This window comes from Pseudomonas sp. GW704-F2, assembly GCF_059423025.1.
Map to the genome: position 1 here is coordinate 1 of NZ_JBWKXO010000011.1, position 57,671 is coordinate 57,671.

Genomic DNA, 57,671 nt, shown 5'->3' on the forward strand with positions numbered 1-57,671 from the left:
CCCCTGGCCCTAACCCTAGGCCTAGACCTGACCCTGGCCCTGGCATCGCGGGGTTGGCAAATGCGCCGGTGGACGGTAACAGCAGAACACTTGCCGCGATCAGCAAGCACTGGCCAAGCAAGCGTGGCTTGTTCATTTCAGCTCATCTCAATGTCGTGGGTTCAATCCGAGCATAGGAGCCCGCCTGGCGGGCGATCTGATCCACGTCAGAAAACCGAGACACCGGTCAACCGCTGGATCAACGGTAGCCCTGCCTGGGGCATCAGCCTATCCAATGGATCTCTGGGGTCTTATGCACGATGGGCGCGGGCACAGACTTCGGGTGCCCCACGATAATCGGTGCCACGGGTATCCACTCGGCGGGCAGGCCGAGCGCCTGCTTACCCTGCGGCGTATTCAGAAAGCCCTGGGCGAAACCGATCCAGCACGTCCCGAGCCCCTCGGCATACGCCGCGAGCATCAGGTTCTCGGCCGCCAGGGCACAGTCTTCGACAATGCACTGATTGGGCCCGTTGCCCGAGATCAGCACCAGGACCGGCGCGTGGTAGAAAATCTGAAAACTGTCCTCGCTGAGCAACGCTTGGAAGTGGCTGGAGTGCGTTCCGGCGGGCGTGGTGGCGAGCATCCAGGCCCTGGCTTCGCGGGAAACCCGCTCCAGCAGCGCCTGGTCGCGGATCACCGTGAACGTCCACGGTTGTTGGTTCATCGCGCTGGGCGCCTGGGCGGCGGCATCGATCAAGCGACAAATGAGTTTTTCATCGAGCGGTTCTGGCGTGTAGTCACGTGTCGAGCGCCGGCCGGCGATTGCCTTGGTTACGTTCATGGGTGCATGCCTCCATCAGGGCGATTCAAATCGAAGCAAGGCGCGAGCAGGCGCTCAACCTTCAGGGAACGACGGTTGGGCTGGCGGTTCTTTTTCTGGGATATCGGTAATGGTCGCTTCGGTCAGCAGCAGGATACTGGCCACGGAAACCGCATTTTCCAGGGCAATACGCACGACTTTGGTCGGATCGATGATGCCGGCTTCGTACATGTCGACATAAGTATTGGCGGACGCATCAAAGCCAATGTTGCCCGGCTCCGCCAGCATGCGCGCAACGACCACGCCGGCGTCCACCGCCGAGTTTTCCGCAATGCGCCGCGCCGGTGCTTCCAGTGCCCGGCGCAGTATCTGCAGGCCGGTGCGGACATCGCCCTCCTGCCGGGCTTCCTCGGCGGCGATCAGCGGCACCGCTTTGAGCAGCGCGAGGCCGCCGCCGGGGACAATCCCTTCGGTGATCGCCGCGCGGGTCGCCGAGATCGCGTCATCCAGGGCGTCCTTGCGCGCTTTCATTTCGGCTTCGGACGGCGCGCCGACCCGGATCACCGCGACGCCGCCGGACAGCCTGGCCAGCCGCTCCTGCAGCTTTTCACGGTCGTAATCGCTGGTGGTAGCCGCCATTTGCCCGCGGATCTGCTGCAGGCGTGCGTCGATCGCGGCGCGTGTACCGGCGCCGCCGATCAGCGAAGTGCTGTCCTTCGACACCACCACTCGATGGGCCCGCCCCAACTGCTGCAGGTCGACCTGTTCGAGGCTGATCCCCAGTTCGTTGGAGACCACCGTGGCGCCGGTCAATACGGCCATGTCCTGCAGCATGTCCTTGCGCCGGTCGCCAAAGCCCGGGGCCTTGATCGCCACAGCCTTGAGCACGCCGCGGATGTGGTTGACCACCAGCGTGGTCAACGCTTCGCCTTCGATGTCATCTGCGATCAACACCAGGGGCTGACCGCTTTTGGCGACCTGTTCCAACAACGGCAGCAAGTCTTTGAGTACGCCGATCTTGTGGTCACAGAGCAGCAGGCAGGCATCGTCGAGTTCGACCTGCATTTTCTCGGTGTCGGTGACGAAATAAGGTGAGACATAACCCCGGTCAAAGCGCATGCCCTCCATGACCTCGACCACCGTTTCGGTGGTCTTGGACTCTTCGACGCTGACCACGCCTTCAACGCCGACCTTCTCCAGCGCGTCGGCCACCAGTTGACCGATGACCGCGTCGTTATGCGCCGACAGCGTCGCCACCTGGGCTTTTTCCTTGGGAGTGCTGACGGGACGGGACTGCGCCGCCAGCGACTCGACGACCAGCTGCAGGCCCCGATCCAGGCCGCGCTTGAGATCGATCGCGCTGGCCCCCGCGACCACGTTGCGGATGCCATCGGCCAGGATCGCATGGGCCAGCACCGTTGACGTACTGGTCCCGTCGCCGACCGCGTCACCCGTGCGTTCCGCGGCCTGGCGCAGCATTTGCGCGCCGAGGTTCTCCTCGGGGTCCTGCAGGTCAATGCGTTTGGCAATCGTGACGCCATCGTTGCAGACCGTCGGGTTGCCCCACTTGTTCTGCATCAACACCGACTTGGACTTCGGCCCCAGCGTCACGCGCACCGCGTCCGCCAATTGGGTGGCGCCGCTGAGGATCTTCTCGCGGGCAGCCGCGCGAAACACGATTTTACTGTGAGCCATCAGGGTGCTCTCCTCTCACGTCGACGGAACTTGCATGCTTCTCTGAAGTGCCTGCGGCGAGGTTGACTTTTATCAACAAACTCACACCCCTTGCCGACGCCAGCCGCGACGCTTGCACCGGCGGTCGCCGGGCGCTCTGCGAGTTGACAAAAATCAACCCGCTCGGGCGGAAACAGCGTCCAAATCAACCTGTGAAATCCACCCGATCGTCAACACGTGGGTTTGCCCCTCTCGATGCGTCAGGAGAAACACCATGGACAAGTATCAGCAGAGTCAGAAAAACAAGCTGTTCAAAACGCCGCCCCATGATCCCTATTGCTTGCCGCGGGTTGAAGGTTCGGCGGTGTGCCCGCAGTGCGACGCGGTGTATCAGGCCGGGAACTGGACCTGGAACCGACCTGAAAACGCGGTGGTGCATGACGCGCAAACCGTCACCTGCCCGGCCTGCCGCCGCATCGCGGACAACATGCCGGCCGGCACCCTGATGCTATCGGGCGGCTTCTTGCAAAAGCACCATGATGAAATCATCCACCTGATCGAAAACACCGAAAAAACCGAAATGGCCGAGCATGCGCTGGAGCGCATCATGCGCGTGACGGAGGTGGCGGACGACCTGATGGTGACCACCACCGGTATTCATCTGGCCAATCGCCTGGCGCATGCACTGGAAGGCGCATTCAAAGGCAAGGCGCAGTACCGCTACGGTGATAGTCAATACGGCGTGAACGTCACGTGGGCACGTAACGAGTAACCCCTCACGCCCCGCTACGGCGCAGCGCGAGCGCGGCTCAACCGCTGGCGACGGTAAAAGAGCCGCTTGACCCATTCCGCCGCGCCCATGTAGGCCAGGCTGATTGCCAGCACTGTCAGCAGGATCGGCAGTGGCAAGGGCACCAGGCCGAACCAGGACGCGATCGGGCTGTAAGGTAGCCCGACGGCCAGCAGGCCGATGGCCGCGGCGCTGAGCAACAGCAGTGTGGCCGGGCGGCTTTGGTAGAACGGGCGGTAGGTTCGCACGATGAAGATTGTCAGCAGTTGGGTCAGCAGCGATTCGACGAACCAGCCGCTGCGAAACACTTCCGGGCCCTTTTCCGCCAGCAGGTACAGGGCCGCGAACGTGAGCACATCGAACAGCGAACTGACCAGCCCGAACACCACCATGAAGTTGCGGATTTCCCTGATGTTCCAGCGGTGCGGGGTGTTTTCCCATTCGCGGTCGACGTTGTCGCTGGCGATCCCCATGGAGGGGATATCGGACAGGAAGTTGTTGAGCAGTATCTGCTTGGCCAGCATCGGCAGGAACGGCAATACCAACGACGCCAGGGCCATGCTGATCATGTTGCCGAAATTGGCGCTGGAGACGATGGAAATGTACTTCAAGGTATTGGCAAAGGTATGCCGGCCCTCTTCGATGCCTTCGCGCAACACGTCGAGGTTGTGCTCCAGCAACACGAAGTCCGCGGCCTGCTTGGCCACGTCGGCGGCGTTATCCACCGAGATCCCGATATCGGCGACTTGCAGCGCCGGGGCATCGTTGATGCCATCGCCCATATAGCCGACAACGTGCCCGGTCTTCTGCAGGGCGCGGATGATGCGTTCTTTCTGGTTGGGGTCGACCTCGGCAAAGAGCGTCGTCAGTGGCGCCAGGTGCATCAATGCTTCGTCTTTCATGGCCGCCAGCTCGGCGCCGGTGATGATGCGCTCCACGGGCAGGCCCACGGCCATGCCGACATGGCGGGCGACCAGATGGCTGTCGCCACTGATGATCTTGACTTGCACACCCAGGCGCTCGAGGTTGGCGAGAGTGTCTTTCACCCCCGGCTCCGGCGGGTCGAAGAACAATAGAAAACCGCGGAAGGTCATGGCCTTTTCTTCATCCCGGCCGTAGTGCGGCTGGTCCGGCAAGACCCGCGTGGCCAGGCCCAAAACCCTGAAGCCCTGCTCGCTCCAGTCGGCGAAACGCTGCGCGATGGCGGCCCGCTCGGTGTCGCTCAGCGCCAGCAACTGTTCGCCGCGGCGCACCTGTGTGCAAACCTCGAGCACATTGTCCAGCGCCCCCTTGGTCACCATCAGCCGGGCGGCCTCAGGCGCATTCGCGACCACCACGCTCAGGCGCTTGCGCACGAAGTCATACGGCACTTCATCGAGCTTGCTCGCGCCGGGGCATGGCGCCAGGGTTTTGCCGGCCAGGGTGATCGCATCGTCCATGGCGTTGCGCATGCCGGTCTGCAGGCTGGAGTTGAACACTGCCAGTTGCAGGATCGTGGCATCGGCATTGCCCGCCAGATCCATGGCGCCGTCCAGCACCACGACACCGCGGGTCAGCGTACCGGTCTTGTCGGTACACAGGATGTCCATCGCCCCGAGGTTTTCAATCGCATTGAGGTGACGCACGATGACCCCTTTGGCGGCCATGCGTTGCGCGCCTTTGGCCAGCGTGATGCTCAGGATCGCCGGCAACAGTTCCGGCGACAGCCCGATGGACAACGCGATGGCAAACAACAGGGTGTCGAGCGCAGGACGATGCAGCAGGATATTGATGCCGAACACCACGATCGTGATCACCAGCATCACCCGCAACAGCAAGCTGCCGAAGCGACGCAGGCCGCGCTCGAACTCCGTCTCGGGCGGGCGCAGCGTCAGGGTCTTGGCAATGCGCCCGATCTCACTGTCCGAGGCGTAGCGCGTGACCAGCACCTCGGCGGTGCCGCTGCGCACCGAGGTGCCCATGAACACGCAATTATGCCGCTGTCCGAGCGTGGCATCGGCGGCGCAGTCGCCCGGCAATTTTTCCACCGGGAAGGTTTCGCCGGTCAGCAGGCCTTCACCGATGAAGCAATCGAGCGCCTGCAGGATCCGACCGTCGGCCGCGATCAGGCTGCCGGCGCTGAGTATCAGGATATCCCCCGGCACCACCTCGCTGGCGGCGATGTCCACGGCCTTGCCGTCGCGCCGTACCGTGGCGCGCAGCGCGATCTTGCTGCGCAGTTGCTCCACCGCCGTACTGGCGCGATTTTCATACCAGGCGCTGAGAACCGCGCTGATCAGCACGATGCAGCCGACAATCGCCGCATCTAGCCAATCCCCCACCACCACGGCGACCAGCGCGCCCACGATCAGGATCAGCACCAAGGGCGTCCGCATTTGCTCCAGCACCAACCGGGCCAGGCCGCGCGGTCGGTCTTTGGGCGTGGCCGGCGCGCTGCGCACCCGCGCGTTGGCGTCGGCCTCGCTCAAGCCCTGCGGCGTGCTGTGCAGGCTGCTGAACACCTGGCTGACTGGCGGGCTCCAATAATCGCCGGTTGCCACGCGGGCGGGCGGCTTGACGTTGGATCGCCATTCACGATGGGCCAACCAGAGGCCGGGCAGCATCGGCAACCAGAACGTCAGCCCGCGGAATAACAACGTGGCGGAAAGCGCCACCGCAATGTTCACCCCCACCCAATGCAGCGTGACGACCGCCGCCGCTTCGAAGGCGCCGAGCCCGCCCGGCACAATGCCGATACTGCGCAGCACGCTGGCCAGCATAAAACCGGCAAACAGCCCCAACGGCGGCGCGGACACACCCAGCGCGCGCACCAGCACCCACAATGTGGCGCTGTCGAGCACAATGATCACCAATTCCAGCAAGGTAATCCGCCAGAGTAACCCTTGGCTGCGCACCAGTTGCTTGTCGGCCCCGGTGAGCAATGACGCGATTCTGGCGACAATCGGAAAATGTCGCCCCGGCAAATGCTCGACCAGGCGCCGATTGCCGGCCAGCCTTGGCGTGACCACTGCCAGCAACAGGCTGACGGCAACGAACACCAGGCACGCCGTCACCACCGCAGGCGTGGCATGGCCCTGGAAGATCACCACCGGTAACGCCACGCCGACCGACACCGCATAGGCCAGGAAATACCCGGACAAATCCAGCACCAGGCTCGCCAGCACCAGCGGTTTTGCGAACCCGAGGCGGACGAAGGAGGCCACGACCGCAAAGGCGCCGCTGATGCCGGAGGACGGCAGGGCCTGATCGACAAACAGCTTCATCACGCTGAGTTTGCCTGCCTCCCAGAGTGAAAGCGGCTGCGTCCCGGCCCTGAGCACCACCCGAAAGACCTGCCCTTGCGCCATATACGTCAAGACTTGCAACGCCAGGGCGCCGACCAGCCACAGCGGCTCTGCCTGGGTCAGCAAGCGTGTGAAGGATTCGACGTCGGTGAATTGCAGCGCCACGCCGACCACTGTCGCAAACATCGCGGCGCCGAGCAGCCACGTCAGCCACAGCGCGGAACGGCTGTAATGCTGTTCCTCTTCAGGTACAGCCGGATCGATGAAACCAGCAGTGGGCGGTTTGACAGGCATGCCGTGCCCCTGAGCGAATCAGCAGAGAGTCCGATTCTGGCGCGGTCTGGGCGGGGCCGTTTGATCCAGGTCAACCTGCCCCTGGACGATCGGTTAGTCCGCATCACGCTTTCTGACCTTGATCAATACGCCTGCTGCGCATACCCCTCAGTGTGAACAAGGCCGTTCTTCGACCCCACTGTGCGCTGGAGCCCCCCATGCTAGCTAATCAACACACTGCGGCTCTGATTGCCGAGATGGATAAAGCCTCGCCCGCCGAGCATTGGCTGGAAAAACTGCACGACGGAACGCATGTGCTTATCCGTCCGTTGTCGACGCACGATCACCTGGGCCTGCTGCATTTTTTCCAGCGGTTGTCGCCGCTGTCACTGCGCTTCCGGTTTTTGGGCGCGGTGCCCCATGTCGATGCGAGCGCAATCGATACACTGCTGAGCGAGTCGGCGCAGATCAGCCGCGGCTACCTGGCCTTGATCCACCATGACGGCGAGTTGCAGGTAATCGGTGTCAGCCGCTACCGGCGTGCCACCGATCAGGACGAACAGTGCGACTGCGCGGTCGCCGTCGCCGACCCGTGGCTGCGCAAGGGCCTGGGCCGTTTATTGCTGGGGCATCTGATCGATGCCGCCAGGCGTGAGGGGTTTCACAAAATGTGCTCGACGGACCTGTCGACCGATTACCCGATTCATGGCTTGTACAAGCAATCGGGTTTTACCTCGGCCTATCTGGGCCGGGATTTTGATCGCATCGTTCACGAGCTGGAACTGTAGACGCGCACGCCGCCCGACCATTCACTGCGGTTCCAAGTGGTAGCGCGATTGCACCAGATGCGCGATCTGTTCCTGGGCATCCCGCAGCGGTACAGACGCATCGTTTTCAAGCAGACGGGTTTCGTTGGCCAGCACGTCGTCGCGGATCACCTCGCGAAACCAGTTGGAAAAGTCCCCGGCCTCGCGGTGTTGGCGGAACGCGGGATCGTCCAGGCGCGCAAGCGAAGACAAAAACTCCGCAAGGTTCGAGGCGCGCTGGTCAAGGCTGGGAAAGTAGAATGCATGCCAGGCGCCCACATCCCCGACCGCATACTTGCCGCTGTGGCGATGATGTTTCTGCTCGGGTTGCTGCTGCGCCATCAGCACCACGTCGCCGCCATGACGAATGTCCCACAGACAGAAATAGTCGGGCGCGGATGAGCGCGCCGGGAATTCGGGGCAGCGTCGCTGCGTATGCTGGGCGTAGCGTTGGACCAGTTCGCGGGCGGTGCTGCCCAGGGTCACCAGCACGTCTACCGCGTCCAGCAGCGACGGGCAGACCTGATCGAAGTTCAGGGCAACGATGATCGCCCCCATATTCGCCAGAAACCCCGGAGGCCACGCAGCGCAATGGGGCAGCATGTAGTGGGCCTCGTCCACGACCATCCAGTACGGGCGGCCGGTGCTGCTGCGTAGCTGCTGGATAAACGGCAGTAATTCGCCGAACAACTGCACGCGGGCGGCCGGGTCCAGAGCCAGGGTGCTAACCACCACGTTAAGCCGCGCCTGTAACAGGTGATGCAGCGACTCTTCGGTTGTCGGCGGAGTGGTCAGGCCACCGACCGTGACCGCACCGTCCAGCGACAGATAGTCGCCTTCCGGATCAATGATGCAGAAGCCCTGGTGGGCCTCGACCATGCGTTCTGTCAGCCAGGTCACGTAGCTCGACTTGCCGGAGCCTGAATTGCCGATTACCAGCAGCACCGATTCCGGCGGCAACCACACCTTGCGTGCATCGGCGGTTCGCCCCAGTTGCACGCCGATACGCTCGACCGGCACCAGCGCGGCGTCCTTTTGCAGCAGCATGTCTATCAGCTCGCAGACCCCGCGCCCGTGATCCTGGCTCAGGCAGATGTCCGCGCGGGCCTTGATTGAGTCGATCGCGTTGTTCACCGCCGCCGCACAACCGCAGATCGCGAGAAACGCGTGGTCATTTTCGGCGTCGCCCACGCCGACCACATTCAGTTCGCAGATGCCCAGCCTCAGCAACGCGGCACTCAGCCCCGAGGCCTTGTTCACCCCCGTCGGCAGCACCATGATCGCATCCTTGTTGAACGTCATCTGCAGCTCCAGGCCCAGCTCGCGAATCGAGCTGATCACCGCGTCCTCGAACGGATGCCAGGTGGCGATGACGGACCTACCGACGGACAAGGATGAAACCCCTTTGTCGCGCAGGCGCTCGACCAGTTCGGTGGAGGCCGAATCGGCGATGAGTTCCTCGGTGTCAGTGCGCGGGTCGTACAGGAGCGCGCCATTCTCCACGACCACCAGGTCAAACAGATCGAGCTGGGTAAAATGATGCTTGAGCGCCTGCAACTCCCTGCCGGTAATCAACAGCAACTTGCGACCGCTGGCCTTGAGGCTGGCAAGCGCTGTACAGACGTGTGCGGGAACATTGCCGTGTTCGGCAATGGTTCCGTCATAGTCGACCGCCAAGGCTAAGAAATGCATGTTCGCTCCATGACGGGTTGGGTTGTACAGGCCCGCGCTAAGAAGATGAAACCTTGCCATTGATTCCGGGCAGCGGCTCGCTGGGCAAAGGTTCCTTGTGCAGGTACTTTTCGAACCAATCGCCGGTCAGCCTGGCTACGTCCGCCAGGGTGCCCGGCTCTTTGAAAAGGTGCGTCGCGCCTTTGACGACCTCCAGGCTTTGCGTGCAGTGCAACGCCCGACTGGTCCGCACATTCAAGCGCAGGATCATCGGGTCTTCCGCGCCCACCACTTGCAACGTCGGCGCTTTGACCTCGCACAACGCCTGGGCGGCCAGATCGGTGCGCCCGCCTCGACAGACCACCGCCCGCACTCCGCCCACGTGAGCCGCGGCGACCAGCACGGCGGCGGCGCCCGTACTGGCACCGAACAAGCCCATGGCAAGACGGCGTAATTCAGCGTCTCGGGCGATTGCGTCGATGACCTTGACCAGTCGATCGGCGAGCAATGCAATATCGAAACGCAGCACACCGGTCAGGTTATCCCAGCGCTGCTCTGTCCTTGTCAGCAGGTCGATCACCAAGGTGCCCATCCCGTGGCGCGCCAGGTACTCCGCGATAAAATGGTTACGCGGGTTCGAATGACCGCCGCCACTGGCATGGACGAGAACGACCAGGCTTTCGGCGCCTCGCGGCAATCGCAGATCACCGGCCAATTCATAGCCGGCAAAGTTAAACTTTTTGTATTGGAGCTCAGATACTGCAACACCGCAGTGAGAGGCCATTAGTTGAATACCTTCGTATATAACCTTTTCGAGGGGCAAGGTACTTCAAGAGTGGCTTCATCTTTCTTTTTGATTGTTCGTCAGGTCGATGGATTGGGCACGAGCGCCTATCAGGTTAAAACCGAAAAAAGCCCGGCCTGCTCTGTTGGATACACGACGATGACCTGAAGCCTCTGGGGGGTAAACTGCGCTTTTCCGGCAAAGCGTACTTGATAAATATCAAACGCACGGCCATCCACGTTTCAAATCGGACATTTGACGTGCAATACACCACTCGCCGACATGTCCACGGACAATCAGCCGTACAGTCGACGCAATAACCCAGGTAAAAGATTCGGCACTTCTTTGGCCAGTAACCCTGGGCCGAATTCGGCAGCGGCCACATCATGCAACCACACGCCCGCTGCCGCCGCCGGAAAGGCCGGCATGCCCTGGGTCCGCAGCCACCGAATAATGCCGTCCAAAAGCTCGCCGGTGGCGGCCGAGGGCACACTGCAATGGATCACGGCGCGGCCATCGGGGCAGGCAATCACCGTGTCACTGCCGCGATGCACAACCACAGCCGAGCCGTGCTGGGCAGCGGCTCGAGTGCGGGTCAGTTTGTCGCCGACGAAGTCGAACATCCGCCGAAATTCGCTCTCGTGAAGGGTCAGCACCTGCGTGGCATCCGCCGCAACGACCGGTGGGTGCCCCGCGACGGTATCGAGACCGGCTCGCGGTAAATCGGGCAGCCACAACCCAGGGTGATTCTCAAATGCCTGGGGGACGATGGCGTCGAGCACCGCTTCGGGCGTGCCAATATCGGCCACAATCACTTCGCCACACAGATCGCGCCCCGGTAACAGCAGATGCCCCGGCTTTTTGCGAAAAAACGTCACCGTCAGCACCGCCGCCACCGCGCCCAACGACTCACCGCTATCGCCCATCACTCCGCTGGGCGTGTCGACCGCGACAATCGGCACCGTGCCACGGCCAGCCGCAGCCAGGGTGTCCAACACCTGCCCCTCCAGCGCACGGGTGAGGCCGGCGCCGAACACCGCGTCGACAATCAGCTCGGCCCCTTCAAGCACCGCGGGGCTCAGGGCTTGAACCTCGCCCGGCCAGCGCTGTGCATGTTGCCCGGCTTCGCCTTTCAGCGCGGCGCGACTGCCCCACATCGCCACCCGCACCGGCCAGCCCGCTTGCGCAAGCCGGTACGCGCAGACAAAACCATCGCCGCCATTGTTGCCCGGCCCGCAGAGCACCAGCAGCGGCCGGGGTGTCCAGCGCCGCTGGATTTCGCGTGCCACCGCCGCGCCGGCATTGCTCATCAACTCGAAAGACGACACGCCGGCAACCACCGAAAGCCGGTCGGCTTCCGCCATCTGGCGCACCGTCAGCAAGGCCGCCTGGCGCGCGCCGTTATCGAGGTCGGGACTCAACGTGTTCATGCTTTTCACACTCTCGATCGCTACTGAAGTCACTCACCGCCTGCGCGGTGACGTCGCCCCGCTTGGTTACCCCAAGCCTCTGACCGCCTCGATCATCTTGACCAGGACGGCCTGTGCATCGCCGTACACCATGTTGCAGTTTTCCGCATAAAACAGCTGGTTCTGAATACCAGCATAGCCCTTGCCCTCCCCGCGCTTGACCACGTACACATGATGAGCCTTGTCCACATCCAGGATCGGCATGCCGTAGATGGGCGAGGCTTTGTCGCTGCGCGCGGCGGGGTTGACCACGTCGTTTGCTCCGATCACCAACACCACATCGGTGTCGGCGAAATCGGTGTTGATGTCGTCCAACTGGAAGATCAGGTCGTAAGGCACGCCGGCCTCTGCCAGTAGCACGTCCATTTGTCCCGGCATACGCCCCGCCACCGGGTGGACCGCGAATCGCACAAGCACGCCGTGGGCCTGTAACAACTTCACGAACTCATAGAGCTTTTGTTGGCCCTGCGCCACGGCCAGGCCATAGCCGGGCACGATGATGACTTTATTGGCGTACCGCATGGCGACGCCGGCATCACTGGCCGCCGTCGGCTTGAGCTCACCCACGATCGCCGCGCCTTTGCGCACGGGTTGGCCACCAAATCGGGCAAACAACACATGCGCGACCGTGCGATTCATGGCCTTGGCCATCAGCAATGTGAGCAGCACGCCCGCAGCGCCGACCAGCATGCCGGCGATCATCATGGCCGGAACCTGCAACACAAACCCTTCCAGGCCGACCGCCAGGCCGGTGAAGGCATTGTAGATGGAGATGACCACCGGCATGTCGGCACCGCCGATGGGCAATGTCATCAGCACACCGAACAACAGCGCGCAGCCGAAGAACACACCGATCAACCACAGCACGCCGTTCAACGAACCGTGTTCGGCGTGCATGACCACCATCAGCCAAGCGCCTACGCACAGCGTCACCAGCATCAGCAAGGCGTTGATCAGTTGCAGGCCTTTCATGTGCAGCGGCTTGTTGATGCGGCCATCCAACTTGGCCCAGGCAATCAACGAGCCGGATAACGAAATCGCACCGATCAACGCGCCAAACAAGGTGCCGGCCAATGCCGAAAGGTCGAACACTCGGCCCCCGAACAACTCCATGGCGGCGATCGCGGCGGCAGCGCCCCCGCCCATGCCGTTGTATATCGCGACCATCTGCGGCATGGCGGTCATGGCCGCCTTGCGCCCGCTCCACCACGCTGCGCCACCGCCCAGCAGCAGCGCGACGAGCGCCAGGCTGACGTTGACAGGCAAATGTGGCCGGGCCGCCTCACTCACCGAAAATACGTAGAGAAAACTCACGATAACGGCGGCCGCCATGCCCCAACCGGCGACATGAATGCCACCGGCCGCCGTGACCGGCGAAGACATGCGCCACAACCCGAAAATCAGTAGAAAAGCGGCGAAGAAATACACCAGCCCTATCAGCCACTGCGACGTCATAATCAGCATGATCAAACCTCAAACCTTTTCAGGCTTCCGGGTGGCAGAGTGATGAGCTTTGCGCCGCTTGGGTTCCGGCGCGCTGGTCTGGAACATCGCCAGCATCCGGCCCGTGACGGCGTACCCGCCCGCGGCATTCCCCGCGCCCAGCAACACCGCGACAAAACCAGCCGCCTGTTCGGCCACGCTCGCCGCATCGAGCAGGCCGATAAGCCCGCCGATCACCACGATGCCATGGATAAAATTCGAGCCCGACATCAACGGCGTGTGCAGAATCGCCGGGACCCGCCCGATGATGACCCAGCCGGCGAACGCGGCGAGCATGAAAATATAAAGCCCGACGAAGCCAACACTGTTCATGAGGTCTTCTCCTGGGTTGCGGCATCCGCCGGGTTCAGCGAATGCATGAGTTTGCCGGCGTGGGTGAGTACCGTTTGCGCCAGAATCTGATCGTCCCAGTCGATGCTGATGACGTTGTTCTTCAACATCAGCGCCAACAGATTGAACTGGTTTTTCGCATACAGCAGGCTGGCGTCCTGGCTCAAGGATGAGGGCAGATTCAACGGCGCCATCAGGGTTACCCGACCGATCATGACGGTCTGTCCGGGCACGCAGCCTTCGCAGTTGCCGCCGCCTTCGGCGCCAAGATCGACGATCACCGCGCCAGGCTTCATCCCGGCAAGCTGTGCGGCACTGATCAGGCGCGGGGACGGCCGCCCCGGCACAGCCGCCGTGGTAATGACCAGGTCCGCCTGTTGGATATGCTCCGTCAGCACTTGAGCGACTTGGGTTTTCTCTGCCTCACTCAGCTCCCGTGCATAGCCGCCCTTGCCTCGCGCATCGACCCCGACATCGACAAATTCGGCCCCCAGGGACCGCGCCTGTTCCGCAGTTTCCGGGCGCACGTCGTAGCCCTCCACCACCGCGCCCAGGCGATGGGCAGTCGCGATCGCCTCCAGCCCCGCCACGCCCAACCCCAGGACCAATACCCGCGCCGGCCCCACGATACCCGCCGCGGTGGTGACTTTTGGCAGGATGCGAGACATCTGCACCGAGCCCAGTTGGACCGCATAGTACCCAGACAACGCCGATTGACTGGACAGTGCATCCATCGACTGGGCCCGCGTGATGCGCGGCAGGCGCTCCATGGCAAAACACGTGATTTGGCGCTCCAGTAAGCGTTGCACCAAGGCCGGATTCTTCTGCGCATACACAAAACACAGGAGTACCGACCCGGGCTTCATCTTGCCTACGACTTCCAGCGAGGGCGCCTGCACCGCGAGCAGCACATCGGCCTCATGCAGCCACTGTCCGCCGCTGGACACGAACAGCACATCCGAATAAGCAGCGTCCGGCAAAAAACTCGCTTCACCCGCCCCCGCCTGCATATGAAGCCTTGCCCCCAGCGCACATAACTTCGCGCAGAGGCCAGGCACGAGGGCCACACGTCGTTCGTGCGGGTGGGTTTCTTTCAGCACAGCCACATTGACGTACATCGCGCGCTCCGTTGAAGGCACCCGCGCATGGCCGGGCACCCGGAATGTAAACAGGACAAGACTTCAGACCGGCGCCTGAGCCAACACGTAACGCACCAGTTTTTTATTCACGAACTGCTGGATACCCATGTCGCCCAGCTCGCGGCCATAGCCGGAGTCCTTGATGCCGCCAAAGGGCAACTCGGCATCGCTCCAACTGATGTTGTTGATGAACATCATCCCGGTCTCGACGCGACTTGCCACACTACGCCCCCTGTCCAGGTCACGTGTGAACACCGAGCCGCCAAGGCCAAAGTCGGAGTCGTTGGCCAGGGCAATCGCGGCGTCTTCGTCCTTGACGCGGAAAAACAGCGCCACCGGGCCGAAGAACTCATCCCGGAACGCCGGATTTTCAGGGGCGATGTCAGTGAGAATGGTCGGCGTCATAAAGGCGCCGGGGCGATCGATACGTGTGCCCCCGAGCAGAACCTTCGCACCGTGATCGGTCGCCGTGCGAACCTGCCCGAGCAACTGCACCAATGCCGCTTCCGAAGACAGCGGGCCCAGGGTCGTCGCTTCGTCCATGGGATCGCCGGGTTTCAGCGCCGCGAGCCCGGCCTGAAAGCCCTTCAGGAAGGCATCGGCGACCTTATCCACGACAATGAAGCGTTTTGCCGCGCAACAGGTCTGCCCGCAGTTGTACATCCGCCCCCAGATCGCCCATTTGACGGCCAGCTCCAGGTCGGCGTCTTCGAGCACAATGAACGCGTCGCTGCCGCCCAGCTCCATGGAAGACGGTTTCAGGTTCTGCCCGGCCCAGGCCGCCAGGCTGCGGCCCGCGGCGACACTGCCGGTCAGTGCAACCCCGCGAACACGCGGGTCATCGACCACCTGTCTGGACTGCTCATGGGAGATCGACAGGTTGGTATACAGCCCGGCAGGCGCGCCGGCTTCGAGCAGGATTTGCTCGAAGGCCATCGCGCATTGAGGCACGCAACCAGCATGCTTGATCACCAACACGTTGCCTGCCATCAAATGCGGACCGGCCACGCGAGCCAACTGATAGAACGGAAAGTTCCACGGTTCGACCCCGAAGATCACGCCGATGGGGCTGCTCTCCATGTGCGCCTCGCCTTGGCTCGGCTCCAGCGCTTGCGGGGCCAGGAAGCGTTCCGCGTTCTTGGCGTAGTACGCCATGATATCGGCGCTGAATTTGACTTCGCCTCGGGCCTCGTCGATGCGCTTGCCCATTTCCAGCGTGATCTTACGGGCCAGGGCATCGAAGCGCTGATGCATCAATTCACCGGCCTTCGCGATGATCGAGGCGCGCTGGGCATACGTTGTGTGTTTCCACGTCGCATAGCACTGTGCCGCAGCCGCCAGTTTGTGCTCCAGTTGCTCAGCCGTCAGCGTATCGAATTGTGCGAGCAACTCGCCGTTGTATGGATTGATCGTTGTATAAGCCATAACGGTTGCCTTCCCATGAGATTGAGTTAACCAACGTCAACCGGCTACCTTCAGCCGCCGTCCCCACGAACCGGCATTACGTTGGCCTGAATGCATTCAGCTGGCTAGCGTCGGAAACTACTTACGTCTGCCCCCTTGAGCCCGGGCCAGGGCCTGAAGAGCGGGCACTCTAACGGTGCCGTCGGCGCACTTCGTTGGCGCAAAGCGCGGTGATGTGAACCGAAAGGCGGCCTGAACAAGGCGCTCAGCGTGAACGGCCTGCTGGCTCGCGATCAACCGAGCGGTTTAGAACCGTCGGGGCTCGGTAAATACTTACATAGATCAATTAAGCAGCCTTACAAACTGCATAGGATTGCGCATCAGGCAATACGACTTTGCGTCTTGTCAGGAGGGGTAATCATGCAAGTCAAGCAATCCATGTCGGAAGAGGTGTTGCCACGTCAGGCATCAGGCCCGGCATCGGCCTACTGTCCCCTCCCCGCTGAACGGTTGGGCGGCATCGATCAGAAACTTCGCCAGACCGCGCAATTGGTTTCACTCATCGTCGGGCAGCTTGAGGCCTGTGAATTCGACCCCGCGACACCGGCGCGCAGGGTGCTTGAACAATTGGATGCCACGCTGGAGAAATTGTTGAGTCGATTCGGGCTCGACCAACCCGCCCCCACGACAGACTATGATCGCCACGCAGCGGTGGATTTCCCCATACAGGCCCTCTTCAAGGCATTGGCTCAAGACTTTTTGCCGTTGGCCGCCGCCCAGCGCCGCAACCTGCGGATCGTGCCGTGTTCGTCGTGGGTCAGGAGCCTTCCCGATTGCCTCAGGCAACTCTTGAGCGGTCTGCTTGCCAACATCATGGACAGTACCAGCACGCTGCGCCTGACACTGGGCTGCAGGCGCCACTCGGAGTGGCTGAGCATCGAGCTGTGGTTCGCGGGCTGCAAAAGCCGCGACGACGCCTTGCGTATCGTGTCGATGCCTGTCTATGAGGCTTCACTGCCGGGTGCCTGTGGCAAGCCTGCCCTTCGCTCGATAGCGGAACTCAGCGCGATGCTGGGTTTACAGCTACAGGTCAAAACCGCTGACGAACGCGCGACGCTGATCTCCATCAGCGCGCCGTTATCGCCATCAGTCGCTCAGCCCGGCGCGCGCAGACAACAGAACGCTCGAGCGCTGGGCATGGCTCGCACGTGCCTGCTGTTGATCGTGGAACCGGACGCCCTGCTAGGCGATATGCTCAGTTGCGGTTTGGGGGCGCTGGGCTATCGAACGGCAGCGGTGCGCGATAGCGTCGCCGCGTTGGAATGGATCGCGCGTTCGGGCATTCAACCGGACCTGATCTTGACCGAGCATGTGCTCGAGCGGTCCTCGGACGGCGTCCAACTGGTGCAAAAGATTCGCGATCAATTCAGTCGAGCCACACCCGCGGTCATATTGACCGCCGAGACGAAAAAGCAGGTTTCCCAGTCCGCCCTGACCGCCGACTGCATGCTCCTTCGCAAACCGGTGAGCCTGAACCTGCTGCGCGTCACCCTCGCCAGTGCATTGAGTACACACGCCGCAGTACACGCTGTTCACGCCATGCCCCCGTCGCGCCAACCCGTCATTTACGTGGTGGACGACGACGCCGCGCTGCGCAGCGACTTGCGCACGCTATTGGAGTCGGAAGGTTACCTGGTGCGCGACTACGGCACTGCCGAGCAGTTTCTCGACAGTTATACCGCTGACCAACCGGGCTGCCTGATCATTGATGCGCGCCGCTCGGGCATCAGCGGGCTTGAGACGGTGGCCCGTCTTAAAGCACAGGGCGACGAGTTGCCCGTTCTGATGATCAGTTGCAACAGCCGCGTTGCCGATGTCGTCGATGCGATGAAGGCTGGGGTATGCGACTTCATTGAAAAGCCGTTTCGTTATCAGCAGCTGTTAACCAGCGTGAAGACAGCGTTGGCCAGCCAAGTCGCAACCGAGAGTTCCCAGGTCCTTCGCAAGGCTGCGATTGACCATATCAGCCACCTCACCGCACGGCAGCGCCAGATCCTGGCGATGGTGCTGGACGGTCATCCGAGTAAAAACATCGCTGCCAACCTGGGGATCAGTCAACGGACAGTGGAAAAACACCGAGCGTCGATCATGAGCAGGACCGAAGCCAGGTCGATTCCCGAACTCGCCCGCATCGCCCTGGCGGCCGGCGAAAAAACACTCTCGGCGGCTGCCAATGACAAACGCAACGGGCTCATCAGCGGATGATCGCGGAAGGTTATGTCGAACCCGGCGATTCAAGGCCGCTGGGCGATACCATCAGATTGTCGACAACCTTCTGCACACCCGCAGTGCCCGATGCCGTCAACCGCGCCATATCCCGCTCCGGGAGCGATCCGACAACCCCCGAGAGCGTGACTTCCCCACCCTCCACACGCACGTCGATAGCGTGGGCGTCGATGATCGCCTTGCGGCGAAACGCTGATTCGATATCGGTCTTGATGGTTTGCGCAGAGGCATGGGCCTTGACGACGATATCGTTACTGATCCCCTTGATCCCTTGCAGATAACGCACCGCATAGCCGGCCGTCTGGCGCTGATGCTCAGAATCCACTTCTCCGCTGAGCACCAGCCAGCCATCGGTCACGCTGACTTTGACGCGGTGGTCCGCCAGCGAGGTATTCCATTGCAATGCGGAAACGGCGGCCGCGACGAGATCACTGTCGGTCCGCACATGACTGGAAGGCAGCACGACATCGATCTGGTTGAGCAGATCCACGACACCGGCGACATGTGCGACCGCCTGTTCCGCGTGCCAGCGTTCGGCGTGACTGGCGACATTGCCGGAAAGCGTGACGATGCCATCGGACACTTGAACCAAAATCTGATCGGCTTTGAGTGCCAGGTCCCAATTCAGTTCTTCGATCACCTGTTGCCTAAGCTTTTCATCGGTATTCATAAAAAAGCTCCAGAATTTTTCAAAAGTCTCAATCAGCCAAAGCGTATCCGGTTGCGATGTTTTTCAGCAGGTCGGAAAGTACCCATCCTTGGCGCGGGAGCGGTGATTCAGGCGCGTTTTTTTGGCGCTAGACCGGCAAAGGCTGCGCGACCGCCGGCAGTTCGACACTGTCCCGATACTCCGGCACCGACACCGACCAGCCCAGTTCCTGGCTGATGCGCCGCCGCAGCACGTCCGAGGCGTTCGGCTCGCCATGTACGACGTAGGTGTGTTTCGGCGCACGCTTGAAGCCGCGCAGCCACTGCATGATTTCATCGGCATCGGCGTGTGCGGACAGGGTTTGCATCGGCACCACCTCGGCGTTGATCGGCACGTCCTGGCCGTGGATACGCACCGACGGCACACCCGCGACAATCTGCGCGCCACGTGTGCCGCCGGCCTGAAAGCCTGGCACCAACAGGGTGTTGAGCGGGTTGGGCGCCAGCGCCTTGAGGTGGTGCAGCACCCGCCCACCGGTGGCCATGCCACTGGCGGCAATGATGATCGCGGGGGTGCGCTGCTGGTCCAGGTCAATCGACTGTTGCACGGAACACACAAAGTGCGTGCCATCGCACATACCCTGGCAGTCCTCCAGCGACAGCCGATGCTCAGAGCGAAAACGCTGGTACAGGCGGGTGACCTCGGTGGCCATCGGGCTATTGAGGTAGATCGGCAGGTCCGGGATCGCATGCTGTTGTTTGAGTCGATACAGGTGATACATCAGCAGTTGCGCGCGCCCCACCGCAAACGACGGCACCAGGGTGATGCCGCGCCGCAGCGCCGTGCGGTTGATCACGTCCGCCAGTTGCTGTTCGGGAGGCTCAGCGGGGTGTCGACGATCGCCGTAGGTGGATTCCACCAGCAGGTAATCGGTCTGCTCGATGGTTTCCGGGGCGAACATCAGGGGATCGTTTGGCCGCCCCAGGTCGCCGGAACACACCAGCGTGACGCCATCGGCGACGACTTCGACCGTCGCCGCGCCAAGAATATGCCCGGCGTCACGCAGCAGGATGGTCAAGCCCGGCGCGATCGCGACCCGGTGGTGCAGCTCGATCGGCCGCAGCAGCTTCAACGCACGCTCGGCGTCCTGTTCGGTATAGAGCGGCAGCGCCGGGTCGTGCTTGGAGAAACCATGCCGGTTGGCGAATTCGGCCTCTTCTTCCTGCAGGCGGCCACTGTCGCGCAGGAGGATTTTCGCCAGCTCGCAGGTGGCCGGCGTGGCATACACCGGCCCGCGATAGCCGTTGCGCACCAGAACCGGCAGGTAGCCGCTGTGGTCCAGGTGGGCGTGGGTCAACACGATGGCGTGCAGGTCTTGAACCGGCAGCTGGAACGTGTCCCAGTTGTGCAGGCGCAATTGCTTATAGCCCTGGAACAGGCCGCAATCGATCAGTACGTGCAGGTCGCGATGCTCCAGCAAGTACTTGCTGCCGGTGACCGTACCGGCCGCCCCGAGAAATGTCATACGCATGGCTATGTCCTTGAGGTCTCATGGGATCGGTGGTTTCAGTCAACCCAGGGTGATGGCTTGACGATCATCAAACTGCAGGAGGTGCGGTTCAGCACACTCTCGGCGGTGCTGCCGATCAGTCGGTCAAGCTTGTCGCGATAGACCGTGCCAAGCACCACCACGTCGAATGCATTGCGCCGGGCAAACAAGCTGATCACTTTGTGCGGAATGCCGGTCAGCACATGTTGGCGTTCCTGCTCGACCCCATAGCGTTCGGCGAGCACATCGAAGGCTTCCACCTGCGCGTCATTGACCGCCTCGCCCAAACTGCTATCCAGGCTTTGGGTCGGCACGCTCGTGGGGGTATCGCCCACCACCGACCAGTTGCTGACATTGAGCAGGTGCAGATGGGCATCGCACACATGCGCCAATGTCGAAGCCAGTTCGAGCACGCGCTCGTTCAGCCCGTATGTGAGTTCTTCGAGGTGCGACAGGTCAATGGCCGCGAGTACTTTCAACGGTTTGGGGTGCCTGGCGTCGGTGACCAGGTGCAGGCAGGCCGGACAATCGCGCAACAACAGCCAATCCAGGGGTTGATGGAAGGTCCGGTCAAGGGCCGAGACATGCTGGACGTCCTTGATCACCAGGTCGGCGTGAAAGTCGTTCACATACGCCAGCACGTGCGCCAGGTTGGGTTTGGCCCACACCACTTCACAGCTGACCGCCAGCCCCGCACGCCGTTGAACGCGCATTTGCTGCTCCAGCCAGTGGCGGTGGACCTGCAGGTAGCCTTCCCTGGCCTGGGCCATCGCGTCATGGTCAAACAGGCCGGCCACCTCCAGCGATGCGACATAATCAAACGCCACAATGTGCAACAACGCGCCGGTTGCAATGGCCAGTGCCTGGGCCCGGTCAAAGGCCGGGGTGCGTGTCATCTCCGAGGGTGCAATCAATAAAATACGTTTGAGTGGCAGCATTAGATACCTCGGCCTGGGCGCATGTAATCACCTGACTGCAACCCGACGTCCTAGCGAGTAGCGTGGTGCCCTGTTGTTGTGACTGAAAACCGTCGGTCAAGTATCTGGCGCCATGGGGCGTGCGCTCTGATCTTTGTCAACTAATGGCTGGCTTTCACACAATGAGTGAATCACTCAGGCCTTGTTGATATAGCTCAATGATTTTCCGTGGTTCGAGCGTAGAAACCAGTGACTGGCCACTCTCGGCCCGTCATCAGCCACGAATTCGATTGAGGACACCATCATGAGCGACTTGAGTTTGCGCAAAGCCATTATGGAAGAGCTTGAATTCCAACCGCAGATCGATGCAGCCAGCATCGGTGTTGCCGTGGAAAACGGCGTTGTCACGCTCACCGGACATGTCAGTAGCTATGAACAGAAGGTCTGCGCCGAGCGCGCGGTAAAAGGCATCAAAGGCGTGCGCGCAGTCGCCGAGGAGATCCAGGTGCGCCTGCACAAAGGCGCCGGTACCGCGGACGACACCATCGCCTCCCGCGCCCTGAGCATCATCAACTGGAGCGCCGACGTACCGGCGAATGCGGTTAAGGTCATCGTTCAGAACGGCTGGATCACCCTCGAAGGCCAAGTCGACTGGCAGTACCAGAAAGAAACCGTAGAGAAGGCGGTGCGCAAGCTGTCCGGCGTGCTTGGGGTGGATAATCGGCTGACCCTGAGCCCGCGGGTAGACATCGTCGATATCCGCAAACGCATCGAAGATGCGCTCAAACGCAATGCTGAAGTGGACGCCAAGGACATTCATGTCAGGGTCGACGGTGATGTGGTCCGGCTCGACGGCAAGGTTCACCTGTGGCGCGAGCGCAAGCTCGTAGAACGGGCGGCCTGGTCGGTGCCGGGCGTCACGCGGGTGGAAGATCACCTGCTGCTCGCCTGAGGTGATGCATGCTCCAGTGCGCCGACTGGGGCATCCAACGTTTGTGTCTGCCTTGCGTGCCCTTTTTTGAGTCAAGGTCATGAAAAAGAACCATCAGTGGAACCTGTCTTACTTTCTGACCGCGTTTGTCGTGTTCACCGTTGTGCAGTTTCTATGGACGGAACACCGCGTGGTGCAAAGCATCCCGTACAGTCAGTTTCTGCAGTTGCTGAACGAGCAGAAAGTCAGCGACCTGCAGGTCGAGAAAGACCAGATCAGCGGCAAGCTGCAAGTGCCGATCGACGGCCATAACCTGTTCACGACGGTGCGGGTCGACCCGACGTTGGCCACCAGCCTGGCGCAGTCGGGCGCGAGCTTCACCGGGGTCACTGACAATACCTTTTTAAGCGGCCTGCTGGGTTGGCTGCTGCCTTTTATGCTGATCATGGTGGTCTGGCACTTTTTGTTTCGCGGCGTCGCGGAAAAACAGGGCCTGGGCGGGCTGATGAACATCGGCAAGTCCCGGGCCAAGGTGTTTGTCCAGCGCGACACCGGGATCACCTTCGCGGATGTCGCCGGCATCGACGAAGCCAAGGCCGAACTGGTGGAGATCGTCTCGTTCCTCAAGGACAAGGCCAAGTACGCACGGCTGGGCGCGCATATTCCCAAAGGCACGCTGCTGGTCGGTCCGCCGGGCACCGGCAAGACCCTGGTGGCCAAAGCCATCGCTGGCGAAGCCGGGGTGCCGTTTTTCTCGATCTCGGGCTCGGAATTCGTCGAGATGTTCGTCGGCGTCGGCGCCGCGCGGGTCCACGATCTGTTCGAACAGGCGCGCCAAGCGGCGCCGTGCATCATTTTCATCGATGAACTGGATGCCCTGGGCAAGATGCGTGGCGTCGGTGTAATGGGCGGCAATGACGAAAAGGAACAGACCCTCAACCAGCTGCTGGCCGAACTGGACGGCTTCGATCCCCGCGAGGGCGTGGTGCTGCTCGCTGCGACCAATCGCCCGGAGATTCTCGACCCGGCGCTGCTGCGCGCCGGCCGGATCGACCGCCAGGTGTTGATCGATCGCCCTGACCGCAAGGGGCGGCAGGCGATTCTCAAGGTCCACCTGCAGAAAATCACCGTGGACAAGGCCCTCGACAGCGAGCGCATTGCCGACATCACCACCGGTTTCACCGGCGCCGACCTGGCGAACCTGGTCAACGAAGCGGCGATTGTCGCCACCCGCCGTGGCGCCGACACGGTCGGCCTGGACGACTTCACCGCGGCCGTGGAACGCCTGATCGCGGGCATCGAACGCAAGAGCAGCGTGCTGCGCCCCGAAGAACGCCAGGTGGTGGCGTACCACGAGATGGGTCATGCACTGGCGGCGAGCCACCTGCCGGCCATGGACCCGGTACACAAGGTGTCCATCGTGCCGCGCGCCATTGGCTCGTTGGGCTACACGCTGCAGCGCCCGACGGAGGACCACTTCCTGATCAGTTACCAGATGCTCAAAGACCGCATCGTCGTGCTGATGGCCGGCCGCGCCGCCGAATTTCTGATATATGCTCAGACGTCCACCGGGGCCGCCGATGACCTGGCCCGTGCGACCGATATCGCGCGGCAGTTGGTGACCCGCTTCGGCATGAGCGCCGAACTGGGGCAGTCGGTGCTGGAGCGACAAAACATGACCTACCTGGGTGAGCAGATGCAGAGTACGGGGCAGAAAGATTATTCGGAACAGACCGCCAGGGAAGTCGATCTGTGTATACGCGCCCTGCTCGACGAAGCCTACGCCCGCGCCAAGAGCTTACTCCAGGCGCATCGCGCCGACCTGGAGGCCGGCGCGCGCCTGTTGATGGAAAAGGAAAGCCTGACCCCAGAGGACTTCCCCGCGCTGCTGCCAATGAAACCCGTGCCGGTCGCCGCAGGTTGAGCGTCGCCCTGAAACCACGCACTGAGGCTCGCCATGCTGGCCGTCACGCTGATTAATACGCTGGTGGTCATCATCGCCGTGGTCATTCATTACGAATGCCTGTTGCGCCTGAACGACTGGTTGCCGCGGCTCAAGGTCTGGAGCCGCTTCAGGATGGTCATCGGGGTCTTCGGTGCCCTGCTCGCCCACGCGATCGAAGTCTGGTGCTTCGCCCTGGTCTATTACCTGATGACACGCGACGGCGAGTGGGGCCGCCTGTCGGGCCAGTTCGATGGCTCGTTCATGGACTGCGTGTACTTTTCCTTCACGACCTACACCACCATCGGTTTCGGCGATATCACCCCCATGGGCCACATCAAGTTCCTGACCGGCCTGCAAGCGCTGACCGGTCTGGTGCTGATCACGTGGACGGCGTCGTTTCTGTTCCTGGAAATGCAGAAGTACTGGAAGAACAAGTAGCCCCTAGCCGGCCGGGGTCCATTGCCAGTTCAGCACCTCGGGCAGGTCTTCGCCGTGTTCGATCAGGTACAGCTTGTGTTTCTCCATCATCGCCCAGTAGCGCGCCTGCGCGGTGTGGCGTTGTTCGTGCAGCCGGGGCACGCGCTCGATGACGTCCAACGCCAACCGGTAGCGATCCAGGTTGTTGATCACCGCCATATCGAACGGGGTGGTGGTGGCGCCCTCCTCGATGAAGCCGCGCACATGGAAGTTGTCGTGATTGGTGCGCTTGTACAGCAGCCGATGCACCAGCGCCGGGTAGCCGTGGAAGGCAAAGATCACCGGTTTGTCGGTGGTGAACAACTCATCGAAGGCGGCATCCGCCAGGCCATGGGGATGCTGCGATGACGACTGCAGCACCATCAGGTCCACCACATTGATGACCCTGACCCGCAGATCCGGCACGTATTCGCGCAGCAATGTCACGGCGGCCAGGGTTTCCAGGGTCGGTACGTCGCCGGCGCAGGCCATGACCACGTCCGGCTCCTGATCATCGCGGCAGGCCCAGTCCCAGCGGCCGATGCCCGCCAGGCAATGACGCACGGCCGCGTCGATATCCAGCCACTGCCACTCCGGCTGCTTGCCCACCACGATGACATTGATGTAATTGCGGCTGCGCAGGCAGTGATCCGCCACCGACAGCAGGCAGTTGGCGTCCGGCGGCAGGTAGATGCGCGCCACGTCGGACTTCTTGTTCGCCACTAGGTCGATGAAGCCGGGGTCTTGATGAGAGAACCCGTTGTGGTCCTGGCGCCAGACATGGGACGTCAGCAGCAGGTTGAGCGACGCCAGCGGCTTGCGCCAGGGCACGTCGGCCGCAGTTTTCAGCCACTTGGCATGCTGGTTGACCATCGAATCGACGATATGGATGAACGCTTCGTAACACGACAGCAGGCCATGACGCCCGGTGAGCAGGTAGCCTTCGAGCCAGCCCTCACACACGTGTTCGCTGAGAATCTCCATGACCCGGCCATCCGCCGCCAGGTTCACGTCGTCGGCCTGCAACGGGTCCATCCAGGCCTTGGCGCTGACCTCGTACACGGCGTCCAGGCGATTGGAGGCGGTTTCATCCGGGCCGAACAGGCGGAAGTTGGCGGCGCCCTGTGCGTTTTTCATCACGTCGCGCAAAAAGCTGCCCAATACCCGGGTCGCCTCGGCACGCAGGCAACCGGGGGCCGGCAGGGCTACCGCGTAGTCGGTAAAGCATGGCAAGTCGAGCGTGCGTAATACCAGCCCGCCGTTGGCGTGCGGGTTGGCGCTCATGCGGCGGTGCCCGGTGGGCGCCAGCGCGGCGATTTCCGGGAGCAAGGCGCCGTCGGCATCGAACAGTTCGTCGGGACGGTAGCTGTTCAGCCATTCCGCCAACTGCTGCACATGCCCCGGCGCCTGAAAGTTGGCCAACGGCACTTGGTGGGCGCGCCAGGTGCCTTCGACCCGACAGCCATCGACAAATTTCGGCCCGGTCCAGCCTTTGGGCGTGCGCAATACCAGCACCGGCCACAGCTGGCGCTCCGGCGTCTCGGCCCGCCGGGGCTGGCGCGCCGCGTGCTGAATCTCGCGGATTTTCAGCAGCATGGTGTGAAGGGTGCGGGCAAGCTCCTGATGCACCTGCGCCGGGTCATCGCCTTCGACGAAGTACGCATCGTAACCATAGCCATACAACAGCGCCGACAGTTCATCTTCGCTGATCCTGGACAGGACCGTGGGGTTGGCGATCTTGTAGCCGTTGAGGTGCAGGATCGGCAGCACTGCCCCATCGCGCGCGGGGTTGATGAATTTGTTGGAGTGCCAGCTGGCGGCCAGCGGGCCGGTTTCGGCCTCGCCGTCGCCGATCACGCAGGCGACGATCAGGTCCGGGTTATCGAAGACCGCGCCGTAGGCGTGCGCCAGGCAGTAACCCAGCTCGCCGCCTTCATGGATCGAGCCCGGGATTTGCGCCGAAACGTGGCTGGAAATCCCATAGGGCCAGGAAAACTGCCGAAACAGCCGCAGCAGGCCATTGGCATTGCGCTCCACCGAGGGATAACACTCGGTGTAGGTGCCTTCCAGGTAGGTCTGCGCGACCACCGCCGGCCCGCCATGCCCGGGGCCGGCGACAAAGAGCATGTTCAAGTCGTACTGGTTGATCAGCCGATTGAGGTGCGTATAGAGCAGATTCAGCCCCGGCGTGGTGCCCCAATGCCCCAACAGGCGCGGTTTGATGTGCGCCAGGGTCAAGGGTGTCTTTAACAACGGGTTGCTCTTGAGGTAGATCTGCCCGACCGCCAGGTAATTGGACGCCCGCCAATACGCGTCCAGCCCTTCCAGCTCCTCTGCACTCAAAAAATCGCTCATACACCCCTCCGTCAAGGCTCGACCCGTGGATTGTCGTTCGTCGATTCTGGGTGCCTCAACTGCGCGAGGCTTGATGTATATCAAGTCTTAAAGCCGGCGCTGAAGCTCAATTGAAACAGGAACTCGGGATATTGAGTAAAAGCGCTGGCAGCGCATTTTCCTCGTTCTCTCTATCACTCAGGCACATGCCTGAACGGAGCGCATGCATGAATGCCCATCACCTGCGTTTAGTCGGTCGCTCGACGGTGCTACCGCACACCTCTTGCCCCAGACCGGTAATCCCCCCCAAAACGGCATGTTCCGGTTGCGGCGTGTCGGCATGCAGCTTGCCGATCGGTCTCGATAGTCCTGACGTGTCCCACTTGGATGCGTTGGTGGTGCAACGCTTCAAGGTCAAAAAAGGCGCAGCTTTATTCCGTACCGGCGATCCCTTGCGTTCGCTGTATACGGTTCGCACCGGCTCGTTCAAGACCGGCATCGTGTCTGTCGATGGCCGTGAACAAGTGACCGGCTTTCAACTCTCCGGCGATATGCTCGGCCTGGACGCCATCAGTGACGATGCACACGCCTGCACGGCGGTCGCCCTTGAGGACAGTGAGGTCTGCCCCATCCACTTCGCCCATCTGGAGAGCCTGGCGCGTAACCTTCCGTCGCTGCAGCACAACCTCACGCGGCTGCTGAGCCGTGAAATCGTGCAGGATCACACCCTGCTGATGCTGATGGGCAACATGAGCTCGGATGAACGCCTGGCCGCGTTCCTGCTGAACCTGTCGCAACGCTTCAGCTCCCGCGGGTATTCGGCCAGGCACTTTGTGCTGAAAATGCGCCGTGAGGAAATCGGTTCCTACCTGGGCTTGCGCCTGGAAACCATCTGCCGCGGCATCGCGCACCTGCGCGACCAGGGGTTGGCGCAGATCGTCGGCCGCAACGTCACGATCCTGGACCTGGAAGGTCTCAAGCGTCTGGTCGCGGGCTGCCGCCGACCGATCTAGCATTACCGCCCGAACACCTGGAGATTCGTCATGCGTGCGATGGTTCTGCACACCCCCGGCCAGCCGCTGCAACTGGAGCAGCGCCCGATCCCGACACCCGGAAGCGGGCAGCTGTTGATCAAGGTCCTGGCCTGTGGCGTGTGCCGCACCGACCTGCACCTGGTCGACGGCGAGTTGCCGCAAGCGCAACTGCCACGGGTGCCAGGCCATGAAATCGTCGGTGAAGTGACGGCCGTGGGCGCCGCGGTCGGGGCTGACTGGATCGGCCGCCGCGTCGGGGTGCCGTGGCTCGGCTGGACCTGCGGCGAGTGCGCCTTCTGTCGATCGGGCCGGGAAAACCTCTGCGATCAGGCGCTGTTCACCGGCTGCAATCTGGACGGCGGCTACGCTGAATACACGGTGGCGGACGAACGCTTCTGCCTGCCGATTCCCGACACACTGTCGGACGTTCAAGCCGCGCCCCTGTTGTGTGCCGGCCTGATCGGCTTTCGCGCCTTGCAAATGGCCGCCGACGCCGCCCACCTGGGGCTTTACGGCTTCGGTGCGGCCGCCCATCTGGCGATCCAGGTGGCGCTGGGCCGCGGGCAACAGGTGTACGCGTTCACCCGCCCGGGTGACAGCGCAGGCCAGGCCTATGCACGCTCATTGGGCGCCGTGTGGGCCGGGCCTTCGGATCAACTGCCGCCGCACCTGCTGGATGCCAGCCTGATATTCGCCCCGGTCGGAGCGCTTGTACCGCTGGCATTGGCCGCCACCGTCAAGGGCGGCTGTGTGATTTGCGCCGGGATTCACATGAGCGATATTCCGGCCTTCCCCTATCGACTGCTATGGGGCGAGCGCAGCGTGCGTTCAGTGGCGAACCTGACCCGACAGGACGGCACGGCGTTCTTTCAAACCGTGCAGCACACGCCGGTCCACTGCGACATCACCCGCTTCGCCCTGGAAGACGCCAATCAGGCACTCGCGCACCTGCGCAGCGGGCAGTTCAACGGCGCGATCGTGCTGACCCCATAACACGCAGCAGCGGCTATTTGCGGGTCGCGCTGGTCAGCATATGGATCGCTCTCTCGTTGGCTTCGTCGGCGGTGCGCTGGGCCTGGTTGGCCAGCGCCATCGCCTGCTCCGCCTTGAGGTAGGCTTCGTCAGCGCGCAGGCGCGCCGTGGCGGCATTGTTTTCTGCGGAGTCCAGGCGAGCCTCAAGCTCCTTGACATGTTGACTGCACCCGGCGGACGTTGCCAATACCAGCGCCAACAGTGAAACGGACAGGTAGCGGTTCATGGTGTTTCCCCTCGATTCATCGCGGTAAGAAATCAACAACGCACATTTTCAGTATCCGGCGTGGGCCCGCCGTGCCTCTGACCTTTGTCAATAAAGGATCAGAGCCCGGGCTAGCCCTTGACGTCGTTTCCCGGCTGGCGGATCGCTAAAATGCTGCCCGGCACCGAATACAGCGCCCGTTCGGTGTTGCTGCCGATCAGTCGGTCGAGCCCGACCCGGTGAGCAGTCCCCATGACCACCACATCGGCCTGGAATTGCTCGACAAACTCCTGAATCACCGGCACTGGCTGGCCCATGACAAAGTGCCGTCTTTCCGGCGGTACGCCATAACGGTCGGCCAAGGTCACGAATGCCTGGTGCAACGACTGGCGCAGCTCTTCGGCGAAGTCCACGTTCCAACCGCCCATGGCCATCGGCGCATCGCCGTTGAATGCCGGGGACAGGTCATAGGCGTACAACAGATGCAGCGGCGCATCGCATTGCAGGGCCATGGAGTAGGCGCACTGAATGATGGTGTCGTTCAGACCGCTGATCTGCGTGCCGGGCTCGAACGGATCGACGGCCGCCACCACGCGATGGGGCAAACCGTAGCGCGCCTGACTCACCAGATGCAGGGGGGTCGGGCACTCGCGCAGCAGGTGGCAATCGAGCGGGGTGATGAATATGCGCTTGAGAACCGGCTCCAGCTTCACGTCCTTGATCACCAGGTCCGGGTTCAGATCGGCGATCGTGCGCAGGATCTCCAGCACAGGGTGGGTGGTAAAGAGCAATTCAACCGTCACCTTCAGGCCGTTACCGCCCAGGCGCTGGACTTCGTCGACCAGCCAATCGCGATAGCGGTGCAGATAGTCCTGGAAAACCGACTCATCGACGTGTTCTTCCCACAAATGAATGATCGGCGCAGGTTCGATAAACGCCCTGATATCGAGCGCCGCGCCGCTGGCCTTGGCCAGGGCCACCGCGCGCAGCAGCGCCGGGGAGTGATACAACGAACGGTCGGTGATCAGCAACAGACGTTGATATTGGCTCATTTCGCACCTCGTCGGGCACCGGTTGGTCCTGGCGCCAGGTTCAATCCTTCATCAGCTGCGCGTCGGTTTGATCGCCCACATACTGCACGGCGCGTGGTGCAGCAGGCTTTCGGCGGTAGTGCCCAACAGCTTGTTCAAGCCCCAGTGCTGCACGGTGCCCATGACGATGATGTCGATCTGGTGGTCGCGGGCGAAGTCGCAAATGTTGAAGAGCGGCGTGCCCTCGATAAAGTGCCGATGCTCGACGGGAATCCCCTGGCGCTCGGCCAACGCGGCAAACGCCTCATGCTGGGCTTCATTCAACGACTCATAGAGCCCGGCGGCCAGGGGCACCGCGCCGAAGCCCATGTCCTTGGCATACACCGCGGCCCAGTCGTACACATGCAGCAACTCGAGCTGGGCCTGGCATTGCGCGGCCAGCTTGACCGCCGCTTCGACAATCTGGTCGTTGAAGATCTGGTCCTGCTCCTCGCTGCGCAACACATCGACAATCGCCAGCACCTTGCGTGGCAACGGGTGGCGCGAGTCGGTGACCAGATGCACCGGCACCGGGCAGTCGCGCAGCAGTTGCCAATCCAGCGGGGTGAAGAACACCCGTTTCAACGCCGGCTCTTCCTCGGCATCCTTGATGATCAGGGCCAGCGACATCTCGTTGACGAAATGCAGGATTTCCTCATAAGGATGATGCACCCAGACCACCTCGCTGGTGACCTCGACCCCGCGCTGGCGCATCACCTCGGCCTGCTCGGCGAGCCAGTGGCGATGGGTGTCCAGGTACCCTTCCCGGGCCCGATTGATCTGTTCGGGCGCAAACAGCCCGGCGATCGCCAGGGCCTGCAAATAGTCGAATGCCACGATATGCAACGGCAACTGCATCGCGCGCGCCAAGGCAGCTGCACGATCGAACGCCGGTGTGCGGGTCATGGACGAAGGGGCAATCAACAGTAAACGCTGAGTCTGCAACATGGGGGCACCTCGGCACGCGGCCATCTGATTCGGTGGATAGGTCTTCAGATTGAGCGTTCCGGCTCAGCGGCTACTTGATCTTTATCAGTTGGTGCCCGCAAAAGTTGATTTTCATCAACAGCCGCCGGGCCCCTTGCCCCTAGCCTGCATCAAGACTTGCAGCGTCACCGGCTCCGTCGGAGGGCACCATGATCGAAGATGAGCAGCAAGTGTTGGTGAGGGCGTTGGACGCGGCGACAAACCCGGTGCTGATCACCGAGAGATCGGGTTGCATTGTGTGGATCAACCGAGCGTTCAGCCTGTTGAGTGGCTATTCGAAGCTGGAGCTGGTCGGTAAAACCCCGCACCTTTTGTCGTCGGGACGGCAAACCACCACGTTCTATCGGGAGCTGTGGATGACCATCATGGCGGGCCTGACCTGGCAGGGCGAGATGGTCGAGCGCCGCAAGGACGGCTCCAACTGTACGATCAATCAGGTCATTACCCCGGTGCTCGACCCGCAGGGCGTGGTCACGCACTTCATCGCGATCCTGCACAACTTCAAGGTGATGGACGAAGAACGTGCGCGCATGCAACAACTGGCGTTCCATGACGGACTGACCGGCTTGCCCAACCGCAGCCTGTTTCTGAGCCTGCTCAATCAAGCGATGAGTCATGCCACCCAGCAGCAACAGCCGCTGGCGTTGATGTTTATCGACCTGGACCGTTTCAAAGCGGTCAACGACACCCATGGGCATGCGTGCGGCGACAAATTGCTGGTGGCGGTGGCCGAACGCCTCAGCCAGTCGGTGCGCAGGTCCGATGTCGTCGGCCGTTTGAGCGGCGATGAGTTTGCGATCCTGGTGACCGGCATGGACCACGCCAGGCAGGTCGAGGTGTTGGCCGATAAATTGATCGGCGCAATCAACCAGCCGTTCATGATCGATGCCCACCGCCTGAACACACACATCAGCGTCGGCATCAGCCTGTATCCATGGGACGGGGCAAGCGTCGAGCAACTGCTCGCACGGGCCGACGACGCGATGTACCAGGCTAAACGACGCGGTGGCAGCGCCTGTCATTTCAACCTGCTTAGCCAGCCTGCCGACTGAACGGCGCACACCTCGCGCCCACCGTATGTGCGGTGGGCATAGCCCATTCTCAAACGTCATAATCCTGGGTTTTGTGGCGTGGTAATCTCTGACGACTATGAATAGGCATTGATCGTCAGTCGACAATGACCAGAACCAGGAAAGATCATGCCCAAAGTGTCCCACTCAGCCCTGCGTCGTAATTTCCGTGAACTGCTTGCTACGCCACTGTGCGTTGAGACGGCCTCTGTGTTCGACCCGATGTCGGCGCGTATCGCCGCCGACCTGGGCTTCGAGGTCGGCATTCTGGGGGGCTCGGTCGCTTCGCTGCAGGTACTGGCGGCACCCGATTTTGCGTTGATCACCTTGAGTGAGTTCGTTGAACAGGCCACCCGGATCGGCCGCGTTGCGCAGTTGCCGGTGATTGCCGATGCCGACCACGGCTATGGCAATGCCCTGAATGTCATGCGTACCGTCGCGGAGCTGGAACGCGCAGGCGTAGCGGCACTGACGATTGAAGACACGCTGTTGCCGGCGCAGTTCGGGCGCAAATCGACCGATCTGATTTCCATCGAGGAAGGCATCGGCAAAGTCAGGGCCGCCCTTGAAGCACGGGTCGACCCCGAGCTGTCCATCATCGCCCGCACTAACGCGAAGGTGTTGCCGACCGAGGCTGTGATCGAACGCACCCTGGCCTATGAAAAAGCCGGTGCCGATGGGATCTGCATGGTGGGTGTCAGCGACTTCGAGCACCTTGAGCAGATTGCGCAACAACTCACGGTGCCCTTGATGCTGGTGACCTACGGCAACCCGAAACTCAATGACAGCCAGCGCCTGGCAAGCCTGGGAGTACGCATCGTGGTGGCCGGCCACGGCGCCTACTTCGCAGCGATCAAGGCCACCTACGACAGCCTGCGCGCCCAACGTCAGCTCACCCACAGCACCTCGAACCTCAGTGCCACCGAGCTTACTCACACCTACACCCTGCCGGAGAGCTACGTGGCCTGGGCCAAAGAGTTCATGGATGTAGAGGAGTGAGACTGACCCCGGGTGCGCGTCTAGCCGACCCAGCCGACAGCGGTTTTCGGAACCACCTCCGACTCATCCAGCTTTGACGCAAACATGCTCACGGCTTGCACCGCATCGCTGGTGCTGGTGCGGATCTGCAGAATCACCGCACCCGCCTGGTCGGCCAGGCTGACGCCACGTTGCGCGCCTTCCTGGGTCGCGCTCATGCTGGCGACTGCGTCACGGGTTTCCGACAGAATCAGGCCGATCATCTCGGCAATCTCGGCGGTGGAACGGCTGGTGCGCCCCGCCAGTTGCCTGACCTCATCGGCCACCACCGCAAAACCACGGCCCTGATCGCCTGCGCGCGCGGCCTCGATGGCGGCGTTGAGCGCCAGCAGGTTGGTCTGGTCGGCAATACCGCGAATGGTATTGACGATCGCAGTGATCTGCTCGGAACGATCGCCCAACTGCCCCACCAGGCGTGCCGAGGCGCCGATATTATCGGCAATGCGGCGCATTTCACTGGCGGTTTCGTGGATCACCTGGGTGCCATGCTCGGCGAATCGCTCGGTTTCCGAGGAAATATGGTAAGCGCGGGAAGCACCGCGTGAATCCTCCTCGAACTTCTCGACACGCTCGCTGATGTCGCTGGCGAACTTGACGATTTTGATCAGCTTGCCGTCGCCGTCATACACCGGGTTGTAACTCGCCTCCAACCACACCACGCGGCCGTGCTTGCCGATACGCTTGAATTGCCCGGTGAAGAATTCACCATTGTTCAAGCGCCGCCAGAAGTCGGCGTACTCAGGGCTGTTGACCTGGGCCGGTTCGCAAAACATACGGTGATGCTTGCCTTTGAGTTCCGTCAGTGAATACCCCATGACCGTGAGGAAATTCTCGTTGGCATCGAGCACTTGCCCGTTCAAATCGAACTCGATCACCGCCATCGCCCGGTCCAGCGCAGCCAGCTTGCTGCGGGTCGCCGCCTCCTGCTCCACTTTGCGCGTGACGTCGAGGGCGTACTTGACCACTTTCACGACCTGGCCGCGCTCATCCAGCACCGGGTTGTAGCTGGCCTCCAGCCAGATGATCTTGCCGTGGGCGTCCACCCGTTTGAATGTGCCCGAGACGAACTTACCGGCCCTGAGTTCCTGCCAGAACTCGGCATAGGCAGGGCTGCTGGTCAGCGCCGACGGGCAAAAATCACGGTGGGTCTTGCCGGCCAATTGAGCGCTGCTGTAACCCAGGGTTTTCATAAAGTTGTCATTGGCGCGCAACACCTTGCCATTGAGGTCGAATTCGACCACGGCCATGGAGCGCTCAAGCGCGGCAATCAATCCTTGGTATTCAGCGACTTCGGCCCTCCTGGCCGCCAGTTCTGTTTTTAGTGTGTGATTGAACATGACGTAGCCTCAGCCGTGCGTAGAATCGGGGGTTATCTCCTGCACTATCGGCCAATAAATACCGGACTTGACCGATGAAAAATAAATATCATTTGACGTCAAATACTCGTCGCTCGCCACGCCTGCAAAGCCGAAGAGTACTGATCCTCGCGCCCCCTGTGTTTAAATTGGCGCCCCTTTTCCCTGCCAAGAGAACGTCATGGCCAACCACGACCTGTCCTTCACCCCTGATCCGGATGCCGACTCGATTTCCTCCGACGTGATCGGCTTCAACGGCATCCTGGTCTCCACCCAGATCCCGACCCGCGCCGACGGCAGCCTGGAACTGGGCGACATCACCGCGCAAAGCGAATGCACGCTGCAAGCGCTGAAAGTTGCCCTTGAACGCGCCGGCAGTTCCATGGACCGGGTGATGCACCTGACCATCTACCTGACCGACATGGCCGACCGCGCGGCGTTCAACGAGGTCTACAAGCGCTTCTTCGCCAAGCCGTGGCCGGTGCGTGCCGCGGTTGGCGTGGCGGCCCTGGCGGTGGAAGGCATGCGTGTGGAAGTCACCGCGATGGCCGCCAAGGCCTGAACCCGCGTCGATTGAAACCCCCGTCATTGGCCTGGCACCTTGCAGGCCAAGCCCGCCGGCGGCCCTGCGGTAGGTGCCGGTCAGGCGTTTCACGGCTACAATGCGCGCCTCGACCGTGACAAGCCTGACTAAAAAAACTATGTCCTTGCCCAAACATCACCTGGAATTGCTCAGCCCTGCCCGCGATGTCGCCATCGCGCGCGAGGCCATCCTGCATGGCGCCGACGCCATCTACATCGGCGGCCCAAGCTTCGGCGCCCGCCACAACGCCTGCAACGAGGTCAGCGATATCGCGCAATTGGTCGAATTCGCCCGGCGCTACCACGCCCGCGTCTTCACCACCCTCAACACCATCTTGCATGACAACGAACTGGAACCGGCGCGCAAGCTGATCCATCAGCTCTACGACGCTGGCGTCGACGCGTTGATCGTGCAAGACCTGGGCGTGATGGAGCTGGATATCCCGCCGATCGAGCTGCACGCCAGCACCCAGACCGACATCCGCACCCTGGGCCGCGCCAAATTTCTCGACCAGGCCGGCTTCTCGCAGCTGGTATTGGCCCGCGAGCTGAACCTGCAGGAAATCCGCGCCATTGCCGATGAAACCGATGCCGCCATCGAGTTCTTCATCCACGGCGCCCTGTGCGTGGCGTTCTCCGGGCAGTGCAATATCTCCCACGCGCAGAACGGCCGCAGCGCCAACCGCGGCGACTGTTCCCAGGCGTGCCGCCTGCCGTACACCCTCAAAGACGATCAAGGCCGCGTCGTCGCCTTTGAAAAGCACCTGCTGTCGATGAAAGACAACAACCAGAGCGCCAACCTGCGCGCCCTGGTCGATGCCGGTGTGCGCTCGTTCAAGATCGAAGGGCGCTACAAGGACATGGGCTATGTGAAGAACATCACCGCCTATTACCGCCAGCGCCTCGACGAGATCCTCGAAGACCGCCCCGACCTGGCCCGCGCTTCCAGCGGCCGGACCGCGCATTTCTTCCTGCCCGACCCGGAAAAGACCTTCCACCGGGGCAGCACCGACTATTTCGTCAGCGACCGCAAGATCGACATCGGCGCCTTCGACACCCCGACCTTCACCGGCCTGCCGGTGGGCGTGGTGGAAAAAGCCGGCAAACGCGACCTGCAAGTGATCACCCATGAGCCGCTGTCCAACGGCGACGGCCTGAATGTGCTGGTCAAGCGCGAAGTGGTGGGTTTCCGCGCCAATATCGCCGAGGCCAAGGGCGAGTTCGAGGAAGACGGCGAGAAGCGCTACCGCTATCGCGTCGAGCCGAACGAAATGCCGGCCGGCCTGCATCAGTTGCGCCCCAACCACCCGCTGAACCGCAACCTCGACCACAACTGGCAACAGGCGCTGCTCAAAACCTCCGCCGAGCGCCGGATCGGCCTGTCGTGGGTCGCCCGACTGCGCGAAGCGCGCCTGGAACTGAACGCCACCAGCGAAGAAGGCATCACCGCCAGCGTCGCCCTGCCCGGCCCGTTCGGTGTGGCCAACAAACCGGAACAGGCGCTGGACACCCTGCGTGACCTGCTCGGCCAACTGGGCACCACCGAATACCACGCCACCGCCATCGAGCTGGATGCGCCGCAGGCGTTCTTCATCCCCAACTCGCAGCTCAAGGCCGCGCGCCGTGAAGTGATCGAAGCGCTGACAGCGGCGCGCATCGACGCTCACCCGCGTGGTGGGCGCAAGGCCGAAACCAGCCCGCCGCCGGTGTACCCGGAAGCGCACCTGTCGTTCCTGGCCAACGTGTATAACCAGAAGGCCCGGGATTTCTACCACCGCCACGGCGTGAAACTGATCGACGCGGCCTTCGAAGCCCACGAAGAAACCGGTGAAGTGCCGGTGATGATCACCAAGCACTGCCTGCGTTTCTCGTTCAACCTCTGCCCCAAACAGGCCAAGGGCGTGACGGGGGTGAAGACCAAGGTTGCGCCGATGCAGTTGATCCATGGCGATGAAGTGCTGACCCTGAAATTCGACTGCAAGCCATGCGAAATGCATGTGGTGGGCAAGATCAAGGGGCACATCCTCGGGTTGCCGCAGCCAGGCAGCGTAGTCGGCTACATCAGCCCGGACGATCTGCTCAAGACCATCCCGCGCGCGCCGCATTGATCGAACCGCGGGCGCGCTGCAACGGCGCGCTCGCTCTCGATCACTGCACTTGCACCACAGCTTTGGGGCGCCACCACCAGCCCCTTTGCAACCCGGCGGCAGCCAACAGAATCGCGGCGACGCCCAGCCATTGCAGCCAACCCAGGCGATGCCCAAAGGCAATCCAGTCGACCAGAATCGCCGCAATCGGGTAGATAAACGATAACGCGCCGGTGATGGCCGTCGGTAACTTCTGGATCGCCCCGTACAGCAACACATACATCAAACCGGTGTGTACCACCCCGAGCGTCAACAAGGCCGCCCAGGCGTTGTGCGCCACCGGCAGACTGTGCCACGGCACCAGCGGCGCCAGTAACAACGCACCGGTCGTGACCTGGATCAGCGCGATCAAATGCGGCGGCACCGCCTTCAGGCGCTTGATGATCAGCGCGGCAAGCGCATACAGAAACGCCGCGCCGAGGGCCAGGGCGATACCGGCCAGGTAGTCGCCGCCGGTTGGCTGATTGCCATGGGCGCTGACAATCGCCAGCATCCCGAGGAATGCCACACTCAGCCACGCCAGCTTCGGCACGCTGAGCTTTTCACCGAGAAACAGCGCCGCCAGCATCACCAACATGAACGGCTGCACGTTGTACACCGCAGTGCTGATGGCGATGGACGCGCGGGAATACGATTCGAACAGCAGCAACCAGTTGCCGACAATGGCCACTCCGCTGAGCATCGCCAGGCCGAGCCCGGCCCAACTGAGCAAGTCCCGGCGCAGGTAACCGAGCAGCGCGCACACCAGCAATAACGTCAGCGCCCCGATCACGCAGCGCCAGAACACCACTTCGAGCACCGATACGCCCGACACCAGTACAAACCAGCCAATGGTGCCCGAGATCAGCATGGCGGCGACCATTTCCCACGACCCGCGACGGATGGATGTATCCATGATTGAGACTCCTCAAGTGAGGCTCAATTATGGCAAGCTGGTTCGCCGCGGCTCCAGCGCCTAAAAAAGGCGAAAAGCCTCAATGACCTTTATTTATTAGGCGCACACCATGATCGACACCATCGACCAACAACTGATCGGCGCTTTGATGGACGACTCCCGGCTGTCCCTCAAGGCCCTGGCCGGCATCACCGGCCTGTCCTCGCCCAGCGTCGGCGAACGCCTGCGCCGCCTGGAAGAGCGCGGCGTGCTGACCCATTACACGGTCGACATCGACCCCAAACACTTCGGCTACCTGCTGCAAGCCATCGTGCGTATCCGTCCCCTGCCCGGCCAATTGCAGGAAGTGGAGCGGCAGATCCAGGCCATCCCCGAATTCACCGAATGCGACAAAGTCACCGGCGAGGACTGCTTCATCGCACGCCTGCATGTACGCACCATGGACCACCTCGACAGCCTGCTGGATCGGCTCAACGTCTATGCCGAGACCAACACCGCCATCGTCAAGAAAACCCCAGTGAAGCGACGCCTGCCACCGCTGACGGACTAACGCCGACAAACCTTAGGTGGGGATAGCAGTGGTTCAGGTACTTATGCAGTGACTGACACTCCGCTATCGGGAGCAAGCTCCCTCCCACAGGGCCGGATCAAGTCAGTCGTGCAGAGCCTTGGCCGCGCCCAACAGCCCCTGAAACTTGCGATAACGCGCCTCCAGCACCGGCTGTTGCGCCACGTCCGGTACATACCGCGCCTTGACCGGCATGCCCGCCGCGAGCAACGCAGCGCCCTGCCCGATGGCCAAAAAGCCCAACTTCGCCGCGCCGATGCACGCGCTCAGTTCACTGCCGTGCAGCGTGAAGATTTCCCGCTGCAGGATGTTGGCCAGCAACTGCGCCCAATACTCACTGCGCGCGCCGCCACCCACCAGCGCACAGGCGGTGACGTCGGCGCCGCTCGATTGCACCGCGCGCAACGCGTCGAGCAGGCCAAAACCCACGCCTTCCATCACCGCATACCCCAGCATCGCCGGGGTGCAGTCGTGGCCCAGGTTCATAAAGCCGCCGCGTAATAAAGGGTCGTTATGCGGGGTGCGTTCGCCGGCCAGGTACGGCAGGAACAACGGCGTATCCAGCGGCACCGATTGGCCGATGGGCAACTGGGCCTGGACCTGATCCAACAGCGCCTGTTCATCCGGCATGCCCGTCAGGCGCGTGACCCAGCGCAAACAACTGGCGCCGGCCAGCATCGCGCCCATGGTGTACCAACGGTCGGGCAGCGCATGGCAGAAGCTGTGTACCGCGCTGGCCGGGTTGCCCGCCGCATGGTCGGTGATGGCGACAATCGCCGCGCTGGTGCCCAGCGTGATGAAACCGTCGCCGGCATTGATCGCGCCGATGCCGACCGCCGCAACCGGGTTGTCGCCACCGCCGCCGGCAATCACCACCTCGGCGCGCAAACCCAGCTCGCGGGCGGTCAGACACGCGCTTGCCGCACCGCCCTCCACCAGCCTGGGCATTTGTTCCAGCGCCAGGCCGGTGGCCCGCAGCATGGGGCTGAACCATTGACGATTGGCCACGTCCAGCCACAGCGTTCCGGCCGCATCGGACATCTCGCTGACGCGCTCCCCGCTCAAGCGCAGGCGCAGGTAGTCCTTGGGCGACAGCACGCAATCGATGGCCTTGAACACTTCGGGCTCATGCCGTTGCAGCCAGAGCAGTTTCGGCGCGGTCAAGCCGGCCATGGGCAAGCTGCCGGTGACGTCGGCAAACCCTGGGCCGAGCTGTGCCGCTTCGGCCACCGCGCGCGAGTCGTCCCACAGAATCGCCGGGTATAACACGCGATCGTCATCCCCCAGCAATACCGCGCCGTGCATTTGCCCAGACAGGCCGATGCACGCCACACGGGCAAACGATTCATGAGCGCGCAACACATCCAGCGCCTGCAAACAGGCTTGCCACCAGTCTTGCGGCGCCTGTTCGGACCAGCCGGGGTGCCGGCGCGAGACGCTCAAGCGCACGCCGGCCTGAGCCAGCACCGCGCCGCTGGCGTCCATCAGGATGGCTTTGAGTTCCGAGGTGCCCAGGTCGATGCCGAGGGAAACAGCAGTGTTCATACGCGTGTCATTCCAATCAATCACAGCCACAGGAGTTACGTATTTGCAGGGTCGGCTCCAGACGCACACTGCGGGTCGGCGCATCGGGTGCGGCCATGCGTTGCAGTAACAGGTTGACCGCACGAGCGCCGAGCGCCTGGACCGGCTGGGCGATCAACGTCAGGCGCGGCACAAAGAAATCCGCCCAATCAAAATCATCGAAGCCCACCAGCGCCATCTGCGCCGGCACTTCGATATGTGCATCGCGCAAGGCCTGCATGGCGCCGAGGGTCATCAGGTTGTTGCCGGCCATGATCGCGGTCGGCGGCGCGGCCAGGCCCAGTAACTGCACCGTGGCCTGGCGTGCCGGTTCGGTGTTGGAGCCGCCGTTGACCAGCAGTTGCGGATCGAACGCCAGCCCCGCGGCCGCCAATGCCGCGCGATAACCAGCCACCCGTTCATCCGTGGTGCTGAACCCCAGGCGCCCGGCGATGAAGCCAATTCGGCGATGCCCATGGGCGATCAGGTGGGCAATCAGCGCCTGGGTGGGCTGGGTATTCGCCACCCCGACCTGATCGAATTGTTCACTCATCATCCGGTCCACCAGCACCGCCGGAATCTCGCTGGCCCGTAGATACTCCAGGGCCAGCGAACCGTTCGAAGGCGCCAACACAATGCCGTCGACGCGCCGGTGATGCAGCGCCGTGACCACCCGCAGCTCCTGCTCCGGGTCGTCGTGGGTATCGACGAACAGCATCATGTAGCCGTGCTTGGCGCACTCGGTTTCGATCGCGTGTACGGTTTCGCTGAAGTAATGATTGGACAGCGCCGAGATCGCCACGCCGATGGTGTTGGTGCTCGAACGCGCCAGCGAGCGCGCCAGGGTGTTGGGGATATAACCCAGTTCCTGGATCGCGCGCTGCACCGCTTGCACCGTGGCCGGGCTGACCTTGCGGGTGCCGTTCAACACATGGGACACCGTTGACGTCGACACCCCCGCTCTGCTTGCGACGTCATCCATGGTGACCACGGCGCTGTCCCCCTCAATGACTCAGTGTTTACTCGACCAGCCGCTGTACGTCGCGACGTTGTCGCGGGTGATCAGTTTGGGCGTGAGCAGCGTAACCGTTTCGGCCGGCGCCTTGTCGTTGAGAAGGTCATTGCCGATATTCACCGCCGTCTGCGCCATGGCCCATGGGTCCTGGCTGGAGGACGCCTGGATCTGGGTGTCGGTCTTCAGCGCATTCTCGATATCCGGCGCGCCATCTACCGAGGTGATGATGATACCGCTGCGTTTGAGCTGCTTGGCCGCCAGGTCGCTGCCGATGGCCTGGGGGTCGTTGATCGCGAACAGACCGTCGATTTTCGCAAAACGCGTGAGGTAGCCCTGCATCACGTTCAGGCCGCCTTCACGCGAGCCCTTGCCGTCCTGGTCATCGGACAGCACCTTGATCTGCGGCGCAGCGGCCAAGGCGGCCTTGCAACCTTTGACGCGGTCGGTCACGGCGGTCACTTGCGGGCCGTTCTGGATAATCACGTTGCCTTTACCCGCGAGTTTGTCCACCAGGAATTGGCAGGCCAGTTTGCCGGCTTCGACGTTGTCGGTCTGCACGGTCGCGTTGACCCCCTTGGCGTCCACGTCCACCGCCACCACGACGATACCGGCGTCACGGGCTTTCTTGATCGCCGAGGCCATGGCGGAGGGGTCGACGGCGTTGATCAGAATCAGGTCGACCTTGGACGAGATGAAGTTGTCGATCTGCGAAAACTGCTTGCTCAAGTCATAGTCGGCCGACACCGACGTGACCTTGACGCCGGGGTTCAGCTCCTTGGCGCGGGCCGTGGCGCCGTCGGCCAGGGTCACGAAATACGGGTTGCCCAGCGAGCCCATGCTGATGCCCAGGGCTTTCAATTCACGCGCTTCCACGGCTTGGGACATCAGGGCAGCCAAGGCAATGACGGGAAAGATGTGTTTTAGGTTCATGTGGGTCTCTCTTGTGATTGTTGTAGGAGTGAACTCAGGTCCGCGCACCGGACTGGCGATAGCGATCCAGCGCGACCGCGCCGATGATCACGATGCCCTTGATGATGTACTGCCAGATATCCGAGACGCCCAGCAGCACCAGGCCATTGGTCAGTACCGCGATGATCAGTGCGCCGATCAGCGTGCCGCCGATGGTGCCGACACCGCCGGTAAAGCTGGTGCCGCCGAGGATCACTGCAGCGATCGCATCCAGCTCGTAGGATTGCCCCAGTTGCAGGCCATTGGCGGCGAACAGGCGTGAAGCACTCATCACCGCGCCAAGCCCGGCCAACGCACCGGACATCGCGTAGACGAACAGCAGCACCTTCCACACCTTGATCCCGGAGAGCCGCGCCGCTTCCGGGTTGCCGCCCACCGAATAGATCTGCACGCCCATCACCGTGCGCCGCAGGATGAACCACGACAACGCCACCACCGCGACCGCGATCACCACCAACCACGGCACGCCGAGGATCGAGTCATTGCCGATAAAGGCAAACGGCAGGTCGGGGTTGAACACGGTCTTGTCGTCGGCCAGCAAACGCGCCAGGCCGCGCATGGCGGTCAGCGCGCCGAGGGTGACGATAAACGGCGGCAAGCGCATGAACGCGATCAACCCACCGTTGACCAGGCCCAGCAACAGGCCAAAGCCAATCCCGGCGGCAATCCCGAACATGCCGAACTGCGGCGACATCGAGGCCTGCAACGCCACCACGGCGGACGCCGCGAGGATCGCGCCGACGGACAGGTCGATGCCCGCGGTGAGGATCACAAAGGTCATGCCCGCCGCCAGCACCACGTTGACCGAGGCCTGTTGCGTGATGATCGACAGGTTCTGCACCGTCAGGAAGTTTTCGCTGGCCAGGGCAAAGCCCACCAGCAGCAGGACCAGCACCGGCAGCATGCCGACGCTGCGCATCAGTTCCCTGAGCCGCTCGGCCTTGCCGATTGGCGGGAGGGTCATTGTGTTGTTCGAATCAGCCATGGGCAGCCACCTGATCGCCACCGGTGGCGAGGTCAATAATACGTTCCTGGGAAATGACGTGGCCCGAAGCCCCGCCGACTTCGGCCACCAACTGGCCTTCGCGCATGATCAGCACGCGGTCGCAGGTGCCGATGATTTCCGGCAACTCGCTGGAAATCACCACGACGCCTACGCCGGCCTGCGCCAGTTGATTGATGATGCGGTAGATCTCGGATTTGGAGCCGATGTCCACGCCGCGCGTGGGTTCGTCGAGGATCAGCACATGCGGCTTGACCTCCAGCAGCCGCGCCAACAAGACCTTTTGCTGATTGCCGCCGGACAACGCGCCGACGTTGACCTTGCCCGACGCCACGCGAATCGACAGCGACTTGATCGCGTCCTGCGAGCGTTGCGCGGCATGCCGTCGATTGAGCACGCCACCGGCATGGGCGTCCGGCACACAGGCGCAGACATTGATGTTGTCGGCCACGCTCATGTCCAGGAACAGGCCCTGGGCCTTGCGGTCTTCGGTGAGGTACACCACGCCGGCGCGGATCGCGTCGGCCGGGGTGCGCAGTTGGGTGACGGTCTTGCCCACCACTTCCAGGGTGCCGCCGGTGCGCGGGTCGGCGCCGAAGATCAGCCGCGCCAGTTCGGTGCGCCCTGCCCCCACCAGGCCGGCGATGCCCAGCACTTCGCCGGCATGCAGGTCGAAGCTGCAGTTGCGCACGCGTTTGCCGTCGGCCATGTCGCGCACGCGCATCACCACCGCGCCAGGGTCATAGGCCGCGTGCTCCTTCTTGTAGAAACCGGAGAGGTCGCGGCCGACCATCATCTTCACCAACACCTCGGCCGACAGCGCGTCGCGGGTCAGTTCGCCGATGTACTGGCCGTCGCGCAGCACCGAAACCCGGTCCGACAATTCGTAGATCTCAGCCATGCGATGGCTGATATAGATGATCGCCAGGCCCTGGCTGCGCAGCTGTTTGATCAGCGCGAACAGGCGGTCGGTCTCGCGCGACGAGAGCGGCGTGGTGGGCTCGTCCATGACCAGGATCTTGGCGTGGGCATGCAGGGCGCGGGCGATTTCCACCAATTGGCGTTCGGCAATCGACAGGCTGCTGACCCGCGTCGCCGCGGTGAACTCGGCACCCAGGCGTTGCAGCACTTCCACGCAACCGGCCTGCATGCCCTGGCGGTCGATGGTCCAGCCACGGCGCAGTTCGCGGCCCAGGTAGATGTTCTCGGCCACGCTCAGGTTCGGGCACAGGCTCAGTTCTTGATAGATCACGGCGATGCCGAGGGCTTTGGCGGTGGCGGGGTCGAACGTGGCGACAGGCTGGCCGGCGATGCGGATGGTGCCGCCCGGGTCGGCCTGGTAAGCGCCGGAGAGGATTTTCATCAGGGTGGATTTGCCGGCGCCGTTCTCCCCCATCAAGGCGTGGATTTCGCCGGGGTAGACTTTCAGGCTGACATTCTTGAGCACGCGCAAACCGCTGAAGGTTTTGCTGATGCCCTGCATTTCAAGCAAGGGTTCGAGGCTCATGACTGAGCTCCTGAATTTATTATTTTTGTATTCGCGCTCCTTGGATCAGAGCCGATCACCACCGACTCTAATCAGATAGATTTGCTTACGCAAGCGCTTGCGTAGCCCGTTTGTCGCTTGATGAAACGTTTCATCAAGCGACTTAACCGCAACCTCAGCGTTCTTAACGTTTTGGCAGCATGCGCAGCAAGGTGTTGTCCCGCACCCAATAGTGGTGGAACAAACCGGCGGCGGCGTGCAGGCCGATCAGCCAATAACCGGCGCTGCCCAACCATTCATGCCAGTGCTTGAACTGCCTGGCCAGGTCGGGGTCCGCTGCGACCAGGGTCGGCAAGGAAAACTCGAAATACGGCACCGGTTTGCCTGCGGCGTTGAGCATCAGCCAGGCCAGCAGCGGCGTGACGATCATCAGGCCGTACAACGCCAGGTGCATCAGGTGCGACACACCCGTCTGCCAGGCCGGCGGGCGCGGCACGATCGGTGGGCGCGGCGTCAGGCGCCCGAGCAGGCGCAGCCAGACCAGCAGGAAAATCCCGATACCGAACAGCGCATGGGCGCCGAGGAACAGCCCCTTGAGTGCGTGCCCGCGGGGCAACAGACCTTTGATTTCGATGCAACCGTACACGCCGACAAACAACGCCAGCATCAACCAGTGCAGAATCATCGACAGCCTTGAATAGCGCGCTGTCATCAGGTTTTCGCTCATAGAAAAGGCACCTTGTGCAGGGGTTGGGGCCGAACCCGGCCTTGATAAAGTCGCAGTCACCCTGCCCGGCTAGTCTTAAGACAATCTGAAGATCGCTGAAACGATCATTTTCGCCACCTTCAGACTTCGTTAAGAAATGCCTTTGATACTTCTCCCAACTTCACTTGGGAGGCATAACGCCAATGCCCGGTATCGATTGGAAGATTCCCCTGCCCCTGCTGTTCGGCCAAGCCGACAGCGCATCGCTGTGCCTTTCCCGAGCACTGCCTCAAGACCCCCAACGCCCGGCCTTCGAAGCCTTCATCCAGCAGCGCTTTCGGATTGCCCACGGCGCCGATATCCGTCATTTCATGCCGCAGCTGTTTGGCGTCAGCCAGGCCAACGGTGAACTCTGCGCCGTCGCCGGGGTGCGCCTGGCGAGCGACGAGTCGTTGTTCCTGGAGCGCTACCTCGACCATCCGATCGAGCCGCTGATCAGCGCCGCCGCCGCGCAACCGGTAGACCGCCGGGCCATCGCCGAAGTCGGCAACCTGGCCGCCAGCGACACCGGCAGTGCGCGCCTGAGCATCATCGCCATCACCTGGTTGCTGGCCATGGCCGGCCTGGAGTGGGTGGCATTCACCGGCAATATCGGCCTGGTCAACAGTTTCCATCGCCTCGGCCTGAAGCCCGTCACCCTGTGCGCCGCCGACCCGCAGCGCCTGGGCGATGAGCGCCATCACTGGGGCAGTTATTACGAAAGCCAACCCTGGGTGCATGTCGGCAATATCCGCGCCGGCTTCATCCATCTGCGCAACATGGGCCTGTTCTCGCGCCTGGGGTTGCCGACCACGATTGAGGATGCCAGCCATGTCGCCTGAAACCCGCCGTTTCCACGCTGTTCTTCGCGGCTATGCCGAACGCAATGACGGCGCCGTCGCCCTGTGGGGCGACACCTTGAAGATGGATTACACCGCGCTGTTCGCCGAGGTGACCGCTCGACAGGAACGCCTGCGCGATGAAGGCGTGAAGGTGGTGGCGCTGGCCCTGGACAATGGCATCGAGGCCATGCTGTGGGACCTGGCGATCCTGTTCGAAGGCTTGACCTGCCTGACCCTGCCGCCGTTCTTCAGCCCGACCCAGCGCGCCCACTGCCTGGAACAGAGCCACGCCGAGCGCGTGATCGCCGAGCCCTACCTGGACGCCGAATTGCACGCTGGCGGTTACCGCAAAACCGGTGACTTCTGGTGCCGCGCGTTCGACGGCCGCCCTTCGATGCCCCTGGGCACGGCCAAAGTGACCTTTACCTCCGGCACCACCGGCACGCCCAAAGGCGTGTGCCTGAGCGCCGACAGCGTATTGCGGGTGGCCCGCGAGTTGTACCAGGCCAGCCATGCCAGCGACCCGCGCCATCACCTGTCATTATTGCCGCTTGCCATCCTGCTCGAGAACCTGGGGTGCTACGCCGCGCTGTATGCCGGCGCCACCTTGAGCCTGCCCAGCCAGAAGAGCCTGGGCATCCAGGGCGCCAGCGCGGTGGACGCCGCGCAATTGCTCGGTTGCCTGGCGGTGCGCCAACCCCACAGCCTGATCCTGGTTCCGCAATTGCTGCTGATGCTGGTCATCGCCGCCGAGCAGAAAGCCTTCAACCCGCAAGGCCTGCGCTTTGCTGCGGTGGGCGGTGCGCGGGTCTCCGAGGCCTTGCTGTTGCGCGCGCAGCACTTGGGCGTGCCGGTGTTCGAAGGCTACGGCCTGTCGGAATGCGCCTCGGTGGTGTGCCTCAACCGGCCCGGTGCCCAGCGCGCCGGCAGTGTTGGCCAGCCGCTGCCCCATGTGGAGATCCGCCTCGCCGAAGACAACGAGGTGCTGATCAAGGGCTCGACCTTGCTCGGCTATCTGGGCCAGACCGAACAGCCCGAACAATGGTGGCCCAGCGGTGACCTGGGCGCGTTCGACGACGACGGTTTTCTCTACCTCAAAGGCCGCAAGAAGCATCAATTCGTCACCAGTTACGGGCGCAACGTCAACCCGGACTGGGTCGAGGCCGAACTGACCCAGGGCGGCGCCATCGCCCAGGCCTTCGTCTACGGCGAAGCCCTGCCGCAGAACCACGCGCTGCTGTGGCCTCATCGCGCCGACTGCACCGACGCCCAACTGGCCGCCGCCGTGGCCCTGGCCAACAGCGCCCTGCCCGACTACGCACAGGTGCATTGCTGGACGCGCCTGGAAGAACCGTTCACCGCCGCCAACGGCTTGCTCACCGCCAATGGCCGGCCACGGCGTGACGCCATCGTCGCGCGTTATCAATCTCAACTTGCCCCTGCACTCAACGAGGAAACTTCATCGTGAACTTTTTCGACACCCTGCAAGACGCTACCCAACAAGAACGCCAGACCCTGTTCAGCCTGCCGATCATCCGTGATGCACTGGAAGGCAAGGTCAGCCTGGAGAGCTACCGTGAATTCCTCGCCCAGGCCTACTACCACGTGCGCCACACCGTGCCGTTGATGATGGCCTGCGGTGCGCGCCTGCCCTCGCGCCTGGAGTGGCTGCGCAAGGCGGTCTGCGAGTACATCGAGGATGAATATGGCCATGAGCAATGGGTGCTCGATGACATCGCGGCCTGTGGCGGCGACCGCGACGCGGTACGTGACGGACGCCCGGGCTTGCCCATCGAGTTGATGGTCAGCTACCTCTACGACCTGATCGCCCGTGACAACCCGGTCGGCCTGTTCGGCATGGTCAATGTGCTGGAAGGCACCAGCATCGCCCTGGCCACCCACGCCGCCGGCAGCATCCGCGATCATCTGCAACTGCCGGAGACGGCGTTCAGCTACCTGAGCTCCCACGGTGCCCTGGACATCGGGCACATGGAAACGTACCGCCGCTTGATGAACAGCCTGGACGACCCCGAAGACCAGGCCGCCGTGATCCGCGCCTCCAAAGTCGTGTACGCGCTGTACACCGACATGTTCCGCAACCTGCCGCGTAGCGGGGAGGCTCCCCATGCACCTGTCTGAAGCCCGTGTGGTGCTGACCGGCGCCAGCGGTGGCATTGGCCTGGCGATTGCCACCGCACTGTGCGCCAGTGGCGCGCATGTGCTGGCCGTGGCGCGTCATCGCGAACCGCTGGAAGCCTTGTTGGCGCAATACCCGGAACAACTGTGCTGGGTCGGCGCCGACCTGACCTTCCTCAACGACCGGCGCAAGGTGCTGGCCGCCGCGCAAGCCATCGGCGGCGTCAACCTGCTGATCAACGCAGCCGGGATCAACCACTTCGCCATGCTGGAACAGCTCGACGAAAATGAGATCAACGGCATGCTCGCGTTGAACATCACCGCGCCGATCTGCCTGACCAAGCTGCTGCTGCCCATGCTCAAGCAAGCCGCGAGCGCGATGGTGGTGAACGTCGGCTCCACTTACGGCTCCATCGGTTACCCCGGCTATGCCACCTACTGCGCGACCAAGTTCGCCTTGCGCGGGTTTTCCGAAGCCCTGCGCCGGGAACTGGCCGATACGCGGGTCGGCGTGTTGTACGTCGCGCCGCGTGCCACCCACACGCGGATGAACAGCCCTGCGGCGCAGGCCTTGAACGATGCGCTCAAATCCAATGTCGACGACCCGCACAGCGTGGCCGCCGCCGTGATCAAAGCGATTGCCAACGACCGCCGCGACCTTTACCTGGGCTGGCCGGAGCGCTTTTTTGTGCGCCTCAACAGCCTGCTGCCGAACCTGGTCGACCGAGGCTTGCGCAAACAACTGCCGCTGGTCCGCCGCCTCAGCGATAAACCCGTGAAAAAGGATCTGAACCCATGAAACGCCTCTTCGCCGCGCTGCTGCTCACCGCCCTGAGCCCACTCACCTGGGCGCTGGACAGCGCCGACCAGCAACGCCTGACCGAGATCCAGACACGCTGGGCCCATATTCAATACAACTTGCCCGAGGAACAGCGCACCAAGGCCTTTGAGCAACTTGCCGCCCAGGCGACAGCCTTCACCCAGGCGCGCCCTCAAGCGGCCGAGGCCTGGATCTGGTCCGGCATCGTCAGCAGCAGTTGGGCCGGTGCCCAGGGCGGGCTTGGCGCGTTGAGCAAGGTCAAGGCGGCCAAGGTCGACCTGGAAAAAGCCCTCGCCCTCGACCCCAAGGCCCTGCAAGGCTCGGCCTACACCAGCCTCGCCGCATTGTATGATCGGGTTCCCGGCTGGCCGATCGGCTTTGGCGATGCCGACAAGGCTGACCAGTTACTCAAACAGGCCTTGCAACTGAACCCGACGGGCATAGATAGTCTGTATTTCTGGGGGGATCACCTGTACCGGCAAAAACGCTACAGCGAAGCCCGCGAGGCCCTGCAAAAAGCCTTGCTCGCCGCTCCACGGCCGGGCCGGGAAACCGCCGATGCCGGGCGGCGCAAAGAGATCGAAAGCGTGCTGGCCGACATCAACAAAAAACTCAACTGACGGGAGTCCGCGTGCGCCTATTACTGATCGAGGATGACGAAGCATTGGGTGAAGGTATTCACCAGGCGCTGGTGCGGGAAGGCTACACCGTTGATTGGCTCAAAGATGGCAGCAGTGCATTACATGCACTGCTCAGCGAAACCTTTGACGTGGCGGTGCTCGATCTCGGGCTGCCGCGCATGGATGGGCTGGAGGTGCTGCGCCGCTTGCGCGACAGCGGCTCGAACCTGCCGGTGCTGATCCTCACGGCACGGGATGCCACCGAAGACCGGATCGCCGGGCTGGACGCCGGCGCCGACGATTATCTGATCAAGCCCTTCGACCTGGCCGAGCTCAAGGCGCGCCTGCGCGCGTTGCTGCGCCGCAGCGCCGGGCGCGCACGGGTGATGATCGAGCACGCGGGCATCTGCCTGGACCCGAGCACGCAACAGGTCAGCTACCACGGCGAACCGGTGCTGCTCACCCCCAAGGAGTATCAACTGCTGCACGAACTGCTGTCGCCACCGGGCCGCGTCATGACCCGCGACCAGTTGATGCAGTTGCTCTACGGCTGGAACGAAGAAGCTGAAAGCAACACCCTTGAAGTGCATATCCATCACCTGCGCAAGAAGTTCTCCAGCGAGCTGATCCGCACCGTTCGCGGCGTCGGCTATCTGGTTGAGGAGCGCGGATGACTTCTATACGACGGCGAACCCTGACCCTGATCATCGGCCTGCTGCTCGCCGGTCTGCTGCTGATCAGCGCGCTCAACCTGCATGACAGCAACCACGAAATCGCCGAAGTCTATGACGCGCAACTGGCGCAGAACGCCCGCCTGCTCCAGGGCGTGATGAGCATGCCGCTGGCCAGTCAGGACCAGGAAGACCTGTACCGCGCATTCAACAAAGCCTTGGGCGAAGCGATGCCCAAAGTGGATGGGCACCCCTACGAAAGCAAAGTCGCCTTCCAGGTGTGGAACCCCAAGGGCGAACTGCTGGTGTTCACCGCCAGCGCCCCGTCATTTGTCCCCGCGCCCACCCAGCCGGGCTTCAGCAACGTCGAAGACCTGAACGGCCGTCAATGGCGCGGCTTTGTGCTCAAGGACAAGGACAACGGCCTGCGGATCTGGGTGGGCGAGCGCGACGACGTGCGCGACGACCTGGTGCAACGCATCGTGCGGCATACCTTGTGGCCCAACGTGCTGGGCAGCCTGATTCTCGCGGCGATGGTCTGGCTGGCGATCGGCTGGGGCCTCAAGCCCCTGGCCGATATGGCCGCCACCCTGCGCGCGCGGCATTCGGGCTCGCTCGAACCGATGCAACTGACGCCGCTGCCCACGGAGCTTGAGCCGATGCAGGCGGCGCTCAACCGCATGCTCGCGCAGATCCAGGAAATGCTCGGCCGCGAACGGCGCTTCATTGCCGATGCGGCCCATGAAATGCGTACACCATTGGCGGTATTGCGCGTGCATGCCCAGAACCTGCTGGAAGCCGGCACAGAAACCGAACGGCGCGAGTCCCTGGCCTTTCTGATCGCCGGCGTCGACCGCACCAGCCGCCTGGTCAACCAATTGCTGACCATGGCGCGCCTGGAGCCCAGCGCCGGGCAACCGCCGGTACAGGCCATCGACCTGGCGACAACGGTGCGCGAAACCCTGATTCAGTTGACCCCGTGGCTGTTGAGCAAAGGCCTTGAGCTGGTATTCGACGTCGAGGATGGCCCGTGCCCGGTGAATACCGACGCCGCCGCGATCAATATCGCCCTGACCAACCTGGTGACCAACGCCGCGAATTTCTCCCCGGAACACGGGGTGATCACCGTGGGCTTGCGCAAGAACGCCATGCGTTTTGCCCTTACCGTCGACGATCAGGGCCCTGGCATCGACGAAAACCAGCGCGAGCGCCTGTTCGAACGCTTCTACAGCCGTGGCAATGCCCAAGGCGCAGGCCTGGGCCTGACCATCGTACAAACCATCGCCCAACGCCTGGGCGGCCAGGTCAGCCTGGAAAACCTGGCGGCCGGCGGCCTGCGGGCGACCCTGGAAATCCCTGCCTGACGGAGCATCAGCCGGCCCATGTGACCAGCCACATCGCGCCGACCAGCAAGACCTGGCCGACGATCACATACACCGCGAAGTAACGACCGCCGCTGACCCCGGCCACCACGCACTTGCTCAGCGCGTTGCAACTGACCGCGAGCAACACCGGGATGGACGCGGCCTCCAGGGACAGCTGGCCGCTGGTGGCCAGGGCCGCGATCGAGGCGATGGACGCGTGGGCATCGGCAAAGCCACTCAGGGTGGCAGTCAATATCACGCCGACCTGGCCGAAGTGATGGAGCATCAGCGACGACAAGAAGGTAATGCCGGTCAGGGTCACGACCATGATCAGCGCCAGCTTGAGGTCGAATGCGCCGCCCACCTTGATGGTTTGGCTGGCCGCCGCCGTCGGCGCGTGCCACATCAGGCACACACCGTACAACGCGGTGGTGGCAAACCCGGCGAGCAGTGGCCAGGCCATCTGCGACAGCAGTGCCGGTTCCACGGTGCCGAGGATCAGCGCCACCTGGGCCACCGTCGCAATATTCGAGAAAATGGCCGCCGCCGCGAGGATGCGCAGGTGCTCCGGCTCTTTGGCGACCATCTGGCCCATGGCGGCAACGGTCACGGTACTGGAGGCGAACCCCGAAGCAATGGCGCTCACGACGTAGCCATAACGTGGCCCCAGCGCGCGCACCGCCACGTGCCCCACCGCGCCGACCGCCATCAACAACACCGTCAACGTGCAGATAGTGCGCGGGTTCAGCGCGCCGTAGGGGCCGATAAAGCGATCCGGCGCCAACGGCAGGACCACCAGCGCAACGACCAACAACAACAGGCCGTCGCGCATTTCAACATCGGTCAATTGACTGCGGGCAAAGTTGTGCAACTTGTCGCGATAGGCCAGCAGGCCGGCCACCACCACGCCGACGGCCGTGGCCTGTTCGGGAGCGACCCCACACCAGGCGCCCAATAGCAGCACCGTGAGCAACGCCACTTCACTGGTGATCCCCGGGTCGTTGTCCCGGCTCTTCCAGTAAGCGGTACTGACGATCACGGCCAGGCACCCGGCGATCAGGCCCAGCAACAGGCCACCGCCGACTTGCTGCGAGACGTAGCCCAATAACGCGGTAATCGAATAGGTGCGCAAACCGGCAAACGCGCGCAACTCGCCCTGGCCCTTGTGGCGTTCGCGCTCAAGGCCGATCAGCATGCCGATGCCCAGCGCCGCGGCGGCACCGGCCAGCCCGAGGGTTTGCGTCATTTACAGGCGCCTTCAGGGCGTGATCGCGACCTTCATGACACCGTCGCGCTGATGGGCAAACAGCTCATAGGCAGCCTCGATATCGTCGAGCTTGAAACGGTGCGTCACCAGGGGCGACAGATCCACCCCGCCGCTGGCCACCACGGCCAGCAAGCGGCGCATGCGTTCCTTGCCGCCGGGGCATAGGGTCGACACGATGCTGTAATCCCCCAAGCCGGCGCTGAACGCGTCGTAGGGAATGTGCAGGTCGCTGGAGTAGACCCCCAGGCTGGAGACCCGCCCTCCCGGACGCAGCACGCGCAATGCCGACTCGAACGTACCCTGGGTGCCCAGGGCCTCGATCGCTACATCAACCCCACGGCCGTCGGTGATGGTCATGATCTGCTCGACCACATTGCCTTTCTTGAAGTCGACGATATGGGTGGCGCCCAGGCTGCGGGCGACGTTCATGCGCTCGCTGACGCCATCGACACCGATGATCATCGACGCGCCTTTGAGCCGGGCGCCCGCCACCGCGCACAGGCCGATCGGCCCGAGGGCGAAGACCGCGACGGTGTCGCCGATGGTCACCTCACCGCGCTCGGCGCCGGAAAAGCCGGTGGACATGATGTCCGGGCACATGAGCACCTGTTCGTCGCTCAGCCCATCGGGGATCGGGCACAGGTTGGCCAGCGCATCGGGGACCAGTACGTATTCGGCCTGGCAGCCGTCGATGGTATTGCCGAACTTCCAGCCGCCGGCCGCGCGAAAGCCATGCCGGGTGTCGGGGCCGTCCTGGGAGCCGCAGCCGCACAGGCAGGCATAACTCTGCCCGCTGGGCGTGATGGCGCCGGCGATCACCCGCTGCCCCTCAACGAAACCGCGCACCTGGGAGCCCAGCCGCTCGATCACGCCCACCGGTTCATGGCCCACGGTCAGCCCTTTGGCCACCGGGTACTCACCGCGCAGGATATGCACGTCGGTGCCGCAGATGGTCGTGGTGGTGATACGCACCAACGCGTCCAGCGGGCCGACTTCGGGGATGGGTTTGTCGTCGAGGACGATGCGGTTTTTTTCAACGAAGACAGCTGCTCTCATGGTTGCCACGGCGTGATCTCCTGCGTCTGGAAAAGCCTGAATGACATCCAGACTGCACCGCGATGACAACACGGGGGTTGATCATTATCAACAATCCTCTGATTGATCGAGACACCCGGCCGGATGTCGCTGAGCGTGCGCTGGCTCAAGGCGACTTGATGCAAGTCAAACCGGCGCCGGCGCCCGGCGCCATGATCTAGAGTAAGTATCATTGCCCGATGCTATCTGCTGGTTACCCAAGGGAGATTGCCCATGTCTGCTCAAGCACGTTTCTTACTGCTGGTTTCGCCACTGATGGAACACAGCCCCGCCTTCGACCGGGCCGCCGCCCTGGCCAAGGCTGAAGGCGCCGCGCTGCACATCCTCGCCTTCGATTACCTGGAAGGCCTGGCTACCGCCGGCCTGGTCAACGAGCAGGCGCTGGAACAGATGCGAATTGGCTATGTAGAGCGCCATCACCAGTGGCTGGAGGATCAGGCCAGGCCTTTGCGCAACCTCGGCCTGACCGTCACCACCGAAGTGGCGTGGGTGGAGCGCCCGCTGCAGGAAATTCTGATTCGTCTTAAGGAAGAGCCCATGGCCGTGGTGATCAAGGCGCTGGAGCATGAGTCCCTGTTGTCGCGCTTGTTGTTTACGCCGCTGGACGTCCACCTGATTCGCGAATGCCCGGTGCCACTGCATTTTGTCAGCGGTGCGCCCCATGCGTTACCGCGCAAGATCGTCGCGGCCGTCGACCCGTTCCATCACGACGAGCACTACGACAGCCTTAACGACCGCATCCTGCATGAAGCCGTCAAACTGGCGACAGCCTGTGATGCCGAGGTCGAGGTGATTTATGCCCATGACCTGTCCGATCTCGGCGCTCAGGAGTATGGATTCGGCAGCGGTGCCGGGTTCTTCTCTTCGGTGGCCGCCAAACGGCTGTTCGACGAACAGGGGCAGGCCTTCAATGACTTGGCCGCGCGCAACGGTATTCCGCCGGCGCAGCGCCATATGATTTTGGGTAACCCGGCGAAAGTGCTGTCCAGCTATGCCGATGCCTACAACGTCGATGTGATCGTCATGGGCCGGGTCGGTCATCGCGGCCTATCGCGCCTGCTCGGCAGTACCGCCGAAATGCTGCTGTACAAAATGCCTTGCAGCGTGTGGATGGTTAAACCGGAAGTGCTCGACTGAGCGCGGCAACGTATGCACACCCTCGCTGCACACTCGCAGCGAGGGGCATGTCAAAGGCATTCATTAGGGTGGCATAGCGAGGCTTATTGCACTCAAAAGCGATCAGCGGTTCAAATATATAAACCTTGCACCTATCTTTCTCCAATGTTTGGATGTTAAGTGAGAGGAATGTATATGTGTATGTGCAAGAGGCTTTTGTGATGAAGTCAACTCCAATTCTTGTACAAGTCCAACATTTAAAAACAACCTGCGCGAGCTGCAGCGTTTTAGAGTTGTGTTTACCCCTGGGTTTGACCGAGATCGAAGTGGGTCGCCTGGACACATTGATTCCACAACGCGTCAAAGTCAAAAAAGGTGCTTCGCTGTATCGCACCGCTGATCCGTTACGCTCGCTTTACGCCGTGCGTACCGGATTCTTCAAGACCTGCATACTGTCCATGGATGGTCGCGAGCAAGTCACCGGGTTCCAGATGGCCGGGGAAATGCTCGGCCTCGACGCCATCAGTGCCGACACCCATGCCTGCAACGCGATTGCGCTGGAAGACAGCGAAGTGTGCCCTCTGCACTTCAACCAACTGGAGCGACTGGCCGGTCAAATACCGTCGTTGCAACATAACTTGAACAAAATCATGAGCCGCGAAATTGTGCGTGATCACGGCATGTTATTGCAGATGGGTAATATGAACGCCGATGAGCGGCTTTGTGCATTTGTATTGAATATATCAATGCGTATGAGTACGCGTGGTTATTCATCGCGATCTTTTATATTACGCATGAGACGAGAAGAGATCGGCTCTTATCTGGGCCTGCGCCTGGAGACGGTGTGCCGCAGCATTGCGCAGTTACGCAAACTGGGCCTGGTGCATATCAGCGCACGCAATGTCGAGATTCTCGACCTGGCGAAACTCAAGACGTTCATATCCGGCTGTCATCGGCATGGTCCCGAGTAACAGGGCCTCATCTGATCCAAATCAGCTTTATCTGTCGGCAAAGGCGTAGAACCGAAGCAACAGGGGGCCGCTCCTGTCGCCCCCAAACCTCGGAGCTCACACCATGCTTACCGTCGAAGAGCACAACAGACAAGCCGCCATCGCCTATAAAACAAGCCCGGAACCGCACTGGATCGATAAGCTCAATGACGGCCGCCATGTGCTGGTGCGCCCGCTGAGAATCGAAGACCGGGATCGCGAATATAACTTCATCAAGAGCTTGTCTCGCGAGTCCCGGCACGCGCGCTTCCTCGGCGAAATCAACGAGCCCGGCAAGACCCTGCTCGATCAATTGATGGACGTCGACAATCAGCAACGCGTGGCGTTTATTGCCCTGGTGCATGACAACGGCAAACTGATCGAAATCGGCGTTGCGCGCTATGCCGCGGCCAAAGAGCACGAATGCGAATGCGCGGTCACCGTGGCGGACCCTTGGCAGCACCTGGGACTTGGGCACATTTTGATGCAACACCTGATGACCGCGGCGAAAGCAAACAACTTCACGTCGATGTACACCGTGGATGAAGCGAGCAACACCCCGTTGCGTGAGTTGACCAACGCGTTGGGCTTCCACACCGTCACCAATCCGGATGACGCTACCCAAGTGATCAGCAGCGTGAAGCTCTGAGTAGCAGCACGGTAAAAGGGCGGCGCGCCGCCCTTGCCTTCCATACACTCGTTTGAGTGTATTCATACCGAACCGAAAACGTCTGTTGCGCGAACGCCTGTAAGCAGGGTGAACCGCACCTGCGCCTGGCACTGCGTAATACCGGGTAACGGTGTTTTGGCTGAACGAAGGAATCAAGACCGCTTCTGTCGCTACACAAGGTTAATGCCACGGGCACTGCCCCCCTGGCGTCATCTCGTAACCTCAGGCGACAGACCTCATGACCAGTGTTTCCACGCACATCACCGCACAACCCCAGCCATTCGCCCTATCCCACCTGCCACTCGCCAGACACAAACGCGA

At 62.4% G+C, this 57,671-nt stretch carries 51 protein-coding genes and 1 pseudogene (1 of these 52 running past the window's edge); 24 read left to right on the forward strand and 28 right to left on the reverse strand.

What is annotated here, in order from left to right:
• Positions 1-262: 262 nt before the first annotated feature.
• Complete coding sequence (locus AC07W0_RS11715; RefSeq protein ID WP_046484235.1) at positions 263-823, reverse strand: nitroreductase family protein; 561 nt, start codon at positions 821-823, stop codon at positions 263-265.
• A gap of 54 nt (positions 824-877) precedes the next feature.
• The gene (groL, locus tag AC07W0_RS11720; RefSeq protein WP_046484233.1) at positions 878-2,497 is read right to left on the reverse strand and encodes a chaperonin GroEL; all 1,620 of its coding nucleotides are present in this window, start codon (positions 2,495-2,497) and stop codon (positions 878-880) included.
• A gap of 253 nt (positions 2,498-2,750) precedes the next feature.
• Here groL and AC07W0_RS11725 point away from each other — a divergent pair, with 253 nt between their 5' ends.
• The gene (locus AC07W0_RS11725) at positions 2,751-3,248 is read left to right on the forward strand and encodes a BCAM0308 family protein (RefSeq protein ID WP_017845773.1); all 498 of its coding nucleotides are present in this window, start codon (positions 2,751-2,753) and stop codon (positions 3,246-3,248) included.
• 14 nt (positions 3,249-3,262) lie between these two features.
• Here AC07W0_RS11725 and mgtA read toward each other — a convergent pair whose 3' ends face one another.
• Positions 3,263-6,844, reverse strand: coding sequence for a magnesium-translocating P-type ATPase (mgtA, locus tag AC07W0_RS11730; protein ID WP_102617444.1), 3,582 nt, complete (start codon positions 6,842-6,844; stop codon positions 3,263-3,265).
• 197 nt (positions 6,845-7,041) lie between these two features.
• Here mgtA and AC07W0_RS11735 point away from each other — a divergent pair, with 197 nt between their 5' ends.
• The gene (locus tag AC07W0_RS11735) at positions 7,042-7,611 is read left to right on the forward strand and encodes a GNAT family N-acetyltransferase (protein WP_102617445.1); all 570 of its coding nucleotides are present in this window, start codon (positions 7,042-7,044) and stop codon (positions 7,609-7,611) included.
• 21 nt (positions 7,612-7,632) lie between these two features.
• Here AC07W0_RS11735 and AC07W0_RS11740 read toward each other — a convergent pair whose 3' ends face one another.
• From AC07W0_RS11740 to AC07W0_RS11770, 7 genes are all read right to left on the reverse strand, one after another.
• Positions 7,633-9,321, reverse strand: coding sequence for an HAD family hydrolase (locus AC07W0_RS11740; RefSeq protein WP_102617446.1), 1,689 nt, complete (start codon positions 9,319-9,321; stop codon positions 7,633-7,635).
• A gap of 37 nt (positions 9,322-9,358) precedes the next feature.
• The gene (locus AC07W0_RS11745) at positions 9,359-10,084 is read right to left on the reverse strand and encodes a dienelactone hydrolase family protein (RefSeq protein ID WP_046383389.1); all 726 of its coding nucleotides are present in this window, start codon (positions 10,082-10,084) and stop codon (positions 9,359-9,361) included.
• 296 nt (positions 10,085-10,380) lie between these two features.
• Positions 10,381-11,514, reverse strand: a complete 1,134-nt coding sequence (locus AC07W0_RS11750) for an NAD(P)H-hydrate epimerase (RefSeq protein WP_102617447.1) — start codon at positions 11,512-11,514, stop codon at positions 10,381-10,383.
• A gap of 66 nt (positions 11,515-11,580) precedes the next feature.
• Complete coding sequence (locus tag AC07W0_RS11755) at positions 11,581-13,017, reverse strand: NAD(P)(+) transhydrogenase (Re/Si-specific) subunit beta (RefSeq protein WP_017845767.1); 1,437 nt, start codon at positions 13,015-13,017, stop codon at positions 11,581-11,583.
• Between the two features lie 9 nt (positions 13,018-13,026).
• Positions 13,027-13,368, reverse strand: coding sequence for an NAD(P) transhydrogenase subunit alpha part 2 (locus tag AC07W0_RS11760; RefSeq protein ID WP_017845766.1), 342 nt, complete (start codon positions 13,366-13,368; stop codon positions 13,027-13,029).
• A complete protein-coding gene (locus AC07W0_RS11765; RefSeq protein WP_102617448.1) occupies positions 13,365-14,504 on the reverse strand; it encodes an NAD(P) transhydrogenase subunit alpha in 1,140 nt (379 codons plus the stop codon). Before AC07W0_RS11765 ends, AC07W0_RS11760 begins: the two co-directional genes overlap by 4 nt.
• Before the next feature lie 63 nt (positions 14,505-14,567).
• The gene (locus AC07W0_RS11770) at positions 14,568-15,950 is read right to left on the reverse strand and encodes an NAD-dependent succinate-semialdehyde dehydrogenase (RefSeq protein WP_102617449.1); all 1,383 of its coding nucleotides are present in this window, start codon (positions 15,948-15,950) and stop codon (positions 14,568-14,570) included.
• 399 nt (positions 15,951-16,349) lie between these two features.
• Here AC07W0_RS11770 and AC07W0_RS11775 point away from each other — a divergent pair, with 399 nt between their 5' ends.
• Positions 16,350-18,194, forward strand: a complete 1,845-nt coding sequence (locus AC07W0_RS11775) for a response regulator (protein WP_102617450.1) — start codon at positions 16,350-16,352, stop codon at positions 18,192-18,194.
• Positions 18,195-18,204: 10 nt separating this feature from the next.
• On the opposite strand, the gene AC07W0_RS11780 is transcribed toward AC07W0_RS11775, so the two are convergent.
• From AC07W0_RS11780 to AC07W0_RS11790, 3 genes are all read right to left on the reverse strand, one after another.
• A complete protein-coding gene (locus AC07W0_RS11780; protein WP_017845762.1) occupies positions 18,205-18,885 on the reverse strand; it encodes a BON domain-containing protein in 681 nt (226 codons plus the stop codon).
• 127 nt (positions 18,886-19,012) lie between these two features.
• Positions 19,013-20,395 carry an MBL fold metallo-hydrolase RNA specificity domain-containing protein gene (locus AC07W0_RS11785; RefSeq protein ID WP_046383383.1) on the reverse strand — a complete coding sequence of 461 codons (1,383 nt, stop codon included), beginning with the start codon at positions 20,393-20,395 and terminating at the stop codon, positions 19,013-19,015.
• 35 nt (positions 20,396-20,430) lie between these two features.
• Positions 20,431-21,351: a universal stress protein gene (locus AC07W0_RS11790; protein ID WP_102617451.1), complete on the reverse strand. Its 921-nt coding sequence runs from the start codon at positions 21,349-21,351 to the stop codon at positions 20,431-20,433.
• Between the two features lie 283 nt (positions 21,352-21,634).
• On the opposite strand from AC07W0_RS11790, the gene AC07W0_RS11795 reads away from it, so the two are divergent.
• From AC07W0_RS11795 to AC07W0_RS11805, 3 genes are all read left to right on the forward strand, one after another.
• A complete protein-coding gene (locus tag AC07W0_RS11795) occupies positions 21,635-22,282 on the forward strand; it encodes a BON domain-containing protein (protein ID WP_017845759.1) in 648 nt (215 codons plus the stop codon).
• A 79-nt stretch (positions 22,283-22,361) separates the two neighbouring features.
• Positions 22,362-24,185 (forward strand): ATP-dependent zinc metalloprotease FtsH, encoded by a 1,824-nt coding sequence (gene ftsH / locus AC07W0_RS11800; protein WP_017845758.1) that lies wholly within the window; start codon positions 22,362-22,364, stop codon positions 24,183-24,185.
• 33 nt (positions 24,186-24,218) lie between these two features.
• A complete protein-coding gene (locus tag AC07W0_RS11805) occupies positions 24,219-24,644 on the forward strand; it encodes a potassium channel family protein (protein WP_017845757.1) in 426 nt (141 codons plus the stop codon).
• A gap of 3 nt (positions 24,645-24,647) precedes the next feature.
• Here AC07W0_RS11805 and AC07W0_RS11810 read toward each other — a convergent pair whose 3' ends face one another.
• Positions 24,648-27,017 (reverse strand): phosphoketolase family protein, encoded by a 2,370-nt coding sequence (locus AC07W0_RS11810; RefSeq protein ID WP_102617452.1) that lies wholly within the window; start codon positions 27,015-27,017, stop codon positions 24,648-24,650.
• Between the two features lie 362 nt (positions 27,018-27,379).
• Between AC07W0_RS11810 and AC07W0_RS11815 the strand changes: the two genes are divergently transcribed.
• Together AC07W0_RS11815 and AC07W0_RS11820 are read left to right on the forward strand one after the other, a co-directional pair.
• Positions 27,380-28,009, forward strand: a complete 630-nt coding sequence (locus AC07W0_RS11815; protein WP_017845755.1) for a helix-turn-helix domain-containing protein — start codon at positions 27,380-27,382, stop codon at positions 28,007-28,009.
• Positions 28,010-28,039: 30 nt separating this feature from the next.
• Positions 28,040-29,023: a zinc-dependent alcohol dehydrogenase family protein gene (locus tag AC07W0_RS11820; protein ID WP_102617453.1), complete on the forward strand. Its 984-nt coding sequence runs from the start codon at positions 28,040-28,042 to the stop codon at positions 29,021-29,023.
• Positions 29,024-29,036: 13 nt separating this feature from the next.
• Here the strand turns inward: AC07W0_RS11820 and AC07W0_RS11825 are convergent, their stop codons facing one another.
• From AC07W0_RS11825 to AC07W0_RS11835, 3 genes are all read right to left on the reverse strand, one after another.
• Positions 29,037-29,288, reverse strand: a complete 252-nt coding sequence (locus AC07W0_RS11825) for an Lpp/OprI family alanine-zipper lipoprotein (RefSeq protein WP_017845753.1) — start codon at positions 29,286-29,288, stop codon at positions 29,037-29,039.
• 110 nt (positions 29,289-29,398) lie between these two features.
• Positions 29,399-30,319, reverse strand: a complete 921-nt coding sequence (locus tag AC07W0_RS11830; protein ID WP_046484209.1) for a universal stress protein — start codon at positions 30,317-30,319, stop codon at positions 29,399-29,401.
• A gap of 51 nt (positions 30,320-30,370) precedes the next feature.
• Positions 30,371-31,285, reverse strand: coding sequence for a universal stress protein (locus AC07W0_RS11835; RefSeq protein WP_017845751.1), 915 nt, complete (start codon positions 31,283-31,285; stop codon positions 30,371-30,373).
• A gap of 188 nt (positions 31,286-31,473) precedes the next feature.
• On the opposite strand from AC07W0_RS11835, the gene AC07W0_RS11840 reads away from it, so the two are divergent.
• Positions 31,474-32,376, forward strand: a complete 903-nt coding sequence (locus tag AC07W0_RS11840) for a GGDEF domain-containing protein (protein ID WP_017845750.1) — start codon at positions 31,474-31,476, stop codon at positions 32,374-32,376.
• 147 nt (positions 32,377-32,523) lie between these two features.
• Positions 32,524-33,393 (forward strand): isocitrate lyase/PEP mutase family protein, encoded by an 870-nt coding sequence (locus AC07W0_RS11845; RefSeq protein WP_017845749.1) that lies wholly within the window; start codon positions 32,524-32,526, stop codon positions 33,391-33,393.
• Positions 33,394-33,413: 20 nt separating this feature from the next.
• Here the strand turns inward: AC07W0_RS11845 and AC07W0_RS11850 are convergent, their stop codons facing one another.
• Together AC07W0_RS11850 and AC07W0_RS11855 are read right to left on the reverse strand one after the other, a co-directional pair.
• Positions 33,414-33,908, reverse strand: a complete 495-nt coding sequence (locus AC07W0_RS11850; protein ID WP_232591880.1) for a methyl-accepting chemotaxis protein — start codon at positions 33,906-33,908, stop codon at positions 33,414-33,416.
• Positions 33,909-34,001: 93 nt separating this feature from the next.
• Positions 34,002-34,769, reverse strand: a pseudogene (locus AC07W0_RS11855) (PAS domain-containing protein); the annotation flags it as partial.
• Between the two features lie 199 nt (positions 34,770-34,968).
• On the opposite strand from AC07W0_RS11855, the gene AC07W0_RS11860 reads away from it, so the two are divergent.
• Both AC07W0_RS11860 and AC07W0_RS11865 read left to right on the forward strand, forming a co-directional pair.
• Positions 34,969-35,349 (forward strand): RidA family protein, encoded by a 381-nt coding sequence (locus tag AC07W0_RS11860; protein ID WP_046383374.1) that lies wholly within the window; start codon positions 34,969-34,971, stop codon positions 35,347-35,349.
• Between the two features lie 139 nt (positions 35,350-35,488).
• Positions 35,489-37,477, forward strand: a complete 1,989-nt coding sequence (locus tag AC07W0_RS11865; RefSeq protein ID WP_102617455.1) for a peptidase U32 family protein — start codon at positions 35,489-35,491, stop codon at positions 37,475-37,477.
• Between the two features lie 40 nt (positions 37,478-37,517).
• On the opposite strand, the gene AC07W0_RS11870 is transcribed toward AC07W0_RS11865, so the two are convergent.
• A complete protein-coding gene (locus AC07W0_RS11870) occupies positions 37,518-38,411 on the reverse strand; it encodes a DMT family transporter (protein ID WP_102617456.1) in 894 nt (297 codons plus the stop codon).
• A 109-nt stretch (positions 38,412-38,520) separates the two neighbouring features.
• Here AC07W0_RS11870 and AC07W0_RS11875 point away from each other — a divergent pair, with 109 nt between their 5' ends.
• Positions 38,521-38,961 (forward strand): Lrp/AsnC family transcriptional regulator, encoded by a 441-nt coding sequence (locus AC07W0_RS11875; RefSeq protein ID WP_017845744.1) that lies wholly within the window; start codon positions 38,521-38,523, stop codon positions 38,959-38,961.
• Between the two features lie 102 nt (positions 38,962-39,063).
• Here the strand turns inward: AC07W0_RS11875 and xylB are convergent, their stop codons facing one another.
• The 6 genes from xylB to AC07W0_RS11905 form a co-directional block, all read right to left on the reverse strand.
• Entirely contained in the window at positions 39,064-40,524 is a 1,461-nt protein-coding gene (gene xylB / locus AC07W0_RS11880) for a xylulokinase (protein ID WP_102617457.1), read from the reverse strand.
• A 16-nt stretch (positions 40,525-40,540) separates the two neighbouring features.
• Positions 40,541-41,533, reverse strand: coding sequence for a LacI family DNA-binding transcriptional regulator (locus AC07W0_RS11885; RefSeq protein ID WP_046484198.1), 993 nt, complete (start codon positions 41,531-41,533; stop codon positions 40,541-40,543).
• Between the two features lie 21 nt (positions 41,534-41,554).
• Positions 41,555-42,487, reverse strand: a complete 933-nt coding sequence (locus tag AC07W0_RS11890; protein WP_057004076.1) for an ABC transporter substrate-binding protein — start codon at positions 42,485-42,487, stop codon at positions 41,555-41,557.
• A gap of 34 nt (positions 42,488-42,521) precedes the next feature.
• Positions 42,522-43,490, reverse strand: coding sequence for an ABC transporter permease subunit (locus AC07W0_RS11895; RefSeq protein WP_086005473.1), 969 nt, complete (start codon positions 43,488-43,490; stop codon positions 42,522-42,524).
• Positions 43,491-43,503: 13 nt separating this feature from the next.
• Positions 43,504-45,036: a sugar ABC transporter ATP-binding protein gene (locus AC07W0_RS11900; protein ID WP_017845740.1), complete on the reverse strand. Its 1,533-nt coding sequence runs from the start codon at positions 45,034-45,036 to the stop codon at positions 43,504-43,506.
• A gap of 163 nt (positions 45,037-45,199) precedes the next feature.
• Entirely contained in the window at positions 45,200-45,742 is a 543-nt protein-coding gene (locus AC07W0_RS11905) for a cytochrome b (protein WP_102617458.1), read from the reverse strand.
• Positions 45,743-45,924: 182 nt separating this feature from the next.
• Between AC07W0_RS11905 and AC07W0_RS11910 the strand changes: the two genes are divergently transcribed.
• From AC07W0_RS11910 to AC07W0_RS11940, 7 genes are read left to right on the forward strand one after another with little or no spacing between them, the layout of a single operon-like run.
• Positions 45,925-46,602 (forward strand): thermostable hemolysin, encoded by a 678-nt coding sequence (locus AC07W0_RS11910; RefSeq protein WP_017845738.1) that lies wholly within the window; start codon positions 45,925-45,927, stop codon positions 46,600-46,602.
• Positions 46,592-48,070: an AMP-binding protein gene (locus tag AC07W0_RS11915; protein ID WP_102617459.1), complete on the forward strand. Its 1,479-nt coding sequence runs from the start codon at positions 46,592-46,594 to the stop codon at positions 48,068-48,070. Before AC07W0_RS11910 ends, AC07W0_RS11915 begins: the two co-directional genes overlap by 11 nt.
• Positions 48,067-48,741 (forward strand): iron-containing redox enzyme family protein, encoded by a 675-nt coding sequence (locus tag AC07W0_RS11920; protein WP_017845736.1) that lies wholly within the window; start codon positions 48,067-48,069, stop codon positions 48,739-48,741. Before AC07W0_RS11915 ends, AC07W0_RS11920 begins: the two co-directional genes overlap by 4 nt.
• The gene (locus AC07W0_RS11925) at positions 48,728-49,537 is read left to right on the forward strand and encodes an SDR family oxidoreductase (RefSeq protein WP_102617460.1); all 810 of its coding nucleotides are present in this window, start codon (positions 48,728-48,730) and stop codon (positions 49,535-49,537) included. Before AC07W0_RS11920 ends, AC07W0_RS11925 begins: the two co-directional genes overlap by 14 nt.
• Positions 49,534-50,178, forward strand: a complete 645-nt coding sequence (locus AC07W0_RS11930) for a tetratricopeptide repeat protein (RefSeq protein ID WP_017845734.1) — start codon at positions 49,534-49,536, stop codon at positions 50,176-50,178. The genes AC07W0_RS11925 and AC07W0_RS11930 overlap by 4 nt, the downstream gene beginning before the upstream one ends.
• 11 nt (positions 50,179-50,189) lie before the next feature.
• Positions 50,190-50,852, forward strand: coding sequence for a response regulator (locus tag AC07W0_RS11935; RefSeq protein WP_017845733.1), 663 nt, complete (start codon positions 50,190-50,192; stop codon positions 50,850-50,852).
• Positions 50,849-52,213 (forward strand): sensor histidine kinase, encoded by a 1,365-nt coding sequence (locus tag AC07W0_RS11940; protein WP_017845732.1) that lies wholly within the window; start codon positions 50,849-50,851, stop codon positions 52,211-52,213. The genes AC07W0_RS11935 and AC07W0_RS11940 overlap by 4 nt, the downstream gene beginning before the upstream one ends.
• Positions 52,214-52,220: 7 nt before the next feature.
• Here AC07W0_RS11940 and AC07W0_RS11945 read toward each other — a convergent pair whose 3' ends face one another.
• Positions 52,221-53,459, reverse strand: coding sequence for an MgtC/SapB family protein (locus tag AC07W0_RS11945; protein ID WP_102617461.1), 1,239 nt, complete (start codon positions 53,457-53,459; stop codon positions 52,221-52,223).
• Positions 53,460-53,471: 12 nt separating this feature from the next.
• Entirely contained in the window at positions 53,472-54,545 is a 1,074-nt protein-coding gene (locus tag AC07W0_RS11950) for an NAD(P)-dependent alcohol dehydrogenase (protein ID WP_026139872.1), read from the reverse strand.
• A 243-nt stretch (positions 54,546-54,788) separates the two neighbouring features.
• Between AC07W0_RS11950 and AC07W0_RS11955 the strand changes: the two genes are divergently transcribed.
• The 4 genes from AC07W0_RS11955 to AC07W0_RS11970 all read left to right on the forward strand — a co-directional run.
• On the forward strand, positions 54,789-55,712 hold the full coding sequence (locus AC07W0_RS11955; protein WP_046484182.1) for a universal stress protein: 924 nt from the start codon (positions 54,789-54,791) through the stop codon (positions 55,710-55,712).
• Positions 55,713-55,912: 200 nt separating this feature from the next.
• Positions 55,913-56,662 (forward strand): helix-turn-helix domain-containing protein, encoded by a 750-nt coding sequence (locus AC07W0_RS11960; protein WP_046484252.1) that lies wholly within the window; start codon positions 55,913-55,915, stop codon positions 56,660-56,662.
• Between the two features lie 103 nt (positions 56,663-56,765).
• Positions 56,766-57,329, forward strand: a complete 564-nt coding sequence (locus AC07W0_RS11965) for a GNAT family N-acetyltransferase (RefSeq protein ID WP_046383356.1) — start codon at positions 56,766-56,768, stop codon at positions 57,327-57,329.
• A gap of 259 nt (positions 57,330-57,588) precedes the next feature.
• Positions 57,589-57,671 carry the 5' end (the start) of a glycosyltransferase family 32 protein gene (locus tag AC07W0_RS11970; protein WP_102617462.1) on the forward strand. 4,909 nt of this gene lie beyond the right edge of the window, so the window shows 83 of its 4,992 coding nt (coding positions 1-83); its start codon is at positions 57,589-57,591; the stop codon falls past the right edge of the window.

Bases quoted from the DNA above. Each gene is read 5' to 3' on its own strand.
- AC07W0_RS11715 (WP_046484235.1), bottom strand. From the start codon at position 823: ATGAACGTAACCAAGGCAATCGCCGGCCGGCGCTCGACACGTGACTAC.
- groL (WP_046484233.1), bottom strand. From the start codon at position 2,497: ATGGCTCACAGTAAAATCGTGTTTCGCGCGGCTGCCCGCGAGAAGATC.
- AC07W0_RS11725 (WP_017845773.1), top strand. From the start codon at position 2,751: ATGGACAAGTATCAGCAGAGTCAGAAAAACAAGCTGTTCAAAACGCCG.
- mgtA (WP_102617444.1), bottom strand. From the start codon at position 6,844: ATGCCTGTCAAACCGCCCACTGCTGGTTTCATCGATCCGGCTGTACCT.
- AC07W0_RS11735 (WP_102617445.1), top strand. From the start codon at position 7,042: ATGCTAGCTAATCAACACACTGCGGCTCTGATTGCCGAGATGGATAAA.
- AC07W0_RS11740 (WP_102617446.1), bottom strand. From the start codon at position 9,321: ATGCATTTCTTAGCCTTGGCGGTCGACTATGACGGAACCATTGCCGAA.
- AC07W0_RS11745 (WP_046383389.1), bottom strand. From the start codon at position 10,084: ATGGCCTCTCACTGCGGTGTTGCAGTATCTGAGCTCCAATACAAAAAG.
- AC07W0_RS11750 (WP_102617447.1), bottom strand. From the start codon at position 11,514: ATGAACACGTTGAGTCCCGACCTCGATAACGGCGCGCGCCAGGCGGCC.
- AC07W0_RS11755 (WP_017845767.1), bottom strand. From the start codon at position 13,017: ATGCTGATTATGACGTCGCAGTGGCTGATAGGGCTGGTGTATTTCTTC.
- AC07W0_RS11760 (WP_017845766.1), bottom strand. From the start codon at position 13,368: ATGAACAGTGTTGGCTTCGTCGGGCTTTATATTTTCATGCTCGCCGCG.
- AC07W0_RS11765 (WP_102617448.1), bottom strand. From the start codon at position 14,504: ATGTACGTCAATGTGGCTGTGCTGAAAGAAACCCACCCGCACGAACGA.
- AC07W0_RS11770 (WP_102617449.1), bottom strand. From the start codon at position 15,950: ATGGCTTATACAACGATCAATCCATACAACGGCGAGTTGCTCGCACAA.
- AC07W0_RS11775 (WP_102617450.1), top strand. From the start codon at position 16,350: ATGCAAGTCAAGCAATCCATGTCGGAAGAGGTGTTGCCACGTCAGGCA.
- AC07W0_RS11780 (WP_017845762.1), bottom strand. From the start codon at position 18,885: ATGAATACCGATGAAAAGCTTAGGCAACAGGTGATCGAAGAACTGAAT.
- AC07W0_RS11785 (WP_046383383.1), bottom strand. From the start codon at position 20,395: ATGCGTATGACATTTCTCGGGGCGGCCGGTACGGTCACCGGCAGCAAG.
- AC07W0_RS11790 (WP_102617451.1), bottom strand. From the start codon at position 21,351: ATGCTGCCACTCAAACGTATTTTATTGATTGCACCCTCGGAGATGACA.
- AC07W0_RS11795 (WP_017845759.1), top strand. From the start codon at position 21,635: ATGAGCGACTTGAGTTTGCGCAAAGCCATTATGGAAGAGCTTGAATTC.
- ftsH (WP_017845758.1), top strand. From the start codon at position 22,362: ATGAAAAAGAACCATCAGTGGAACCTGTCTTACTTTCTGACCGCGTTT.
- AC07W0_RS11805 (WP_017845757.1), top strand. From the start codon at position 24,219: ATGCTGGCCGTCACGCTGATTAATACGCTGGTGGTCATCATCGCCGTG.
- AC07W0_RS11810 (WP_102617452.1), bottom strand. From the start codon at position 27,017: ATGAGCGATTTTTTGAGTGCAGAGGAGCTGGAAGGGCTGGACGCGTAT.
- AC07W0_RS11820 (WP_102617453.1), top strand. From the start codon at position 28,040: ATGCGTGCGATGGTTCTGCACACCCCCGGCCAGCCGCTGCAACTGGAG.
- AC07W0_RS11825 (WP_017845753.1), bottom strand. From the start codon at position 29,288: ATGAACCGCTACCTGTCCGTTTCACTGTTGGCGCTGGTATTGGCAACG.
- AC07W0_RS11830 (WP_046484209.1), bottom strand. From the start codon at position 30,319: ATGAGCCAATATCAACGTCTGTTGCTGATCACCGACCGTTCGTTGTAT.
- AC07W0_RS11835 (WP_017845751.1), bottom strand. From the start codon at position 31,285: ATGTTGCAGACTCAGCGTTTACTGTTGATTGCCCCTTCGTCCATGACC.
- AC07W0_RS11840 (WP_017845750.1), top strand. From the start codon at position 31,474: ATGATCGAAGATGAGCAGCAAGTGTTGGTGAGGGCGTTGGACGCGGCG.
- AC07W0_RS11845 (WP_017845749.1), top strand. From the start codon at position 32,524: ATGCCCAAAGTGTCCCACTCAGCCCTGCGTCGTAATTTCCGTGAACTG.
- AC07W0_RS11860 (WP_046383374.1), top strand. From the start codon at position 34,969: ATGGCCAACCACGACCTGTCCTTCACCCCTGATCCGGATGCCGACTCG.
- AC07W0_RS11865 (WP_102617455.1), top strand. From the start codon at position 35,489: ATGTCCTTGCCCAAACATCACCTGGAATTGCTCAGCCCTGCCCGCGAT.
- AC07W0_RS11870 (WP_102617456.1), bottom strand. From the start codon at position 38,411: ATGGATACATCCATCCGTCGCGGGTCGTGGGAAATGGTCGCCGCCATG.
- AC07W0_RS11875 (WP_017845744.1), top strand. From the start codon at position 38,521: ATGATCGACACCATCGACCAACAACTGATCGGCGCTTTGATGGACGAC.
- xylB (WP_102617457.1), bottom strand. From the start codon at position 40,524: ATGAACACTGCTGTTTCCCTCGGCATCGACCTGGGCACCTCGGAACTC.
- AC07W0_RS11890 (WP_057004076.1), bottom strand. From the start codon at position 42,487: ATGAACCTAAAACACATCTTTCCCGTCATTGCCTTGGCTGCCCTGATG.
- AC07W0_RS11895 (WP_086005473.1), bottom strand. From the start codon at position 43,490: ATGACCCTCCCGCCAATCGGCAAGGCCGAGCGGCTCAGGGAACTGATG.
- AC07W0_RS11900 (WP_017845740.1), bottom strand. From the start codon at position 45,036: ATGAGCCTCGAACCCTTGCTTGAAATGCAGGGCATCAGCAAAACCTTC.
- AC07W0_RS11905 (WP_102617458.1), bottom strand. From the start codon at position 45,742: ATGAGCGAAAACCTGATGACAGCGCGCTATTCAAGGCTGTCGATGATT.
- AC07W0_RS11910 (WP_017845738.1), top strand. From the start codon at position 45,925: ATGCCCGGTATCGATTGGAAGATTCCCCTGCCCCTGCTGTTCGGCCAA.
- AC07W0_RS11915 (WP_102617459.1), top strand. From the start codon at position 46,592: ATGTCGCCTGAAACCCGCCGTTTCCACGCTGTTCTTCGCGGCTATGCC.
- AC07W0_RS11925 (WP_102617460.1), top strand. From the start codon at position 48,728: ATGCACCTGTCTGAAGCCCGTGTGGTGCTGACCGGCGCCAGCGGTGGC.
- AC07W0_RS11930 (WP_017845734.1), top strand. From the start codon at position 49,534: ATGAAACGCCTCTTCGCCGCGCTGCTGCTCACCGCCCTGAGCCCACTC.
- AC07W0_RS11940 (WP_017845732.1), top strand. From the start codon at position 50,849: ATGACTTCTATACGACGGCGAACCCTGACCCTGATCATCGGCCTGCTG.
- AC07W0_RS11945 (WP_102617461.1), bottom strand. From the start codon at position 53,459: ATGACGCAAACCCTCGGGCTGGCCGGTGCCGCCGCGGCGCTGGGCATC.
- AC07W0_RS11955 (WP_046484182.1), top strand. From the start codon at position 54,789: ATGTCTGCTCAAGCACGTTTCTTACTGCTGGTTTCGCCACTGATGGAA.
- AC07W0_RS11960 (WP_046484252.1), top strand. From the start codon at position 55,913: ATGAAGTCAACTCCAATTCTTGTACAAGTCCAACATTTAAAAACAACC.
- AC07W0_RS11965 (WP_046383356.1), top strand. From the start codon at position 56,766: ATGCTTACCGTCGAAGAGCACAACAGACAAGCCGCCATCGCCTATAAA.